Source organism: Vibrio nitrifigilis, from assembly GCF_015686695.1.
Taxonomy (GTDB): Bacteria; Pseudomonadota; Gammaproteobacteria; order Enterobacterales; family Vibrionaceae; genus Vibrio; species Vibrio nitrifigilis.
In genome coordinates this window covers 1672471-1730141 of record NZ_JADPMR010000004.1, presented here as the reverse complement: position 1 = coordinate 1730141, position 57671 = coordinate 1672471, and the positions used below count along the sequence as shown (strand labels likewise).

49 protein-coding genes, 1 tRNA gene and 2 pseudogenes (2 of these 52 only partly in view) are annotated in these 57671 nt (G+C 41.9%); 19 read left to right on the top strand and 33 right to left on the bottom strand.

Going from position 1 to position 57671, the window contains the following annotated elements:
- The 8 genes from I1A42_RS23980 to I1A42_RS23945 all read right to left on the bottom strand — a co-directional run.
- On the bottom strand, positions 1-464 hold the 5' end (the start) of the coding sequence (locus I1A42_RS23980) for a phosphotransferase (RefSeq protein WP_196125489.1). 619 nt of this gene lie to the left of the window's left edge; only the first 464 of its 1083 coding nucleotides appear in the window; it begins with the start codon at positions 462-464; its stop codon lies off the left edge, out of view.
- A gap of 62 nt (positions 465-526) precedes the next feature.
- The gene (locus tag I1A42_RS23975; RefSeq protein ID WP_196125487.1) at positions 527-1954 is read right to left on the bottom strand and encodes an amidase; all 1428 of its coding nucleotides are present in this window, start codon (positions 1952-1954) and stop codon (positions 527-529) included.
- Between the two features lie 52 nt (positions 1955-2006).
- On the bottom strand, positions 2007-3674 hold the full coding sequence (locus I1A42_RS23970) for an ABC transporter ATP-binding protein (RefSeq protein WP_196125485.1): 1668 nt from the start codon (positions 3672-3674) through the stop codon (positions 2007-2009).
- 11 nt (positions 3675-3685) lie between these two features.
- Positions 3686-4525 carry an ABC transporter permease gene (locus tag I1A42_RS23965; protein ID WP_196125483.1) on the bottom strand — a complete coding sequence of 280 codons (840 nt, stop codon included), beginning with the start codon at positions 4523-4525 and terminating at the stop codon, positions 3686-3688.
- Between the two features lies 1 nt (position 4526).
- Positions 4527-5495, bottom strand: coding sequence for an ABC transporter permease (locus I1A42_RS23960; RefSeq protein ID WP_161158455.1), 969 nt, complete (start codon positions 5493-5495; stop codon positions 4527-4529).
- Positions 5496-5564: 69 nt separating this feature from the next.
- Positions 5565-7247, bottom strand: coding sequence for an ABC transporter substrate-binding protein (locus tag I1A42_RS23955; RefSeq protein WP_230389749.1), 1683 nt, complete (start codon positions 7245-7247; stop codon positions 5565-5567).
- 389 nt (positions 7248-7636) lie between these two features.
- Entirely contained in the window at positions 7637-8383 is a 747-nt protein-coding gene (locus tag I1A42_RS23950; RefSeq protein WP_329604862.1) for a GntR family transcriptional regulator, read from the bottom strand.
- Positions 8384-8856: 473 nt separating this feature from the next.
- On the bottom strand, positions 8857-10197 hold the full coding sequence (locus I1A42_RS23945) for an aminotransferase-like domain-containing protein (RefSeq protein WP_196125481.1): 1341 nt from the start codon (positions 10195-10197) through the stop codon (positions 8857-8859).
- Positions 10198-10432: 235 nt separating this feature from the next.
- Here I1A42_RS23945 and I1A42_RS23940 point away from each other — a divergent pair.
- Positions 10433-11295, top strand: a pseudogene (locus tag I1A42_RS23940) (NAD(P)-dependent oxidoreductase).
- 66 nt (positions 11296-11361) lie between these two features.
- On the opposite strand, the gene I1A42_RS23935 reads toward I1A42_RS23940, so the two are convergent.
- From I1A42_RS23935 to I1A42_RS23910, 6 genes are all read right to left on the bottom strand, one after another.
- Positions 11362-12762 carry a M24 family metallopeptidase gene (locus I1A42_RS23935; protein WP_230389745.1) on the bottom strand — a complete coding sequence of 467 codons (1401 nt, stop codon included), beginning with the start codon at positions 12760-12762 and terminating at the stop codon, positions 11362-11364.
- Between the two features lie 40 nt (positions 12763-12802).
- Positions 12803-14248: a M81 family metallopeptidase gene (locus tag I1A42_RS23930; RefSeq protein WP_196125478.1), complete on the bottom strand. Its 1446-nt coding sequence runs from the start codon at positions 14246-14248 to the stop codon at positions 12803-12805.
- 25 nt (positions 14249-14273) lie between these two features.
- The gene (locus I1A42_RS23925) at positions 14274-15674 is read right to left on the bottom strand and encodes a PTS transporter subunit EIIC (protein WP_196125476.1); all 1401 of its coding nucleotides are present in this window, start codon (positions 15672-15674) and stop codon (positions 14274-14276) included.
- Positions 15675-16388: 714 nt separating this feature from the next.
- Positions 16389-17084 (bottom strand): PEP-CTERM sorting domain-containing protein, encoded by a 696-nt coding sequence (locus I1A42_RS23920; RefSeq protein WP_161158585.1) that lies wholly within the window; start codon positions 17082-17084, stop codon positions 16389-16391.
- 698 nt (positions 17085-17782) lie between these two features.
- Positions 17783-17858: transfer RNA gene (locus I1A42_RS23915), tRNA-Lys, on the bottom strand.
- A 235-nt stretch (positions 17859-18093) separates the two neighbouring features.
- Positions 18094-19011: a LysR family transcriptional regulator gene (locus I1A42_RS23910; RefSeq protein WP_161158584.1), complete on the bottom strand. Its 918-nt coding sequence runs from the start codon at positions 19009-19011 to the stop codon at positions 18094-18096.
- A gap of 138 nt (positions 19012-19149) precedes the next feature.
- Between I1A42_RS23910 and I1A42_RS23905 the strand changes: the two genes are divergently transcribed.
- Complete coding sequence (locus tag I1A42_RS23905; protein ID WP_196125474.1) at positions 19150-19779, top strand: NADPH-dependent F420 reductase; 630 nt, start codon at positions 19150-19152, stop codon at positions 19777-19779.
- Positions 19780-19852: 73 nt separating this feature from the next.
- Here I1A42_RS23905 and I1A42_RS23900 read toward each other — a convergent pair whose 3' ends face one another.
- The 5 genes and pseudogenes from I1A42_RS23900 to I1A42_RS23885 all read right to left on the bottom strand — a co-directional run bounded on the left by I1A42_RS23900 (position 19853) and on the right by I1A42_RS23885 (position 23792).
- Positions 19853-20722: an urea carboxylase-associated family protein gene (locus I1A42_RS23900; protein WP_196125472.1), complete on the bottom strand. Its 870-nt coding sequence runs from the start codon at positions 20720-20722 to the stop codon at positions 19853-19855.
- Positions 20719-21399, bottom strand: coding sequence for a GntR family transcriptional regulator (locus tag I1A42_RS23895; protein WP_202436571.1), 681 nt, complete (start codon positions 21397-21399; stop codon positions 20719-20721). The genes I1A42_RS23900 and I1A42_RS23895 overlap by 4 nt, the downstream gene beginning before the upstream one ends.
- Positions 21374-22159, bottom strand: a complete 786-nt coding sequence (locus tag I1A42_RS24920) for an amino acid ABC transporter ATP-binding protein (RefSeq protein WP_408063548.1) — start codon at positions 22157-22159, stop codon at positions 21374-21376. The genes I1A42_RS23895 and I1A42_RS24920 overlap by 26 nt, the downstream gene beginning before the upstream one ends.
- Positions 22160-22285: 126 nt before the next feature.
- Positions 22286-22927, bottom strand: a pseudogene (locus I1A42_RS24915) (amino acid ABC transporter permease); the annotation flags it as partial.
- 52 nt (positions 22928-22979) lie between these two features.
- Complete coding sequence (locus I1A42_RS23885) at positions 22980-23792, bottom strand: ABC transporter substrate-binding protein (RefSeq protein WP_196125468.1); 813 nt, start codon at positions 23790-23792, stop codon at positions 22980-22982.
- A gap of 342 nt (positions 23793-24134) precedes the next feature.
- Here I1A42_RS23885 and I1A42_RS23880 point away from each other — a divergent pair, with 342 nt between their 5' ends.
- Together I1A42_RS23880 and I1A42_RS23875 are read left to right on the top strand one after the other, a co-directional pair.
- Positions 24135-25202, top strand: coding sequence for an aldo/keto reductase (locus tag I1A42_RS23880; protein WP_161158572.1), 1068 nt, complete (start codon positions 24135-24137; stop codon positions 25200-25202).
- Positions 25203-25392: 190 nt separating this feature from the next.
- Positions 25393-25872 carry a YbaK/EbsC family protein gene (locus I1A42_RS23875; RefSeq protein WP_161158573.1) on the top strand — a complete coding sequence of 160 codons (480 nt, stop codon included), beginning with the start codon at positions 25393-25395 and terminating at the stop codon, positions 25870-25872.
- Positions 25873-26015: 143 nt separating this feature from the next.
- On the opposite strand, the gene I1A42_RS23870 is transcribed toward I1A42_RS23875, so the two are convergent.
- Positions 26016-27152, bottom strand: coding sequence for a 5-methyltetrahydropteroyltriglutamate--homocysteine S-methyltransferase (locus I1A42_RS23870; protein WP_161158574.1), 1137 nt, complete (start codon positions 27150-27152; stop codon positions 26016-26018).
- Positions 27153-27353: 201 nt separating this feature from the next.
- The gene (locus tag I1A42_RS23865) at positions 27354-28289 is read right to left on the bottom strand and encodes a LysR family transcriptional regulator (RefSeq protein WP_196125466.1); all 936 of its coding nucleotides are present in this window, start codon (positions 28287-28289) and stop codon (positions 27354-27356) included.
- A 98-nt stretch (positions 28290-28387) separates the two neighbouring features.
- Between I1A42_RS23865 and I1A42_RS23860 the strand changes: the two genes are divergently transcribed.
- Together I1A42_RS23860 and I1A42_RS23855 are read left to right on the top strand one after the other, a co-directional pair.
- Complete coding sequence (locus I1A42_RS23860) at positions 28388-28822, top strand: DMT family transporter (protein ID WP_196125464.1); 435 nt, start codon at positions 28388-28390, stop codon at positions 28820-28822.
- A gap of 5 nt (positions 28823-28827) precedes the next feature.
- Positions 28828-29274 (top strand): DMT family transporter, encoded by a 447-nt coding sequence (locus I1A42_RS23855; protein WP_161158577.1) that lies wholly within the window; start codon positions 28828-28830, stop codon positions 29272-29274.
- Between the two features lie 160 nt (positions 29275-29434).
- On the opposite strand, the gene I1A42_RS23850 is transcribed toward I1A42_RS23855, so the two are convergent.
- On the bottom strand, positions 29435-29758 hold the full coding sequence (locus I1A42_RS23850) for a DUF1820 family protein (RefSeq protein WP_161158578.1): 324 nt from the start codon (positions 29756-29758) through the stop codon (positions 29435-29437).
- 226 nt (positions 29759-29984) lie between these two features.
- Here I1A42_RS23850 and I1A42_RS23845 point away from each other — a divergent pair, with 226 nt between their 5' ends.
- Positions 29985-30788, top strand: a complete 804-nt coding sequence (locus I1A42_RS23845; protein ID WP_161158579.1) for a MetQ/NlpA family ABC transporter substrate-binding protein — start codon at positions 29985-29987, stop codon at positions 30786-30788.
- Positions 30789-31968: 1180 nt separating this feature from the next.
- Here I1A42_RS23845 and I1A42_RS23840 read toward each other — a convergent pair.
- From I1A42_RS23840 to I1A42_RS23825, 4 genes are all read right to left on the bottom strand, one after another.
- Positions 31969-32625, bottom strand: a complete 657-nt coding sequence (locus I1A42_RS23840) for a gamma-glutamylcyclotransferase (protein WP_161157913.1) — start codon at positions 32623-32625, stop codon at positions 31969-31971.
- Between the two features lie 306 nt (positions 32626-32931).
- On the bottom strand, positions 32932-35235 hold the full coding sequence (locus I1A42_RS23835) for an alpha/beta hydrolase domain-containing protein (RefSeq protein ID WP_196125462.1): 2304 nt from the start codon (positions 35233-35235) through the stop codon (positions 32932-32934).
- Between the two features lie 344 nt (positions 35236-35579).
- Positions 35580-35795: a DUF3820 family protein gene (locus I1A42_RS23830; RefSeq protein WP_161157915.1), complete on the bottom strand. Its 216-nt coding sequence runs from the start codon at positions 35793-35795 to the stop codon at positions 35580-35582.
- A 59-nt stretch (positions 35796-35854) separates the two neighbouring features.
- Entirely contained in the window at positions 35855-36934 is a 1080-nt protein-coding gene (locus tag I1A42_RS23825; RefSeq protein ID WP_196125460.1) for a threonine aldolase family protein, read from the bottom strand.
- A gap of 298 nt (positions 36935-37232) precedes the next feature.
- Between I1A42_RS23825 and I1A42_RS23820 the strand changes: the two genes are divergently transcribed.
- Together I1A42_RS23820 and I1A42_RS23815 are read left to right on the top strand one after the other, a co-directional pair.
- Entirely contained in the window at positions 37233-38555 is a 1323-nt protein-coding gene (locus I1A42_RS23820; protein ID WP_196125458.1) for an MATE family efflux transporter, read from the top strand.
- A 189-nt stretch (positions 38556-38744) separates the two neighbouring features.
- Positions 38745-39218, top strand: coding sequence for a heme-degrading domain-containing protein (locus I1A42_RS23815; protein WP_196125456.1), 474 nt, complete (start codon positions 38745-38747; stop codon positions 39216-39218).
- A gap of 67 nt (positions 39219-39285) precedes the next feature.
- Here I1A42_RS23815 and aroG read toward each other — a convergent pair whose 3' ends face one another.
- Positions 39286-40338 (bottom strand): 3-deoxy-7-phosphoheptulonate synthase AroG, encoded by a 1053-nt coding sequence (gene aroG / locus I1A42_RS23810; RefSeq protein WP_196125454.1) that lies wholly within the window; start codon positions 40336-40338, stop codon positions 39286-39288.
- Positions 40339-40908: 570 nt separating this feature from the next.
- Between aroG and I1A42_RS23805 the strand changes: the two genes are divergently transcribed.
- The 3 genes from I1A42_RS23805 (at position 40909) to I1A42_RS23795 (ending at position 43719) form a co-directional block, all read left to right on the top strand.
- Positions 40909-42615, top strand: a complete 1707-nt coding sequence (locus I1A42_RS23805; protein WP_196125452.1) for a phospho-sugar mutase — start codon at positions 40909-40911, stop codon at positions 42613-42615.
- 67 nt (positions 42616-42682) lie between these two features.
- The gene (locus I1A42_RS23800) at positions 42683-43405 is read left to right on the top strand and encodes an AzlC family ABC transporter permease (RefSeq protein ID WP_196125450.1); all 723 of its coding nucleotides are present in this window, start codon (positions 42683-42685) and stop codon (positions 43403-43405) included.
- Positions 43402-43719, top strand: coding sequence for an AzlD domain-containing protein (locus tag I1A42_RS23795; RefSeq protein WP_196125448.1), 318 nt, complete (start codon positions 43402-43404; stop codon positions 43717-43719). The genes I1A42_RS23800 and I1A42_RS23795 overlap by 4 nt, the downstream gene beginning before the upstream one ends.
- 210 nt (positions 43720-43929) lie before the next feature.
- Here the strand turns inward: I1A42_RS23795 and I1A42_RS23790 are convergent, their stop codons facing one another.
- Both I1A42_RS23790 and I1A42_RS23785 read right to left on the bottom strand, forming a co-directional pair.
- Positions 43930-44544, bottom strand: a complete 615-nt coding sequence (locus I1A42_RS23790) for a fumarylacetoacetate hydrolase family protein (RefSeq protein WP_161157921.1) — start codon at positions 44542-44544, stop codon at positions 43930-43932.
- A 172-nt stretch (positions 44545-44716) separates the two neighbouring features.
- Entirely contained in the window at positions 44717-45190 is a 474-nt protein-coding gene (locus I1A42_RS23785) for a MarR family winged helix-turn-helix transcriptional regulator (RefSeq protein WP_196125446.1), read from the bottom strand.
- Positions 45191-45301: 111 nt separating this feature from the next.
- Between I1A42_RS23785 and I1A42_RS23780 the strand changes: the two genes are divergently transcribed.
- The 3 genes from I1A42_RS23780 (at position 45302) to I1A42_RS23770 (ending at position 48296) form a co-directional block, all read left to right on the top strand.
- Positions 45302-45727, top strand: a complete 426-nt coding sequence (locus tag I1A42_RS23780; RefSeq protein ID WP_196125444.1) for an organic hydroperoxide resistance protein — start codon at positions 45302-45304, stop codon at positions 45725-45727.
- 173 nt (positions 45728-45900) lie between these two features.
- Positions 45901-46893, top strand: a complete 993-nt coding sequence (locus tag I1A42_RS23775; RefSeq protein ID WP_196125442.1) for a porin — start codon at positions 45901-45903, stop codon at positions 46891-46893.
- 506 nt (positions 46894-47399) lie between these two features.
- A complete protein-coding gene (locus I1A42_RS23770; protein ID WP_196125440.1) occupies positions 47400-48296 on the top strand; it encodes a DMT family transporter in 897 nt (298 codons plus the stop codon).
- A 79-nt stretch (positions 48297-48375) separates the two neighbouring features.
- Here the strand turns inward: I1A42_RS23770 and I1A42_RS23765 are convergent, their stop codons facing one another.
- Positions 48376-48726 carry a hypothetical protein gene (locus I1A42_RS23765; RefSeq protein WP_196125439.1) on the bottom strand — a complete coding sequence of 117 codons (351 nt, stop codon included), beginning with the start codon at positions 48724-48726 and terminating at the stop codon, positions 48376-48378.
- A gap of 69 nt (positions 48727-48795) precedes the next feature.
- Complete coding sequence (locus I1A42_RS23760) at positions 48796-50004, bottom strand: multidrug effflux MFS transporter (RefSeq protein WP_196125437.1); 1209 nt, start codon at positions 50002-50004, stop codon at positions 48796-48798.
- Between the two features lie 240 nt (positions 50005-50244).
- Here I1A42_RS23760 and I1A42_RS23755 point away from each other — a divergent pair, with 240 nt between their 5' ends.
- On the top strand, positions 50245-51123 hold the full coding sequence (locus tag I1A42_RS23755) for a LysR family transcriptional regulator (RefSeq protein WP_161157928.1): 879 nt from the start codon (positions 50245-50247) through the stop codon (positions 51121-51123).
- Between the two features lie 240 nt (positions 51124-51363).
- Positions 51364-53196 carry a putative bifunctional diguanylate cyclase/phosphodiesterase gene (locus tag I1A42_RS23750; RefSeq protein WP_230389743.1) on the top strand — a complete coding sequence of 611 codons (1833 nt, stop codon included), beginning with the start codon at positions 51364-51366 and terminating at the stop codon, positions 53194-53196.
- A 61-nt stretch (positions 53197-53257) separates the two neighbouring features.
- Here the strand turns inward: I1A42_RS23750 and I1A42_RS23745 are convergent, their stop codons facing one another.
- Both I1A42_RS23745 and I1A42_RS23740 read right to left on the bottom strand, forming a co-directional pair.
- Positions 53258-54571, bottom strand: a complete 1314-nt coding sequence (locus tag I1A42_RS23745; protein ID WP_161157929.1) for a peptidoglycan DD-metalloendopeptidase family protein — start codon at positions 54569-54571, stop codon at positions 53258-53260.
- A 223-nt stretch (positions 54572-54794) separates the two neighbouring features.
- Complete coding sequence (locus I1A42_RS23740; RefSeq protein WP_161157930.1) at positions 54795-55094, bottom strand: isoamylase early set domain-containing protein; 300 nt, start codon at positions 55092-55094, stop codon at positions 54795-54797.
- A 323-nt stretch (positions 55095-55417) separates the two neighbouring features.
- Between I1A42_RS23740 and I1A42_RS23735 the strand changes: the two genes are divergently transcribed.
- The gene (locus I1A42_RS23735; RefSeq protein WP_196125435.1) at positions 55418-57073 is read left to right on the top strand and encodes a SulP family inorganic anion transporter; all 1656 of its coding nucleotides are present in this window, start codon (positions 55418-55420) and stop codon (positions 57071-57073) included.
- Between the two features lie 437 nt (positions 57074-57510).
- Positions 57511-57671 carry the 5' end (the start) of a YjiH family protein gene (locus I1A42_RS23730; RefSeq protein WP_196125433.1) on the top strand. The gene runs 1219 nt beyond the window's last position, so the window shows 161 of its 1380 coding nt (coding positions 1-161); its start codon is at positions 57511-57513; its stop codon lies off the right edge, out of view.

Sequence of the window (57671 nt, the reverse complement as noted above, 5' to 3'; positions counted from 1 at the left end):
TGCAGGCGAGCGAGTATGCGCCCGACATTTTTTCGCTGTTCCGAACTACGGTTAAATTGTGTCTGGGCCTTTCCAGGAACAAAGGTTACTAGCCTCACACCACGCTCTGTTCCAGTATTATCATTCACTCGGCAATCGAGTTCACCATCGCACGTCTTAACAATGCGTTGCAAAGGAATACCTGAATCATATTGCTCGACTTGCAAAAGTGCTTTGCTATGCAGTTGGGTGACTTCCCTCACTTCTCCGGAGTTAAGAATCTTAAGCAAATATTCCGTCCCATCAGTGAGGGTCAATTGGTAATTAGAGTCCTTTTCACCCCACAACCACTTTACCTTTCCCTGTAAACCATAATGCTCTAATGCAATCGCTTGAGCTTCTGCGGGTTGAATAATCACCGCCTTTGTTTTTAACTCGGCACCAAAATCTGCAATGTCGATTGGGCGAGTATCAGATTTGGTCATGATGACTCTTCCTCTAATTGGATATTTTCCCTTCTGACAACAACTCAGAAGGGAAACGGTTATCACGCTAGTCTTGGCGATTTAGGCAAGGGTTCTGGATACTGATTTTGATAAGCAGCGGCTAGGCGCAATACAATGTCATCACGATAACTCGGCCCCACAAACTGTAAACCAATCGGTAAACCTTTATTATCAAACCCACATGGAATAGAAATCGCGGGTTGTTCTGTCATATTGAATGGATAAGTAAAGGGAGACCAATCAGACCAATCTTTACCTTCCACTCCCCCAGGAAAATCCACGCCGGCCTCTAAAGCAGTTAATGGCATTGTCGGCAACATTAAGGCGTCATAGTGTTCATGAAAACGTGCCATGGTGACTTTTAAATCCGCTCTCACTTGTTCAGCGTCGATGTATTCTCCAGCAGAAATGGACCGTCCTTTTTCACAGATACGTAATAGACCAGGATCCATTAATTTCAGTTGATCCGCCGTTGGACCAGCTAAGTCGACCGTTCTCGCTTCAGCCGCATACCACAGTGTCAGTAACGCATCTTGAGGATTAGCAAAACCGGGATCGATCTCTTCAACTATGGCGCCCAGATCTTCCATTCGTTTTGCTGCTTTATCTATTGCAGAGGCAATTTGTGGATCGACTTTGGCATAACCAAGTGTACGACTATAACCAATTTTCATACCGCGAATAGAGCGATGTTCAAGCGTCGCTTTCCAATCAGGTACATGATCGGGGCAGTATCCATAACGAGATGAAACGGCTGGACCTGTCGTAGCATTCATAAATAGCGCCGCATCTTCAACAGTACGAGTCAGTGGCCCTCTATGAGCCAATTCGAATAACGGTGTGGGCGTATCGAAAGGAATCCATCCATAAGTGGGTTTGATACCCACAACACCACAAAATGAGGCAGGAATACGAATAGAGCCAGCGCCATCAGACCCTTCATGGAGCACACCCATATTCAGCGCTGCTGCTACCGCCGCACCGCCTGATGAGCCACCAGAAGCATGACCAGTGTGCCATGGATTGAGTGTGTTACCTGTAAATGGCCCATGAGTGACCCCTTTCCAAGCAAACTCTGGCGCAGTCGTGGTGCCCAAGATGGTCAATCCCGCAGCACGTAATCTATCCATAATGAGAAATTCTTGCGTAGCGGGCTCTTTTTGTCCCAATACCGACCCACGTCGTATCGGTAACCCTTTGACGGGGGTCATCTCTTTGACTGTAGTCGGAACACCATCAATCGGGCTCATTGGCGTCCCATTTAACCAACGTTTTTCCGATTCTTTCGCCTCTTTCAAGGCAGTTTCTACCGCCAAGTGGGCAAAAGCATTGACCAGAGGATTAAAACGATCGATACGTGCAAAAGCCTCTTTGGCCGCTTCAACAGGAGAAACCTGTTTTGACTGATATAAAACAGAGAGTTCTGCTGCAGTCATCTCACCTAACTCTGTTTTCTGAGAAGTTTCCATTAAAAATCCTTTGTTAATGTTGTTATTTACAGGAAAAAGCCAGCAATGCGGTTTAGCTGGACATTCTCATCTCCTTGAGACGTCCAGGAATGGCCTCAATCAAACCTTTTGTGTAAACATTTTTGGGAGCATCGAATATTTCGGCTCCAGTCCCAATCTCCACAACTTGGCCTTTCTTCATCACCATAACGCGATCGCATATCTGTGCAGCGACACGTAAATCGTGGGTAATAAAAATCAAAGAGAGATTGAGCTCTTTTTTGAGCTTGGCGAGTAACTCTAAGACCTGAGCCTGAATAGACACGTCTAAAGCTGATACGGCTTCATCGGCCACAATGATATCGGGTTCGAGTGCCAATGCCCGAGCAATGCCAATTCGCTGTCTTTGACCGCCGGAAAATTCATGTGGGAAGCGGTCTAACGCTTTAGGATCGAGCCCAACTAAATCCATCAATTCTGCGGCCTTAGCGAGCGCATTCGATTCACTTTCCCCATACGCTATCGGCCCATCTGCAATAATTCGTCCTACTTTGGCACGCGGGTTAAGTGAGGCAAACGGGTCTTGGAAAATCATTTGTAGATTGCGACGCGAAAGACGTAAACCCTCACCTTTTAAACTCGCCATGTCAGTATCACCCAATAGCACCCTGCCTTGATCCGGATCTTGAAGGCGCACGAGGCATCGTCCAACGGATGACTTACCCGATCCACTTTCTCCGACAATACCCAGCGTTTCTCCTTTCCCTAATGAGAAACTGACGTTTTGTACTGCATGGACAGGCTGTTGTTTAGAGAAAAAACCACCACTACGACGATAAGTTTTACTCAGGTTTTCAACCTTAAGAATGGTTTCTCGCTGAGGAAGATCCGTGTGTCCGCTACGTAACTTAGGAATCGCCGCAATTAATTTTTGGGTATATTCATGTTTTGGTGAGTACAGCACTTCTTCTGCAGTGCCTTTTTCTACAATACGTCCTAATTGCATCACCGCCACATCATCGGCAATTTCAGCGACCACTCCAAAATCATGGGTAATGAACATCACTGCCATATTGCGTTCAATTTGCAACCGACTAATCAGCTTTAAAATCTGCTTTTGGGTTGTAACATCAAGAGCCGTGGTCGGTTCATCCGCAATCAATACTTGAGGCTCAAGGGCTAACGCCATTGCGATCACCACTCTTTGACGTTGCCCACCCGATAATTGAAATGGGAAAGATTCAGCAATTCGCGGGGGCTCAGGTAAACCGACCTCAGTCAAGAGTTGTAGTGCTCGCTCCTTACGCTCTTTGGGCGTCAATAATCCATGAGCAGCGAACACCTCTTCAATTTGCTTAGATATTTTCATCAAGGGATTTAAAGCGGACATCGGTTCTTGGAAAATCATCGCTACTCGACGACCACGAATATCATAAAAATCTTCTGTTGGAAGGTTGAGCAGGTTGGTTCCTTCCAGCATAATTCGGCCCTCTGCAATTCTCACCGCATCCGGTAAAAGCCCCATCAATGCATTGGCAGACATTGATTTGCCAGAACCCGATTCACCGACCACACACAGCATTTTCCCTGCATATAAATTGAGATTAACGCGCTCGACAGCAAATGGACGATCGGCACCATCTGGCAATGCTATTGAAAGTTTCGAGATTTCCACAACTGGAACCGCGGTTTGTGGTGCGTGGCTTTCTTGATTGGTAGGCAACTTATATAGTTCACTCATAACGATTCTCCTTACTTGCCACTTCGTGCAACACGAGGGTTTAATGCATCATTAAGCCCTTCACCAATGAGATTGAGAGCAAGTACAGTCAACATAATGGCGATACCAGGAAAAACGGTAATCCACCATGCTTGACGAATCGCAGTTCGCCCCGCGCCTATGATGTATCCCCAAGACATCACATCTGGAGCACCAAGGCCTAAGAACGACAATGAGCTTTCAATCAAGATAGAAGAAGCCACCATCATTGAAGCCAAAACGATGATCGGAGAAAGCGTATTCGGTAAGATTTGACGCCAAATAATCGTGCCATGCTTTTGACCAGAAAGAACCGCGGCCTCAACAAACTCACGGGAACGATAAGCCATCACTTCGCCCCGTAATAATCGCGCCACAGGAGGCCATGAGACGATGCCAATCGAGATCACAATCGAGTAGATAGATGGTTCAAAAATCGCGACTAAAACAATCGCCAAAGCAAAACTTGGAACCGATTGAAACAGTTCGGTAAAGCGCATTAATACGTCATCTACCCAACCACCAAAATAACCCGCTATTGCGCCAAGAGGAATGCCTATCACTAAAGAGACCACGGTAGATATCAACCCTACCAACAATGAAATACCGGCTCCATGAGCCAATCCTGAGGCAATATCACGCCCCATCGTGTCGGTGCCTAATAGAAAGTGAGACATGGTGAATGGAGGTAAAAATGGCCTCTGAACCATTCCCCATGGCGACTTCGGATAAAGTAGCGGCGCAGTGAGCGACAACAGCACGACAGCGAAAATTATGAGTAGCCCGATTAACGCAGGGCGATTTTGTGAAAAGCGCTTCCAGAAATCAGCCATGTTATGCCTCCTTGATGCGTGGGTCGACCAAACGATAGAGAATGTCGGTAATGAGGTTGAAGAACAGCACCATGGCTGCAGACACCATGAAGACACCTAGTAGCAAGTTGTAGTCTCGCTGTGACAAGGCATCAAACATCAAACGCCCAATTCCCGGCCACGCAAATACGGTTTCAATCAACACAGCACCACTCACCAGTTGCCCTGCTTGTAATCCAGCTAAGGTAACTACAGGGAGTAAAGCATTACGTAATACATGTCGGCGCTGAATCACCGCAGGTCTTAACCCTTTGGCTTTGGCAGTTTTCACAAAATCCAACTGATTGACTTCCAGCATCGATGCTCGCGTCATTCGCACATATACCGCCATAAAAAATAAGCCTAACGTCATGGCGGGGAGCACTAAGTGGCGCAATATATCCAGCGCACGCTCAAAGCCGGCATAGCCTGCACCAACGGTTTCATAGCCAAACCCTGGCAACCAATTAAAATGTACCGAAAACATTAGTACGCCCATTAACGCGAGCCAAAACAACGGGGTCGCATAAAAAATCAGAGCCACAAAAGAGATAATGGTATCGGTTATTTTGCCCTGTTTAGCCGACGCAATTGCTCCGCCTAGTACGCCTAACCCCAACGAAATCACAAAGGCAGCAACAGACAACAACAGTGTGGCAGGTAAGCGGTCGCCAATTAATTGAATAACAGGTAAAGATTGACGGTATGAAAAGCCCAGATCTAAATGAGCGATAGACGAGATATAAAGCCACAACTGCATGTATAGTGGTTGATCCAAACCAAATCGCTCTTGAAGTTGTTGTAGAAAAATAGGGTCTGTATCACCTGCTTCGCCTGCCATGACTGAGGCAGGATCACCAGGGGCTAAATGAATCAACAGAAAGTTAAGTACGGCAATGCAAAACAGGATAATCACTGCTCTTAACAGTCGCCCTAATATAAAGCGTGTCATGAACGTCTCCATCGATGTTTTTAATCAGAGAGAAAAGGCGAGGGTTTACCCCCCTCGCGCAAGGTGAAATCACTTTTTGATCCAAGTGTCACGTAATGAGCTAGATAACCCATTCGCAGTGGTGATTAAATTTTGGTATTTGCAGTTGTAGATCGTTGGGAAGCTCAGATCGAGTAACCAAGCGACCGGAACATCTTGCTGCAACTTAGCTTGAATGGTGTCGTAAATCTTCTGCCGCTCTGAAGCAGGGAAAGCCACTGATGCCTGATCGAATAATTTATCCATTTTCGGATTGTTATACCCTTCTACATTCGTCCACGGTGAACCTTTCGGAATTTGTGTAGAGCGATAGTTACGTTCTACACCAATCGCTGGATCGCCATTTTGATACATGTAGGTAAAGGCAATATCGTAATCTCGGTTAGAGGTCCGTTGGTTCCATCCAGCAACATCGGTAGCCTCGATAGAGACGGGAATGCCCACTTCTTCAAGATTCTGTTTGACCGCTTCTGCCCAGCGCTGCCACGTTTCACCATATGGAAGTGGTAATAAACGAAGTGGTTTTTTACCTTTATAACCAATCTCTTTCAGCAACGCTTTTGCCTTCGCAGGATCATAATCGTATTCAGGTTTTTGCTCACTGTAGAAAGGTAACCGTTGTGAGAATGGACCTGTCGCAATTTTTGCATACCCATTCCAAAGCACATCACGCGCAAACTGACGATTCAGCGCATACATAATTGCCTTGCGGAATTTTGGATTATTCATCGGCGCTTCGGCATTGTTTAACCACAACCAAGAGAGCGGTGAATTATATTCCCACCCTTTTTCCGTTAAACAGCTATTGGGTAATTTAGACAAGCGATCAATATCAAAATTCTCAACCGTTCCGCCTGGAAGTACATTCAAAACACCATTTTCATACGCAACAGATCGTGATGCAGAATCAGGAATAACGTGATAAATCACCTGATCCAGATAAGGTTTACCCGGTAAGTAATAATCTTTGTTTTTTACCAGCTTGATGTAATTACCATGCTTCCACTCAGCAAATTTAAACGGCCCAGTACCTATCGGTGTTTTATTATGTGGGTTGGTATAATAATCTGTTCCAGCATATAGATGCTTTGGAATAATTGGCATTTTGGCAAAACTGAATGTACGAATAAATGCTTCAAATGGCGCCTTTAACTTAAATACCACCGTGTATTTATCTGGAGCAGTGACCGATTTTACATGCTTCATAATAAGACGCTGTGAAGGAAGCGTTTTTAACAATAGATCCTTAACACTGAATAGCACATCATCGGACGTCATAGGAACGCCATCATGGAACTTAACGTTCTCATGGAGATGGAAAGTATAAGTTAATCCATCCGGTGATATTTCCCAGGATTTCGCCAGTGAAGGTTGAGGATGCAATTTATCATCGTATCGCAATAAACCTTCATAAATATTTCCTGCAACCAACTGTGCTGAGGCATTGCTGATCACCCCTAACATTAACGCCGGCGGCTCTGGGTTCACGGTTAGATCGATTTTGCCTCCTTCCGTCGGCGCTGCCTGTACAGAATTCACTGCCCAAACTGACAGTAATATCGCTGCGATCGTTGAGCGCCAAGGTTTTTGTCGCGTATTTTTCTTGGCGAGTGCCACTGTCTTAGAAACAACAGAACGTTTTGGTGGGCATGATTTAATTGTATCTTCCATGCGAGGTTTTAGAGCGGTTCTCAGAGAAAAGAACTTAGTCATACAACACATCCTTGTGATTGTTATTTAACCGATATATTGATATATACCATGTAAAACAAAGATTACAAGACCCGACTAAGTAATGATGCGTTGATTTCTTTTTAAGCAGAAAAGAGCATGTTCTGGTTAAAAAGGAATCAGTGGCGGTATCTGTGGGTGATATTTGATAACACAAGAAGAAAATGATGGTTTTAAACCAACAATACAGATAGAACGCTAATTTTCCTTCGCGTTAGAAAATAGTGCAAAATATTAAATTCAGCATAAAAAACTGGAACGAGTATAGATGTTGTGAACGAAGAGACAGGGAAAAATATTACCGAGGTAGATAATGTATTGAGCTTAATAATTTTCTTATTAATCTCAATACATCAATAAAAAGGTTAATGTTAAGAATAAGGCGTGCGTAGTGCACTGAGAATATCCATATCCTCCTCTTGAATAATAATATTGGGGTTTTCTTCCATCACAAGAGAAAGCATACGAGCAATATCATCTAAATGGCTGCGCATCAATTGGCAAGACAGCTCTTCATCATGATTGCGAATTGCATTATATATTGCCTGATGTTCATCCACCATCGCATCAAAGTAACCAGACTGAGGAAAGGCCCGATATCGCACACGATCAAGTTGACCTATTGAGTTATGAATCGTGCGCCAAACATTAGGGAATCCAGCCACTTTACAGATTAATTGGTGAAAAGAATTGTCGATAGAAAATGCTTCGTCGTAATCCTGTCGCTTTGCTGCATCAGATTGAAGATACATAATCAAATCAAATTCTTTTTCAAATTCAGCAAGATAAGTTCGAGCAGCTAAGCGTGCCATGCGCAATTCAAGGCTAGATCTCACAATTTGCCCTTCGATGACACTGCGCACCGAAATCTTACTAACAAAAGTTCCCTCACCAGGAATCACATTCACTAAACCTTCTTGAGATAAGCGCAGAACCGCTTCTCTCACAGGGGTTCTTGATATGTTGTATTGTGCACAAATTTCTTTCTCGCTTAGCGTCTTCCCTGGCTCAAGAGACATGGTGATAATAGCTTTACGAATTGCGTTATAAGCGAATACTGCCTTGGGTTGATTGTTGCTAGACTCTTGTGAGTCAGACCATTTTTTATACGAATTCACCCGTTATGTTCTCCTTAACCTGAAGGCTTACAACCAGTTTGAACAATCTATGAAGAAAGCTCATTAGACATAAATAAAAATAATAAAAAAAGGATTAATATAACAGAATGCAACACTGATCTTGGTTGATTATTCTATCGAAATACTTTTAGTTTATTATTTAGAGACAGTTAAAACATATATAATAAGTAACAGTTCCGTTGTTTTTCATCATTGTTTTAACTCAATACACTGTAAGACAGTAATCTGAAAAAGATCAAAAGAAAATATTTAAAGTTTATTTTAATCAATATGATATACGATTTTCAACGTAGAATGACTCTGTCTTAAAATCATTGCCTTACCTAAGAGAAAAACAATTCTCGCTAAAACAGCATCTTGAGATTACTTGGGTATATTCGATTAACCAGCTCGGTAATCACTAATATTAAACGTTGTGATTATGTCTCACCGAGCCAGTTATCTGAATAACACTAAAACGGAAATACCGTCGTCATCGGTTGTGCTAACAGGTCTGCGAGAATCACTAGCGCTTGGCGTAGCCCTTCATCGGTTGCCACCGACATGAGCGAAAGTCGTATATGGTGGTTGGTTGAATTGGGAGCATTAAAGTACCCTCCACTACTCACAAGGACACCACGATTTTTGGCCTCTATGACAAAACGCTCTTGATTCCAATGCTCTGGCAGAGGTAACCAAATATGGAATCCATCATGACTGGTGTGCGCTTGAGGTAATAACTCACGGGCAATCGTTTGACGCTGAGAGGCTATCTCACGTTGTTGCTCCGCCAAACTAAATGCCTCACCCGATTCGATCATCACAGTCGCAGCGGCATAGTTGATTGGCGCAGATAACCATATATTGGTACGAATGTAGGCTTCAATATGAGCAATTTGGCTCTCGGGGATTTTAATAAATCCACAACGTAATGCAGGGCTAATCGCTTTCGATAAACTCGTAATATGAAAGCCACGCTCCGGTACAAAATTGGTGATAGCACTGATAGGCTCTTGATGCAAAAAGCCATAAATATCATCTTCTAACAACCATACTTGGTGCTTAGCAATGATATTGGCAATCTGTTTACGTCTCTCAAGCGGCATGGTTACACCAGTGGGATTTTGATGTGACGGCACAATCACCACCAGCTTAGGTTGATGCTGCTCAATCACCTGAGTCAACCCTTGCACAGTGACTCCTTGATCGTCCATCGGAATTCCGACAACTTGACGCTCAGCCAGTCCGGCAATCGCCATGATTCCTGGATACGTCATGGTTTCTACTGCTATCGTATCGCCGGGTTTCGTTAAGGCATTAATCAACAAAGATAAGCCATGCTGCGCGCCATCCACAAGCAACGTATTGTGTGGCTGCCCACCTTCTAAACCGTAATGTTTAGCCCACTTAACACCTGTGGCTCGGTGTTTTTCGTGACCAGAATGTTCGGTATAACCAATCATATCTAGCGGTAAAGAGCGAGTAGCCACTTGGAAAGCTTGGCTGATTGCATTGAGGTTGTAATGTAAACAGGGCTGCAAAATGGACAGGTTATAATCTTTTCCCTCATCCGTTGGGTGAATCACATCACTCAACGAATTGGACGCACACACAAACGTACCACGCCCCACATGAGAATACACCCGCCCATTGTCGGTAAGGAGTTGATAAGCCTTCGACACAGTGACTGGAGTCGTCTCTAGCTCATCCGCTAACTGGCGATGAGTCGGCAATTTACTTTCTGCTGGATACTCTCCAGCATCCATTCTTTGCTCAATAATACGGGCAATTTGTCTGTATTTGGCTTCACTCACCGCTATCACTCCAGCATGCTTATCTGTTATCAACATAAGCTAGTTTATGATCAAAACCAAAAAATTGAAATAATCAAATTTTAATCATTGACATATATCAATAATTGTTATTATTGTAATAGCACGCTCACTAAGAGATGATTGGATATTAAGACGCTATATTTGTCCAAAACATCAACAACTCTCAATATTGACATAGTTTAATTAGGTCAATCTGACAAAAAGGAATATGCACATGACTATTAACAACGTTGCGTTTATCGGCCTTGGAGTAATGGGTTACCCAATGGCAGGACACCTAGCCAAAGCCGGTTTTAGCACCCAAGTCTATAACCGCACCACCAGTAAAGGTGAACAGTGGGCCCAAGAGTTCTCTGGTTCATACCATACAACACCATATTCAGCCACCAAAGGGGCTCAAGTGGTTGCGATGTGTGTGGGTAACGATAATGATGTGCGCAGCGTTGTTTACGGTGATGATGGCGTGTTGGCTGCAATGGAAGCAGGCTCGACCTTGATTGATCACACCACTACTTCGGCAGAACTAGCAGAAGAGCTTGCCAAGAAAAAGGGGTGAAATTTATCGATGCGCCAGTATCCGGTGGACAAGCTGGCGCTGAAAACGGCGTTTTAACCGTCATGTGTGGCGCAGAACCCAGTGTGTTTGAAGCAGCATTACCAGTGATGAAAAGCTACGCTAAGCAAGTCACTTTGATTGGTAAAAATGGTCAGGGCCAGCGTTGTAAAATGGTAAACCAAATCTGTATTGCTGGGATCCTACAAGGGCTTAGTGAGGCGTTAATGGTTGCGCAAGAAGCCGATCTCGATATTGGTCTCGTTGTCGATACACTCAAACTCGGCGCTGCAGGTTCATGGCAAATGGAAAATCGCGCCGTCACGATGGCACAAGATAAGTTTGACTTTGGTTTTGCTATTGATTGGATGCGCAAAGACTTAGGTATCTGCCTTGATGAAGCCAAACGCAACGGCCTATCACTGCCTATGACCGAAGAAGTCGATCAACGCTATGCAAAACTGCAAGAAAAAGGCTTGGGCCGTATGGACACCTCTGTACTGATCAAATCTTACGAAGAATAACCTGTTAAATGGCCGGCTATGACTAATAGCCGGCCATTAGTCGATGAAGTCATCACGCACTGTCGTTTAACATTTAACGAACGCTTTCTCTTTCGCGAGTAAAAACGGGTTGTAGTAAGCGACGGAATCATTCATCAACAGCACGTCATCACTAAGCTGGATATTCAATTGCTCCAACATATATTGCCGACGTACCGCAAACACCTCATGAAGTTCTGGGTAGTCTGCTTTGATCTGTGCTTTTAACATCTCATCTGCGAGCACGACTCCACTTTCACAACTCGTTCCTGCATAGCCACTGCGCCCCGGAATAATATCGATTTGCAGCATCATGCCACTTTTGAGTGTCTCTTTAGAGTCAGGATAAATCGGCGACGACATCCACTCCTCATCGGCCACCAAGTGTCCCGGATTGAGACTCCAGTTATATTCCGCTTTAGGTAGCACCTCTTCCACAATATTGTAGAGCTCACTCCCAGCCATACCTATTCGAATATTCTCAAGCCAAGTGACCACAGCGGCAAAGTAAGGCTTTGCCAAAACGTCTAAGTAATCGCTATGCTCAGGTGGTAATTCATCACAACCACTCACTGCATAACCCGCTCGTGAGGATAATCCCCCCTTATAACCAACCGTTAATGACATTGGATCGCCCAAAGACACGGTTTTCTGGGTTGGATAAAGATTAGCTTTTTCGAATCGAGCTCCCGTAGCGGCAATGCTCACCACACTATGTGGCTGACCATACAAGCTTAATTCATTACCTATGCTCATCTCAGAGGTGCCAATAGCCACCTTATCAATAGCGCTCATAATGGCCTGATTGGCTAATTGAGCGCCAAATTCATAATGGGCAATTTCATTGGCATTTGTCGTGGTCCTTGCGCCTTGGTCAGCACCAATCAACAAATCCGTGCGGTTAGAAAGATAAGACGCTCCCACGACATTTCTTAAGGCATCAACTAAAAAATACGGTGAATCAAATAGCTGCTGATTATCCGCAACACTGCTGGTGAACATTTTCCATCCCACCAGCGCCGTGTTCATTTCTGGCGTTAATCCCGCGGCTTTAAAGTACTCTTCAATCGGCGCGTCATTTTGCATGGGTTGATTAGGTAAAGAAAGGAACGGTACATGAATCGCTTCTGCGGCCAATCTCGCTTTACTGGCTTTATTAAGATTTTCATTGCCTAACAGTAGGAATGCGCGGCCATCTTGATGTAATACCAATAGGCCTTCTTCAAAGCGAGTTAAGAAACCGGTCAAATATTCAAAATTTGCCCCGTGTTCTAAATCACCATAAATCACCATGCACTCAATACCTTCACTTTTCATTAAGGTCAACACTTTCTCTTTGCGTGCTTGCATGGTCTCATCGGTTAGCATGACAGGCTCTAATGAACGAGCCTGTTGCAACGGCTTGAGCTCTTTCAGAGCGATATTTTCTTTGGAGGTTAGAATCATCATATCCTCATGATTTAAATGCCCATTCCATGGGCACTACGGCTTAAAATTGGTCAATCGGGAACATTGGGCGATCAATCAGTCTAAATGGCAATTTTTCTGCGACTTGGTACGTCGTTCCATTGGTTAAACTCATGATGCTCATATCCGCAATTGCATTGATTTCTGGGAAAATATAACCCTGTTTTACGATCACAATATCATATTGATAAGGGTCGACCTGCGCCGCTTCATATTGGTGAAGCTCGGCAAAACTGATACCCACATTAGCGACCATGACATCAATCGGAGCACCATCGATAGCAACCGTCACAACATCACCAAATTTGCGTTTTACACCCAAAATATTATGCACAATACCCATTCGTTTTATTGTGCCAGACAACTCAACGGGTTGACTTAACTCATCAATATTTTGCCCAACGGTAAACGTCACTTTGTCACCTTCAGACTGTTTTAGCAATTCTCGGGTTGCATTAGGATCATTGATGGTGGCAAAGAGAATCTTTTTATCTTGGTAATCACTTGCTGCAAGAAACTGGCGCAAAATGTAGGTATTGGCTCCTGTTGCTCCCGATGTGGTGTTGTCCCCCGAATCGGTGATAAACACACGCCCTTGAGCAAAATCTAGTGCAGTGGTGAGCGCCTCTTCAGGCTCTAAAGCATTACCGTGAAAATGGAACTCATGACGCTTATCCATTACGTAATTGGCCAACATGTCCGCCACTTCATTGGCGTATTCACTGTATTCTTTCGAACTTGGTACGACCACAATCGAACAACCAATATTTTGCGAATCGTGGCGAATATAGCCCACATGCCAAGAAGCAGACATAATGCGTTCATCTTGCTCTACTTTGTCTAACAGTTGGTTAATTGAACGCACAGGCTCATCAGTACTCACTGAACGCTCACCACCTAAAATTAATGGCAGCTTGCGATACACGGCATTGGTTTTGCGATTATCCTTAATTAAATCGATCAGTAATTGAGCCACGTATTGGTGAGTTGGGTACATATCTGTATGGGGAGATTCACGGTAGCTACGCAAAATCGTAGCGCTTTCACAGTAGTCTTGATTGAGGTTACCATGTGGATCGACCACGATAGCGACAGGGAAATACGGCCCCATGATGTCACGAATTTTACTCAAGATAAGTGGTTCACCACTGCTACCCGGTAAATCTTGGATTTTGCTCGCACCATGCAGCAACAGCAAAATACCATCAATATCATTACGGTATTTGTTCACGTCAGTAATGAGGCGATTCAATATGTACTCAAACGCATGCTTTTCTACAGGGCCAGATGTGTGTCCATTCGCGTAGATTGAGCCAATCGCCTCCACATCATTTTCTTTAAACACATCACGTAAATGCATCAAATCTTGTACTTCATCGCCATAACCCAAAATGAAGTTTTTTAGTTCACCCAAGTATGGGACGTGTTCATTCGATTCGCTGGTGAAATGGCCAATAAGAATTTTCATAACATTTCCTTGTAGATCAATTCGATTAGTCGATGGTGAGCTGAGTTTTCATCAGCACTAACTTGGTTGCGATAAACGCAGAAATAATGGTGACAATGGCTACGATGAAAGAGACCACCAAGTTATACATAGAACCATCAGGGTTTAAGAAAAATAGGAATGTGAGTAGTCCAGGACAACCACCTTGCACATAGTTCACCATGCCAAGAATGCCTGCAGTTAAACCACCACATACAGCACCAATCGCAGTACCCACTAAAACGATTGGACGAGAAATTAATGCACCGTAGAAGGCGGGCTCAGTCACGCCACATAGCGCAGTGAAACCAAAGGAAGTGATCATCCCTTTCTTCTCTTTATTTTTGCGCACAGACAGAGCAATAGCGACCGCAGTAGCCCCGATACTTAAGTTAGATACAAATCCAGCAGTTAATGTTAGAGGATCATAACCAAGCGTCGCGATCAAGTTGATCCCAACTGGCGCTAAGGCTTTATCGAGCCCCAGCATCACCATGTAGGGGTAAATGACGGATAGCACTACCATTGCTACGGCTCCGGCAGAATGCATCAACCATAACAGGCCATTGGAGAACCCGTGACTGAGTTCCGTTCCAATCGGGCCAAGGATAATCAGTGTGACAGGAACAGTAATGGAAATCGTCAGCAATGGTTTTAAGAAATAGGTCACCGCTTCTGGAATAATTTTGCTTAGTACACGATCAACACCGAACATAAACAAACAGCCAAAAATCACGGGCATCACGCTACTAGCATAATTCACCTTTGGAATATCAAAGCCAAACATTGATAATCCATCAACATTTGAAATCGCGGGGCTGACCAATAAACACCCTAACAGTGCGCCTAATACGGGTTGTAGCTTTAATGTTTTCGCTGCATTAAATCCAATGTAGATAGGTAAAAAAGCAAAAGCGGCTTGGAAAATGGCCAACATAATATGAGCGGTACCACCTTCGACGGAGATACCAAAGTAGTTGATCATTAAATTTCGGAAAGAAAGGATTAAACCACCAATAATAAGAGCAGGAATCATTGGCATAAATACAGAGGCACAAAAGTTACCAAATGCATTCACATAATATAGGGTATCTTTATTTAATTCATCACTTGTATCAATATTACTGTTATTATCACTTTCAATATTATGAGTTGGAGATGCTTTTTTAATAACTTCCATTAAGTCGTTATAAGCTTCGCCCACTTTAGGGCCAATAATAACTTGAATACCACCTTGTTTACTGACAAAACCGACAACGCTGTCTGCATTTTTTATCTTATCTTCGTTAACTAGATTCTTGTTTTTATAGCTGATTCTTAACCTTGTTGCACAGTGGGTTATATTATTAATATTATCAGCACCACCAAGATTTTCTAGTATGGTTTCAGACATATTGATAAAGTTCATAGATCACGATTCCTTATGATTCTTAGCTGAAGCAACTCCTTGTCGCTTACAATGCTGTACACAAACTTTTTAACTTCAAATAGATAAATACATAAAACTAATGAATTAAATTCTTATTTAACCAATCCATTATTAATGGATAAACCCACTCCCTTTCATCATGTGAAATATTCTATTCCTTTATTGTTATCACTATATTTTTTCATCTTCAACATGAATTTTGTTATTGAACAATAATATTTAAAAACAGGGACAGCAATATAAAACACTGTTATAAACAAAAGACTAAAAACAAATAAAAAACCTACGATTTAGTTTCATAAACTAAATTATTAGAATATAAATATATAGATAACTAGATTAAATTTAAATATCAGAACATTACACTTTAGATATGTGTCGATTTTATATATTTATTAAATATAAAATCGACAGTAGAAATCAGAAGTTATCATTATTAAATAAATAGTATGACAAATCATCACAACGTTATGATGATTTATGTAGCATTAAATAATCTCACCGCGATTAAATACTCCGAACAAAATACTTCATCTATTTCCATTAGTTTTATTTATGCACAAACTTGGTTGGTTAATTTGCACTTATTAAGTTCTCGATAAATATGACTCTGTAGCACCTTGTACAATGCCTTGATAGCAAAAGGCCGTGGCTGAATACTCAACCACGGCTCGTCATCCATTCCACCATTGTTTAAGCGGTGACGTATTTTCTTTTAGCAGAGCACACAACACGTATTGCCAGTAAACCTAATCCCAAGATGAGAATTGATGAAGGTTCTGGCACCTGACTCACGCTTGTTGAGGTTAACGAACTCACACTTAACGTGGTCACCGATGAACTCAATGTCGCATCAGTACTAACATTCAACACGTAGGACTTGTCATTTAATCCATACGGAATGCTGGTAGCAGGAACACTACGAAAGTAAGAGTTCATGACCAAAATATAGTCACCCGCATCTAAAGTGACGCCAATCTCTTCAAGAAAGAAGCTATCATCATCAGCCCAAAGAGAATCACAACCAACTGAAGAAGCATCTAGGTCAGTACATCCCGTACCGATATTAGTCCAAATTTCAACACCAGAAGTGCTGTATAGCGTTAGCATGGACCCAAATGCATTATCAATATCAAACCACCAGTTACTCCCTGATTCAGGGTTAGTAAAACTATAAAAATCGACAAAGTTATCGAGATCACCACTGATAGACACCCAAGACCAACCACTATCGGAGCCTATTACCCCTTCTTGAACACCAGTAGAGAATGAGCTATCCAGATTCAAAGCCTTTTTCTCGATGTTGTTATAGTGAACATCAGAGATAAATGACGCGTGAGTCAATGGCGCAACAACAGTTAACAACAATAATACAACTAACTTTACCATTAATAATTTCCTGCCATTAAGTGCGGACAGTGCTGTAATGCTAAATACATGCCATGTTTTAATCCTTTGTTTTTAATTGAAATTATCCAGATAAACACCTCTATCATTCAAGTGTGTAAAATTCTCTGACAATCTATCGTTTTAATCGTATGTCTGTATCCAACAAACCCTGTCTTTTTATGCCATAGGTTTAGTATAAAATCTGAGTGACTTCACGTATAAATCTCGGTATTTACACTTCAAAGATCCAAAATATCGCAATGCATCCCGATGCTATTCAAATAGTTAGCCACAATCGCTAGATACTTTTACCGCTCACCGTTTCAATAAAGCAGATCATACATAACCATCGGATTTAATTATTAATAAACTTTTTATGGAAACAAAACACGTAACTTCCTAGAACAGCGCTTAATGTTCTAACAACCTAGGTACCTGTAAGCTACAGTGTAAAAAAGTCAGACAATGGCGATGAGACACGAGTCAAAAAATCTAACACTTTAAATCAACGACGGATGAATCAATAAGAAAGACCAAGGTTACAGGTCTATCAATATCAATAAGATACGATCTAATAAGCCAATAATGATCGAGCAAATATGGGAGTATACGGATGTAAAAAATACTGACAGCTGAAAGTCGAACACCTAGTGAAATCAATTTCGGCAGAGAATAAGAAACATGACTTAGAGGGAAAATGGTAGGCCGTGCGGGGTTCGAACCCGCGACCGATTGATTAAGAGTCAACTACTCTACCAACTGAGTTAACGGCCTAGTATGGAATAGATAACTATTTATCAAATTATCTATTTAAAACAAGCAGGTAGAACTCGACTATGCGGCGCCACTCAGCTCATGACGAAAGAAAATAGACCTCTCGAAAGCCGCTGTCAAGCATCTAAGTAAAAAAGATAAGTATTTGTTGTATCAAGAGAAATTAACTATTGGTTATTAAAAAGCCATAGGTAAAAGCTTGCATAAAGTTTGGCATTAATACGTTTACTCATATTTAATTCATCTGACATGCCGATAAGTTGCTGTTTTCAAAATCTTGCACTGCAAAATCAATCAAAGTTCTTACCTTTTTCGGGACCACTTTCCCATTCAGATATGCAGCACAAAGAGGGAGAGTTTTCATTGAGTAATCAGAAAGTAATCGTACTAGGTTACCATTTTCTTCATCACGATATTTCTGTAACACAAAACTGGGACATAACGCGATACCTAAACCGTTCTGTGCCCAATCTTTTGCGATACGAGCATTGTTAACCGTAAAGTTGCGCGCTGGATGAAATACAGACTCTTGACCATCTTTGCAAAACACCCATCGGTTAGCCTCGCGCATATTGGTATCTAGAATACAGGTGTGATGGACAAGATCGTCGGGAGAACGAGGTTCTCCATGTTGTTCCAGATAGCTTTGCCCAGCAATCAGCACACTAGTAATCGTGCCCAACTTACGCACTTTTAGTGTGTTTAGATCCGGCTTCCCAATGCGAAAAGCAATATCAAAACCCTCAGCCGCTAAGTCCACATGTGAATCACTTAACCTTAAATCGATAGAAAGATTAGGGTGCTGAACCGCAAAACGGCTCAACATCTCATTGATATACATTTCGCCAAAAGTCACTGGAGCTGAAATTCTTAATAATCCTGTTAAACCTTTTGCATCTTCCGACACACTGCCAATCAAGTCATCAAGTTCAGCAAGTAATGCGGGTGCTCGTGCTAATAATTCCTCACCTTGTGGTGTTAAACCCACTTGGCGAGTGGTGCGCTGTAATAATCTTGCACCGATCTTGTCTTCCAGTTGAGCGACATATTTTGAAGTTAAGCGATTAGATATTCCCAACCGATTCGCAGCATCGGTAAATGAGCCTGTTTGCGCCGTAATAACAAACGCTTTTAAACCATCGACTAAATCCATCGCTTACCTCATTAGGAACAAAATGTAGAAAGTTATTCTATATATTCTCCATTGTGTTGAAAAGGCCCGAGAGCAATACTGACATCACAGCGAAACAACATCGCAACTTAATAACTAACAACGAATTGGAGAAATATTATGAACATTGCCATCATCGGTTCAGGTAACATCGGCTCAGGTCTAGCTTTCACTTTTGGTCAAACTGCGTACAGCGTATCTTTGGCTTCACACCATGAAGAATCTGCTCGTCAAGTGGCTAATAAATTAGCTAAAGACAATATCAGTGCTGTCAGCATTGCTGATGCGGTAAAAGGGGCTGATGTCGTTATACTCGCAACACCATATGAAGCAATTAGCAACCTAGCAAGCAGTATTGATTTTTCAGGTAAAGTCGTCGTTGATGTGACTAACCCTGTGAAAGCCGATTTCTCAGGCTTAAGCATTGGTTTTGATACCTCCGCTGCTGAAGAAATCCAAACATTATTGCCAAAAGCAAAAGTAGTAAAAGCATTCAATACCGTCTTCGTACAAGTTTATGAACAAGGTTTAGAATTTGCAGGAAACAAAGCGCAAACATTTGTTGCCGCTGATGACGATGCGGCTAAACAAACCGTACTAACATTGGCTAATGAAGCAGGATTTGATGCAGTGGATGCAGGAGCACTAAGTAATGCGCGTTACCTAGAACCATTGGCTTATATGAATATTCACTTTGGTTACATGCTTGGAAAAGGTACTCAAATCATTCCAGCATGGCTATCTCGCTAATAGCGCTATGATGAAGTAACAAAATAAACAAAGGGCCGAATGGCCCTTTGTTTGAATTCACACTTTGCACTATTCACTCGGTTTTTTGTGCATCTGGCTGATCTTCCCATTTAGGAAACGGTAAACCATGATTACCTTTATAATCAGGTGAGCGTGGCTGCTCCCAACCTTCAAGTAATTCAGAATCGAGAGAGTAAATTTCAATACCTAAGGGGCGGCAAACTTTTAAAGGGTCTTCAGCTTCAGGCCCCCATAAGTGGACCGAAAGATCACCACCAGGGCATGTGGAAATCGCACACAAAAGATCAATCTCAGCAAAGAATTCTAGGTAATCGCCTTTCTTCGCTGGGCTGGCTTTCATGAAATACTGATCGTCACTATTTAGACCGGTACATTGGAATATATTAAGCACGTCATGAACGTCAAATTCAGTTAAACCATAAGGCATAATGGCTCTCGTCAAATTTGAATGGCAATGAAAATCAAAGTCTTCACCTGTCAGCATTTTATTCACGTACGGGTCGCAGCGTGTTCCCAATAAATCATGAATACGCCCACCGTGTTCATCCACACCGTAATCAGCCAAACTATCAGATGTAATGGTTGCCATGGGACGCAAGAATGGAAGATTGGACCACAAGCGATCATAAGTCGACACATGAGCCCCTTGTAACTGGCGGGTTCTTGATGCCCACATTCTTTCTCTCGGATTATGTGCATTCCACATATTGAAATCCCCCACCTGAGCACCTTCCTTGGCTACTACCCGAAAGACGTGTCCTGCTGGTACTTTCCATGCCTGCCCTGTACGAATAGGAACATGTACAGACTTCACTAATGTTCTTTTGCCAGTCTCTGCAGCAATACGCTGATAAAATTCTTTATCGATATTTAGAGCAGACCCTTCTGAAGCCTGATAGGCAGCAGGATAATATTTAGTCATCGTAACTCCTTGTGTGAAAATACACTTAACAACATTTGCTCCGATTGATCTAAGTACTGATTAAGATGTTCGGCAGCTAACTCTCTTTGATTTGAAATAAGGAAATTGAGTAAAGATTGATCTTTCTCTACCCAAGGTTTTTGGAAAAACTCTTCGTCTGGAGCATTGGCAAAAAGCAATCTAAGCTGAGCGATAATCGTTGAGAAAAATAGATCAAATCTCGGACTCCCTATCGCGTTAACAATTGATTGATGAAAGCGTAAGCTGTAAGTGGCAACTTGATTCCAATTATTGTTTTCTGCTGCGCTTTGCATCATTTCTAAGGAATCTTGCATAGAATGAATAATCTCTCGCTTTATGTGTCTCCCACTGTTTATCGCTTGTAATTCCAGAGTTCGACGCACTCGATAGATGTCCTTGACATCAGCTCTCGTCATACGTCTTACCGTGACCCCTTTATTTCGTTGGTAATCGACTAATCCTTCACATAAAAGCTGTCTTAAGGCTTCACGTACAGTATTGCGTGATGCACCCAACGTTTCCGCAAGCTCAATTTCCCCTAACGTTTGTCCACCAGTAATTTCCCCAGAAATCATCATATTACGTAATGTATTTGCAATTCGTTCGAAGGCAGGAAGATCCGTTTGGGGACTAGGCATAACGATTTGTTGCATCATTTAACTCCAGGTTATTCGGGATAATTTCTTGGTTTGATAGAAACTTAGATAGTCGCGGGTGTGCTTCGCCAAGCAATTGCTCAGGAGCTCCCGATAGTTGGATTGCACCTTGTTCCATAAATACAACTCGATCTGATACTTTAAAGGCAAACGACATTTCATGAGTGACTATTACCATAGTCATTCCTTCTCGAGCTAATTGCTCAATTACTTTAAGCACCTCTCCAACTAATTCAGGATCAAGCGCCGATGTAGGCTCATCGAATAACATAATATCGGGTTTCATTGCTAATGCCCTCGCAATTGCTACCCTTTGCTGTTGTCCACCTGAAAGCTGATGCGGATACTTATGAGCATGTTCAATTAGCCCCACCTTATCGAGCAAACTAAAGCTGATTTGTTTGATTTCATCTGATGAACCTAATTTGTGATAAAGCGGAGCTAACATGATATTTTCGAGAACTGTTTTATGAGGAAATAAATTAAATCCTTGAAAAACCATACCAATCTTCTGAATATGCTGATAATAATTTTTTCCTATGCGACCATTAGGCGTAGGTTCAAGAAAAGGATTTCCCTCAATCATAATAGCGCCATCATCCAACATTTCTAATCCATTAATAGTTCGAATTAAGGTTGTTTTCCCTGAACCTGAAGGCCCAATAATAGAAATAACTTCTCCATTTTTAACTGCGAGATCAACGCCTTCTAACACTCTTTTTTCACCGTAATATTTATGAACTCCTGTAAGATTCACGATAGGGTATGAGGTAGGATTTATTGTCTGAATAGAAGGAACTTCACTTGTCATTTTAACCAAAGAGCGCTCTTCATCTGTAACCTGCTTAGCCGATTTATTCGTCACATCAAAATAACGTTCTAACCAATGAATAACTCTGTCAAATACAGTAACAATAAGAACATAATAAAAAGCAACAGCACACAGAGTTTCTATTACTTTAAAGTTCTGTGTATAAAGCCTCTGCCCAACCATCAATATTTCGGATAAAGAAATCACTGAAACTAAAGAAGTCAGTTTTACAATAGTGACAAATTCGTTAGATAGTGCTGGCAATGCAATTTTAATCGCTTGGGGAATAACAATAATTCTTTGAATTCCTGAATATTTAATTCCTAATGCTTTACCCGCTTCACGCTGACCTTTGCTTACAGATAACAACCCTCCACGGTGGATTTCTGCAATATAGGCTGTTTCACTTACGATCAAAGCAATTAATCCTGCAACGAAAGGGGAAGAAAGCCATTGAGCGCTCCCCGGTAGTAATAAAGGAGCGTTGTAAATAAAGATAAGTAACACCAAGAGAGGTAAGCTTCTAAATAACCAAATATAAGTACTAGCAAAAAACTGTAATAACTTAAAATGAGATTGCTTACTTAACGCCAACAAAAGCCCAAAGATATTCCCTCCCACCCAAGTGATAATACTCAATTTGACCACCAACACCGATGCTTGCCAAAAATCGACGTTGTGTAGCAACCCGACAAAATAATTCCAGTCAAAGTTCATCACATAGCTCCTTTATACTTCCTGAACTTATTGATTAATTAGTAGGTAATAACTACAGTGTTCCTTTTAATGCAGAATCAATTTCCTGAGCATCCGGTACAGATACGCTATATTGTTTAAGCAATGCCTTGAATTTGTCGGTTTTCTCTACAGCTGCTACTGCATCTTTTAATTTGGTTTCCAATTTACTATTGCCTTTTTTAAGGCCTAATCCCACAACGACCGGATAAACAATTGGACTAGTAATGTGAAGTTTGCCAGATTTATCCGCAGCTTCTTTCGCAACAGCAGCATCCTCTATTTGTGCATCAACCATTCCCGCGATTACTGCTTGGCTGGCTTCTGGTGATGTCGGGAATTCTCGTACATCAATTTTCTCTAACCCCTGCTTAACACATTGATTGGCAGAAACCTGATTTAATTTCTGAATCCAAGCCGCACCTTGAATAGAACTGACTCGTTTTCCGCATAAATCGGTCACATCTTTTGGTTCATAAGTAGATGACAACGGAGCAAGTATCACGCCTCCTGTTTTCATATAAGGGATATAACTAATTTGTTTTGCCCTAGCTGGGGTGACGTATAACGTGGACGCAATGACATCAAATTTATTGAGGTTAATTCCCATAATAAGATTGGCAAAGCGAGTATCCATAAACTTTGGCTCTTCGTTTAACTGCTCAGCTACCATCCTCATGAATTCAGCATCAAACCCAGACGCTTTATGTTTAACCAAATAGTTATATGGTGGGTAGGTTAAGTCAGTACCTATTCGTAAGGTATCAGCAGCATGGGCTGTTATTGCAATCCCCGAGACAGTAAGTACCGACGCTATAGTTATCGTTATCCTTTTTATTCCTTTCATTTTTGGATCCTTCCAAGATTGTTCAACAATAATTGTTCAACAATCACCAAACAAATATCATGCCAATAAATTAAATATTGAAATATCATATTTTTAAATAAATTATATTGATAATTGTATTTTTTATTTGTAGTGACGCACTCTTTCTAACAACTCAATGCACAAATATGATTCAAAAAATGCATTAAATAAGTATTAAAACCACTAAGTCATATAATGAATTAATAAAAAGAATGAATATTTCGTTTTCCCTCCCTATCTCACAACATCACCAGAAGTGGTTTTGTTAAGGTTTGAGTTTTAGCTCATAACTCAATCAATTCAGTGACAAGGAGTTTATCAATGGAATATCGTCAGCTTGGTCATTCTGGCCTGCGAGTATCATCGCTCACATTAGGAACGATGACATTTGGCGGGCAAGGCAAATTTGCTTTAGTGGGTAACACCGAACTTGATGCAGCGAAAGCACAAATTGATTTATGCATGGAAGCGGGCGTTAATTTTTACGATACAGCAGATGTGTACTCTGAGGGGCTTTCTGAGAAAATTTTGGGGCAAGCGTTAAAGCCTTATCGTGACCAAGCACTCATCGCAACAAAAGCGCGATTTCCGATGGGAAAAGAGCCTAACCAAGCAGGCGCGTCTCGATATCATTTAATTAATGCTTGTGAAGCATCGCTCAAACGTTTGGATACCGATCATATCGATTTATATCAAATCCATGAGTGGGATGGTGTTACACCGCTAGAAGAAACCCTTGAAGCAATGGATAGCCTGGTTCGTAGTGGCAAAATTCGTTACTACGGCGTATCGAACTATACTGGCTGGCAGTTGATGAAAACGCTGGGTAGTGCAGCGCAAAATCACTATTTACGCCCTATTACGCAACAGATTCACTACACACTTCAAGCACGAGAAGCGGAATATGAATTGTTACCTATTGCCCAAGACCAAGATGTCGGTGTGTTGGTCTGGAGCCCATTGGCAGGAGGACTGCTATCGGGAAAATACCGCCGTGATCACCAATCACCAGAAGGCTCTCGTCACCTACAAGGCTGGACCGAACCACCAGTATATGACGTTGATAAACTTTACGATATTGTCGACGTTCTCGTTGATATAGCAAAGCAAAAAGAAGTCTCCGCCGCACAAGTTTCTCTCGCTTGGTTACTCAGTAAGCCGAAAGTGAGTTCCGTTATTATAGGGGCTCGAACAGATAAACAATTGCAAGATAACTTACAGGCAGCCAATTTAGTCCTAACTCAAGAAGACATTGAAAAACTAGATAAAGTCAGTCGGCCTCCGCTACTTTATCCCTATTGGCATCAAGCAACCACAGCATCTGAACGCTTATCTTCCATAGATCAACATCTACTACAACCCTATATCGATGAGATGGAAAATCAATAAATTGAATCAGTCATCGAAGCAACTGATAAAAACAGATTGCTTCGGTTGACTATTTTACAAAAGAGCATGACATCTCTAATCACGAATTGTTATTCTGGCTGTTGCAGGGATTGGATTCCCATAACAACTAAAAATTGTATTTGCCGTTCAATGCACAATGCAGCTACCGACTAGATTCAAAGGAGACATCATGAGTGTCGATCGCGTTAAAGAGTTTCTCGCACAGCACGCTAAAGACCTAGAAGTGACCGAATTAAAAGAAAGCACCGCCACCGTGGTTGAAGCCGCGCAAGCCTTTGGTGTTGAGCCCGGCCAAATTGCTAAAACCTTGTCGTTACGTCTTGAAGAAGGCGTAGCTCTTATCGTTATGGCGGGTGATGCTAAGATTCAAAATGGAAAATTCAAACGCCTGTTTGGTATTAAACCTCGAATGCTTAAGGGTGAAGAAGTGGAACCCTTAACCGGTTTTCGCCCAGGCGGCGTGTGCCCATTCACCACTCGTGAAGGGGTAAAAATCTTTTGTGACGAAAGCTTAAAAGCGCACGATTACGTTCTGCCTGCAGGCGGTAATGCGAACTCTGGTGTACGTGTTACGCCGGCTCGTCTTGCTGAAGTATGCCAAGCAGATTGGGTAGATGTGGCGAAAGAGATGGAAACAGAAAGCGCTTAATTCCCCCACTCACTTAATTCTTGTCAAAAGGTAGCCTAGCTTGCTGCCTTTTTTATTTCTCGTTTTCACCACAATAAAAAACGGCTAAACCAAGTATGGTTTAGCCGTGGGAAAAATTTGGAATAAATTAGGAATCTAGCGGTTTACGCTTGTGTCCAAACGTCGGCAACGATGTCGTTGATCAAACGGATTTTCGCCCATTGGTCTTCAACGGTAAGTTTGTTGCCTTCTTCAGTTGAAGCAAAACCACATTGTGGGCTCAAGCATAGGTTTTCTAGTGGTACATACTCTTGAGCTTCTTTGATACGCGCTTTGATCACTTCTTTATCTTCTAATTCAGGGAATTTTGAAGTCACAAGACCAAGCACGATCTGGCTGCCGTTGTTTTGCCAATGACTAAGCGGTTCGAAATCTCCCGCACGATCATTATCATACTCTAGGAAGTAACCGTCGTAGTTAGTGTCAAACAGCTCTTTTGCAATTGGGCCATAACCGCCAGAGAACAACCAAGATGAGGCGTGGTTACCACGACAGATATGAGTAGTGATCACCATATCATCTGGTTTACCTTCCAAGGCACCATTAATGATATCGGTACATGCCTGCGCAATCGCTTGAACGTCGATGCCTTTTTCAGCAAGCTCTTCGCGTTTCGTTGCATCGGCCATAAATGCCCAGTTGGTGTCATCAAACTGTAGATAACGACAACCCGCAGCGTAATAAGCTTTTACAGCATCACGATAGGTTTGTGCTAGATCTTGGTAGAAATCATCACGATTTGGGTAGATTTCATCAATTTTAGACGAACCGTCGTTCGCCAGAATTTCTTGGCGCAGAATCATTGTGGGCGCAGGGATGGTTGCTTTTGCGCTGAATGTTTCGTCTGTTTCTGCCACTTTTTTTAGAAAATCAAAGTGACCCAAGAATGGGTGATCTGCATTGAAAGAAACACGGTCAATCACACGAATATTGTAAGAAGGCGCTGCTTTACCATGGAATTTTTGGTTGTAACCTTGGTTTGGTACAAAGCCTTCTACACCATTTAGGTTTTCTAGGAAATCAATATGCCAGAAGCCGCGACGGAATTCACCATCGGTAATCACTTTCAGACCCGCTGCTTTTTGCTGCTCAACAAGTTCGGTAATCGCACGGTTTTCAACCTCAGTCAGATCGCCTTGAGAAATCTTACCCGCTTTAAAATCAGCACGAGCTTGATGTAAATAATCGGGACGTAGGTAACTACCTACAACATCTGAACGGAATGGAGGACGAATTGCCATTGTGATTACCTCTGTATTACTATTATCGTATGATTATGAGCCCATACTAATGGATGGCTAGATGGCTGTTAATGTTATTTTATTCATATTGAACATGAAAAATATTCAAATTCATCATTAATATTGGTCATATTCTTATAATCGAAATAAGTAATGTATCAAATACTCTTCGGCTCCTGTGCTGCGTATCACTCTCCCTTACTATTTTACTAACCAATATAAAGGCTCACCATACACCTCGACAAAGTAGTCGATCACTGCTCGTACATTTAAAGATGGATGACGAGCATAAGGATAGATAGCCGCAATATGCTGAGGCTCGGTATGAACCGCAGTATGGTAATCGGATAACAAGCGCACTAATTGACCTGTTTGCAGATACTCACTGATTAACCAATCAGGGAACAGCACGACGCCCATCCCTTGCAGTGCGCAGCTGACCAACGTTTCCGCGTTGTTCGAAGCAAGTAATGGGGTGACCTCGTACTGCTGCCACTCTTGCCCATGTTGACGAAATAGCCAACGATTCTGACCAGACGAACCTTTATAAACAAGGCTCTTATGCTTGTTTAATTCTTTAGGGTCGGTAGGAATACCATGCTTTTCAATGTAGCTTGGTGCAGCCGCCAGATAGTAATGCTGAGTGCCAAACACTCGCGCATGAAATGATGAATCACTGAGTGTCCCAATCCGAAAAAGCACATCCGCGGCATCTTTATGTGGATCAATAAAATCATCCGTTTGAATCAATTCAATCGTCAGTTGTGGATAACGATCTGCCAATCCCGATAACCACGGCGCAATGTGTTTTTGTCCAAAGTAAACAGGGGCATTAATACGGACTAACCCTGTTGGCTCCTCTTGGCGTTCGAGCAGTTCTTTTTGCGCTTCTCCGAGTTGCTCAAGGACATTGCGCGCATAATTAACAAATAAGCGCCCTGCTTCCGTAGGCATAACCGCACGCGTATTGCGATAGAAGAGCTGTTGGCCTAATGAATCTTCGAGTTGTTTGATGATCCTCGACACCATAGAGGCAGAAACCCCTTCACGCCTCGCTACGATAGAGAAGCTCTGAGAATCAAACACCCCAATAAAAAACTGTAAGGAGCGGACATTAACCGCACTGATATTCTGCATTTATGCAATTCCTGCAAAAGTGATTACCGAATTATAACGTTTTTTAACATTATTCCCTAATGTACTCTCCACCCCTGCAATTTTGGAGCGAACAAACCATGCAATTATTATTGATTTTACTCGTAGTGCTTGGGGGAATGAGTTTGTCAGTCGAAGCTGGCTTACTTGGACCACTGGGTGCGGAAGTGGGTGGCTTATGGGCCACATTAAGTATTTTTGGTGTCGGTGCCGCACTGACGTTTCTTTTGATGTTATTTTTCAGCCCACGCAACAGCCCCTCTTTTTTTGAACAACCAGGCTGGACACTCATTGGTGGCGTTCTCGGTCCTATATACGTGGTTATTTTGACCTTTGCGACCCCAAGTATTGGTATCGCGCTGACTATGGTCGGTATTTTAGCAGGACAAATATTTAAGAGCCTTATCATCGACCATTATGGTTGGTTTGGTGTACCGCATCGTGAAGTGGATAAAAAACGTATTATCGCGCTGCTCTTTATTATCGCTGCACTGATTTTAATGGCTGAGGGGTAATCATCATGACCATTCTTATGATTTTATTAGCCGTTATTGGCGGCGCCGTGCTAAGTATTCAAGCTGCGTGTAATGGGCAATTAGGTAGCAAGGTTGGGGTATTTCGTAGTGCCTTTTTAACCTTTTCAGTTGGCGCAATTGTTACCGCTTTGCTCATTTTCTTTTTTGAACCTAAGCAAGCACTCACTCTATTTGATGTGCCGAAATGGCAATTACTTGGTGCGTTATGTGGCGTGCCGTACATCTTAATCATGGTGTTCGCGGTGCAACGTATCGGAACCGCTGTAGCGACTGTGGCTGTTATTTTTGGTCAGCTTGCAATGAGCATGCTCATTGATAACTTTGGTTGGCTGGGCAACGATACTATTCCATTCTCTACAACTCGTTTAGCCGCTGTTGCCTGTTTGGGCATCGCCCTCTTCTTTATTCATTCAAGCAATAAAAAAGAGTAATAGCACTTCATAAACACCAGTCTTTTCTATTGCTCCCCCGATACCGTTAGGTATCGGGGGAGCACAATTATTGACTAGCATATATAATCAAAAAACCAAGAAATTATCTATTGATACGATACATCATATAGAGATGAGCAACCGATTAACTATTCACTTATTACCGTGATGGCGTATAAATGGGGCTGGGGAATTGTGCGACCTTATCCCCCAAGTCGACAATTTTCGCAGAACCTTGCTCCGCTACTTGGTCAATACGTAAAATGCTGTGCAATGGAACATAGGTTCTTTCAACACCAGCAAACTCGGCTTTTAATCGTTCATGACTGGGGTCAACCACAATAGAGGAATGGTTGTCCCACACAAAATCTGCCAATTCAACAAACCCAAATAGATTACTCGTCACAACTTCACGAACATACACTTCGTAACGCTGACCCGCTTGAATGAAAGACACTTTATATAACTGATTTTTTTGACTCATAGTACACTCTCTTACCTGTACCTAATACATCTCACCATTACATTTCAAAGAGTTATATATCTAAACTCCCTTTTTCTCTATCTACTGATGATATTGGGGTGAACGGTGAAAATTCAAGCAGATCCATACTATAACCAAACGGAATACCGAATCTTGTTGCAACAGACCCATTTATCATTATGATGGGCGTTTAGATGGCTATACGTCTTATTTTGGGGAGAACATCATGAAAGGATTTAAAACTGTTGGGCACATCTGCTTAACACTCATCTTAACCGCTGGACTGAGCGCCTGTGGCGATAAAGAGAGCAAAGAAATCAAAGTGGGAGCGACCGTGGGTCCTCACGCTCAAGTGGTTGAAGCCGTCGCTAAAGAAGCGGCAAAACAAGGCTTAAAAGTCACTGTGGTTAAATTTAACGATTATGTGACGCCAGATGCCGCACTGGCTGATGGCAGTATTGATTTAAACAGCTATCAACACTTGCCATTCTTACAAAACTACAATGCAAACCACGACTCTAACTTAGTGTCTATCGGTCAATCTATTTTAATGCGTATGGGCATCTACTCACGTAAGGTGTCATCACTCAGTGAACTGCCAGACAATGCTCGTATCGCGATCCCTAACGATCCAACCAACGAAGGTCGCGGCTTATTGCTTTTACAAAGTGCAAAACTGATTCGTTTAAAAACAGGTGTGGGCTACAACGCAACCATCAACGATGTTATTGATAATCCAAAACATATTGAATTTATTGAAATTGATGCAGCCCAGTTGCCGCGCACTCTTGATGATGTTGATGCTGCTGCTATCACTATGAATTACGTGATGTCTTCCGGTTTAGACCCAAAGAAAGTAGGCATCTATCTAGAACCTAAAGATGCACCACTGGCTGTTATGGTTGTCGCTGCTCGCGCTAAAGACAAAGATAATGCAGACTACAAAAAGTTCATGAAGATTTTTCAATCTGAAGAAACCAAAGCCTTCTTAGACAAAACCTTTAAAGGCACGATTGAGCCAGCTTTCTAGATACTACAGTTAATTGCTCAAAACTTTTTTACGCTCTTCACCTGAAGGGCGTTTTTTTTACAATGCCGATGAAGCTAAATACTCTATTAATGGGACAAATTTAAAGAAGACAACGTCAGTTGGCATATTCTACTCGAATGAAAAATATGCGGATTTATACCTATCGCGTTGAAAGAGAATGCCATTCCTTCCGTAACAGAGCTTGACCTCGACTCGTTGATGACGCTTTGAGTCCTACATCTTGAGGGAATTTGGATATATTTGCATTACTGAATACACAACTTAGACGTGCTGTTTCTTTAAATAAAGAGAAATAGCACGATATTATTCTGTATTTATATGTTTTGTACTAGTACAGGGCATCAATAATAGCTGAGAATGAGTTCCCCGTTAGAATTTATTTTATCATTCACCGTGTGCATTATAACGCTCACATGGTCATATTATTTACCCTACTTAAAACAAAAACTTATTAATCGATTAAAAACAAGATGACAAATATATAGATAGTTCTATGTTGATAAACAACATTTCTATTTAAATCAGTGAAATTTGGTAGATTACCTATTAGAAAATATCGATATTTTATGATTAATTCCCTTTAACATCGTGATATCTATACTTATAGCCTATTGTCTTTACTACTTTTTTTAACACGAAAAATAAAATCACACGGATACCATCAGGTGAAAGATAACTAAGGATTCATCACTGTTTAAATGAGGAAAAAGGGAAATGTTATAAAAAATATTACTAAGAAATGATTTAGTAATAATGGGAAGAATATTAAGACAAAAAAAAGCTCGATAAATAGGCTACCGAGCTGTGTATAAATTTCGTTTCACAATATACGCATTCATATTCTTATTAATTTCTTGGTTAGTCAATTAATTTAATATCAAAAAACTGTCTTAATATTGAGAACAACGTCATTAGTTCTCAATTTCAATAATAAACCATCTTGACAAGTATATAATAAATAATAATTGCATATCATTCTCACACGAACTATATCGGTGTTGATATAAATAATAACTATAAAATTAAAGAGTATTCTTAATCTGGAAATATTGCACTAGGGATTATGTAACGGCACAAATAAATGCATCCTCATAGTAGATGAGAATAATTTTTATTTAACGGTATTACCATATCATTAACACATTAAAGCGCTTTAGCTTTACGAATGATTTAAACACTGCACCACATCTTGAATATAGGGGTCTTCTATGCACCATGATTGCAACGTACTATAAAGCTGCATCACATAATCAGTGTTAGTACCGATTGATCCCTCCGCTAATGCAATAACGCTAGATGCAGACTCAGGGCTTTCGTCTGGGACATGGTCGGGATGAGCGACATTACTAACAAACACAATAGCCTGAATGGTCTCTCCAGATGTCAACTTAACACTCTCCCAACGGGGCAAGTATAAACCGGTGATCATTTCTCGCGTCCAAATCACTTTAAGCTCATCAACTAATTGATCATCATCTGCTAGTCGAAAAGCCATGCCTTGTGTTTCACCACCATGATCCAAAGATAACATTCGTCCGGGGTGTTGTTGACTTGCTCGACCTGAGATCAATTTCAGATTAAATCGACGCTGCCACCCTTTTAAGGTGCCCTTGCGCATTTCTTCAATGGTAATTAATGGATTCCACATCAAGGAACCATAAGCAAACACCCAAACAGGTTGATTGGATTCACGTTGGGCTAATGTGTCAACCAGTGACTGGTAAATACTATTTTTATCCCAAACCATCCCTGCTGGTAGCGTGTTGGCATGTTCTTCATAAAAATGACCACTAACCATATCCTTTCTTGACAGCACTGTTATTCCCTCCGTTCAAACGTGATTGCTCGTATTTTTCGCGTGATTCTTCTTTACATACCTTCGCTAAATAACCACTCCTTCCGTTACTGAGCTTGACCTATGTTGGTTGATAACGCCCTAAGTTCCACATTTTGAGGTCATTAGAGTATATGTATTCAATTGTATACTTAAATAGTTTTAACATACTGATTGTTTGGTAGGAATAAAAAAACAGCGACATCACGTCGCTGTTTGATTCATGGTGTTCAATCACATCACTTATGGCCCGTTAACGGCATAGTGAGATGTTAACCGCCGAACTCTCTATGGATTGGGAATAAGCAGCTTTGACACTTGCATCGCATTATGTAGATAGAAATCAGAGGCATCTTTTGGCAACAAATAGCCTTGCTGCACAAGCTGGTTTGCACTTTTGGCGACTTGGTGCTGGTAATCTCTTCTGCCTTCATACAACGTTGCCAAAGAAGCGCGGCTATCGTGCGGATTTTTAATGTTGTCGTTCGCAGCTAAAGGAACACTAGAACCGAACCAATCACAAGCCTCACCTAAAGCATGTCCAGCTTTACGATAATTCCACCCCATATATGTTGCTAAAGGAACAGCAACTTCCGGTGTTAAAATACCACTGGTTTCGTTACCATTTTTATCAACGGCGGGAACACGAAGTTGGTATGCTTTATCTGTATGAATATGAGGAATTGCACCTTCATAATCTGTTAGATACACCCGGTTCAGCTCTCCAGAGTATGGCACTTTCAACGATACCGTCTTTTTACTATCTGGCTGGTACACTGTTAACTGGCTTAAATCAGGCATCGCTAATTGGCTAGGTAACACTGCTGTACCTTTATCGATTCGAGGATAAGAGGATGGCGGAGGAGAGATACCTTTTGCTACCCAAGCAATCATTGAGTGCATCAGCGCTCGATCAACCGTATTTTGATCGATACTACTGTCGGGCAAGGCACAGGTTTTATTCCAAGATGAAAATGGCGGGAATCCTGTCGTTACCCCAACGCTCCCTGTATGCTGAGCACCTGCAACCATGTAGTAACGTACATTCTCAGGTAACACTAAGTCTTTCCCGTCACCATCAGTTGTGACTAAAGAAGCCCCTGCTCCCCACCATTCAAACGAACCATCTAACTGAATCACTTTAGGGCAAGTGTGGGTAGCTTGACACTGTTTTAATATGCCGTCGGTTTTGCCACTTACAGGATCTGTAAATACGTTATATGCAAATGGGAAATCAAACCCACGCATAAAGTGATCTTCATGAGCACGAGACCAACGTCCAGGTTGAGAAAATGCATAATTTAACCAAATACGGCGGCCCCCAGGGACAATCGGCATTAACCCCTCAAAAACCTTTTTACCATCCAAACTGCGGTTAAATCCCTGATACAAGAAACCACGCAAGTAACGTCCTGACTGGGAAATCCCCTCACCAATCGCTATATCAAAGTTCTGGCTTTTATCACAATGGTCACTGACACACTGTGCTTGTTTTAGCTCGTTAAGAGGGTTGGCATTTCCCTTCGCATCAGACTTTTGCTCGCGAAGGAAAGTAATCAAATCACGTACGGCTGCAAACCCAACCCCATTAACCTGCGGATCTTTCGCTCGATATTCAAAACTGTATATCGTGCCTTGATCAGGAGAGACTTTCTTACCATTTGGTCCAGGCACAGTTTCTGGCCGTTTAAAATCAACTGAGTAGCTCCCATCTTGGTTAGTAACGTAATGCCATTGGGAAACTTCCACAGAGGGAGCTTGATAACTTTGCGCACTATGATTATTGCGGCCATATTCTGTTTGCCAAGACTGGCGAGCCGTCAATTTTGCGCGCTCAGTATCTTTTGGATTCGCAGGAGGATAAGACAATTTAATCGTCTTTTTCCCAACCATATCTGGGATGTACTCCTCGCGACTCATTCCCGTAATTGCACTCCCATCTGAATGACGTGCAATTGGGAAATCGGTACCTAGTGGTGCACTAGGGTCAAGACTGCTGTGTCCATTGAGCGGTAAATCTCCCTGCCAACCACTCCAAACGATGGTATACCCTTGCTCTAACCATGATGGAAATGTCCCATTAGGTGCTTCACCTTTACCCAATTCCCCCCCACCGATAAAGGTATATTTACCAAGCTTTCCGCCGCGATTAGCCACTTCATAGATTAATGCACGTTTCGCATGCTGCATATTTTGCGGAACAAGCAGAACCACATCAGTTTTATATTCGACATAGCCCTCTTTATTCACCGGAGCATTCTTGAGGTAAACAATATTGCTATTTTCCGCAGCATTTGGGTCGAGTTCACCATGAACAATACCTTTAACGACTCGATAAGCTGTTTTACCACCTTGTGGAACATTCCCGTTAAATGCTGGGGAATCGGAGACAATTTCGAAATTTTGAATGAGTCCAGCAGGGTGAGGAGCACCATTACCTGCCAAAGCAGGCGCAGAGCATATTGCAGAGCCAAAGGCCAATGAATTCAATACCGTTGATTTAGAAAATAGTGCTTGAAGATGATGAAGAGAATATAGCGTTCGGTCGGAAAGACTATTCGACATAGATATCGAATACGTTGAGAATCCCATCTCGTATACTCCTTATATTTAGATGTTCGTCAAAAGACATGTTTATGCTGAATAACACTGACTAGCGAGTATTGTTATTCAAAACATAGCTGTGTGATTTTGAACAAATCAGACTAACAGAATTTCACCATGAATTGATATAAATATTTATAAGTCATTGAAGGAGAATAGCATTACTTGCATTATTCGACCTGGTCTCGATTCGTTGATGAATATGCAAAGGCCAACTTTCTATTAATACCAATCAGCCATACACATACTCGGGGGTGAGCAAAATGAGAGAGGGGTTGATAATGAGATGAGAAGCTAATAGAACCCTAACTGATGAGTTCTACTAGCATTAATTACATCCTTTTTAATGGCTTGACCACGCTATCAAGGCCTTCAATTTTTAGCGCCAAGCACAATTTAAGTAATTCACCCAACTCTCCTTCAGGGAAGCCTTTTTTGTCAAACCATAACAAATAAGCCTCGGGTAAATCGATCAAACAACGCCCGGCATATTTACCGAAAGGCATTTTCATTCTCGCCAATTTAAGGATGTTTTCTTTTTCTAACATGTGTTACCTAGTGAATTTGAGCAGTTAACCGAGCTAATATCCTCGGTCAAACATTCGGATTACGCATGCACGTAATCATTCACCCACTCCAAAATATCAATCAAATCATGATCCGGCATATCTAACAGCCGATCACCGACGTACCATTCAATAAAGCATTGATCTGGCTGTGGTGCATTTTGTGGGTGCCCTAACCAGATACCTTTCGTTTGCGCTAATTTATCCCGCAAAACGTTAGCTTTTTCAACCGATACAGCTAAATACCAATGGAACATATTGCTCTGAGGAACAGCAGGATTCAACGTAAAATCAGGGTAATCATGAAAAATTTGATATACATGTTCGGTTCGCTCAAAGAGCTCTTCGATTCTCGCGATACGCTCATCAAACTGCATTGCAGCCGCTACAACATAAGGCGTACGATGATAAACATTACCACCTTGTCTGCGCATCCACATACGAGCTTTTTCTATCAAAGCACTATCGCCTAATAGTACCGAACCACCTAAGCCATTGACGCCTTTATATAAAGATACATAAACGGAATCAAAACCCTGTGTGATTTCTGAATAAGCTTTATTGTAATAAGGCCCAGCCTCCCACAAACGAGCACCATCCATATGTAGATGAATACCATGCTGATGGCAATAACGTTTCACTTGCTCTAGCTCTTGCCATGATGGTAACTGGCCACCCAATTCACGCATTGGTAATTCATAAACAGCAGCGGCAATGTTGTCAGGCCACTGCTTTAAATCTTCGACATTCCATGGGCGATAACGATCGCCTACAGGCAACACATTAAAGCGGTTCTGCAGTTGAAAACCTTGCCCTTCGTGTCGAGTAATATGCGAGGTATCGTGTAAAGCCACGTTGTGGCAATGCTTCTCTTGACACGCCATCTCTAGGACTGTCGCTTGAGTCATGGTGCCTGTAATCACAAACAACGCAGATTCAAAACCCAGCAACGTCGCTAGCTTCTGCTCAAACTGCTGTATGGTTTTTCCCTCTCCATAGCTGTCGTGATCGGCGCTATTGTTCGAACACCATTCTGCCATCTGCGCAAAAAGTTCCGCAGGGCTTAATTCGTGGTTTCCAGAAAGAAAAGTGTGGCAGTTTTTGCGTAAATCTGTCGCCATCTTCAATATCCAATGTAGTAGTGTGTTCTCCATTATTGCCGTACCAAACGGCAATAATGCTGGTAAAATTATCCGTCTCAGGATAGATATTCATTTAATCATTGCGGTTTTTTAGCCCATTTACTACTAACAAACCTGCAAACTTAGTCTGGTCAATTTTCTGTTAACCATAGCTCATTGGCGTATAGGTTGTTACTATACGCGCGCTTATACTTGACTTAATTAATAAGATATTGGTTTTAACCTCAATAAATCAAGTAAAAATCAATCACTTCTAATATTGAAACAAAAGACGTACATGAAAAAATCCCTTATTTCACCGCTGGCGAAACAACTTTTTACCATGACTTGGCCGATGCTTTTCGGCGTTCTCTCGTTGATGAGTTTTCAACTTGTAGATAGTGCATTTATCGGCCAACTCGGTGTATTACCTTTGGCGGTACAAGGATTTACGATGCCAATGCAAATGGTCATTATCGGCCTTCAAGTCGGGCTAGGCATCGCAACCACAGCCGTTATAGCCAAAGCCATAGGTGCAGGAAAAGAAGATTATGCAAAACGCCTTGGTGGATTAGTTATCGTCATGGGCGGTGGAGGTGTCGCTCTTTTTGGTGTTCTTATCTATGCACTTCGCCATGTGATTCTCGCTTTACTTGGCGCGCCTGACACGGTAATTCCAATCATCGATAGCTATTGGATTTGGTGGTTGTGTAGTGCATGGATTGGAGCGATGCTGTATTTTTTATACAGCCTATGCCGCGCCCATGGCAATACGATGCTACCGGGCTCTATGATGATGGTCACGAGCCTATTAAATATGGTCTTAGATCCTCTGTTCATTTTTACTTTTGACCTTGGAATCAATGGCGCAGCCATCGCAACGAGTATCGCCTTTGCTATTGGCATTTTGGTTGTCGCTCCACGAGTGGCTAAACGTCATTGGATGCGCTTCGATTGGCATGATCTCGATATAAAGAAGAGCGTACTCAATATTGCCCATATCATGGGACCAGCAATGCTTAGTCAATTATTGCCTCCACTCTCTTCGATGTTAGCGACCAAGTTACTTGCGACCTATGGCACAGCAGCAGTTGCAGCATGGGCACTAGGTTCTCGCTTCGAATTCTTTTCGATTGTTGCTGTTCTAGCACTTACGATGTCACTGCCACCGATGGTTGGCCGCATGTTAGGAGCAAACAATCTCTCTCAAATACGTTCGCTTGTGAATATAGCGATCAAGTTTATTTTTATTTCACAACTGGTTATTGCTGCATTGGCTTACCTACTTGCCACACCATTAACTCAGTTAATGACTTCTGAACCAGAGGTGCGCCACATCTTGTACTGCCACCTTACCGTTGTGCCTTTTAGTCTAGGATTATTAGGCATTTGCATGTTAATGGTCTCGGTGTCGAATGCGTTAGGAAAATCGTATGTTGCTCTGACCATTTCAGCACTGCGATTGTTCGCTTTTTTCTTACCCTGTTTATGGCTAGGAGCCCAATGGGGTGGTTTACCCGGCTTATTCATGGGAGCCTTGTGTGGCAATATTCTAGCGGGTATCACCGCTTATTTTCTGTATAAAAAAGCACTGGGCAAAGTGGAAATGCAATTAGCTTAGTCATCAGCTCCTCAAACGCTCGCCTAGGCGAGCGTTTCTGTTTTATACCTTTCCCAAAAATTAAAAAGCTAATCGTGCACGTCTTCAAGAAATATAAATTCCACACTTTAAAATATGAAATTTATATTCCAATCACAAATCTAGCAGCGTATTGTTGTCTCACAAGGCTTTTACTTTTGAGAGGAAGATATGAATTCAATACCAATTCCAGATATGGATACGCTCGTAAAACAAGAACAAGAAGCACGCTTTTCCAGTTTTTCTTTTGCCGATGCTTGGTCTTTAGGCAACATCTTGTATCAAAAAGCGCTAGAAAGAAAAGCACCTGTTGCTCTTGAAATCTATGCATTTAACCAAGTTCTTTTTCAAGTATCTCTACCGGAATCCGCTCCCGATAATCTAGAGTGGATGCGTCGTAAACGTAATACCGTTCTGCGTATGACACATTCCTCATTATTAGTTGGTCAGAGTAATGACAAAATGGGCGCTCGAATGGAACAACAAAACTTCATTAATCAAGCGGAATACTGCGATCATGGCGGGAGCTTTCCACTGCGTCTTACCTCAGGAGCAGTGATTGGTGCAGTGAGTGCAAGTGGATTACCATCACATGAAGATCATGCGTTGGTGTTTGACTCTATCAACACATTTTTGCATCAATAAAACGAAAAAAGGTTTAACCCTCGGGCTAAACCTTTTGTTATTTATTCAAAGCAACACTGTCTAACAATTAACGGTTACGACGAGCTTCAACAGCATTTGCTAACTGACGAAGCATTTTCTCGGTATCACCCCAACCAATACATGCATCAGTAATAGATTGACCGTAAGTCAACTCTGCGCCTGCTTCAAGATCCTGACGACCTTCCACAAGGTGAGATTCTACCATTACACCGAAGATAGCATTTTCACCCGCTTCGATTTGATCACACACATCTTGAGCAACAACCATTTGGCGTTGGTACTGTTTAGAACTGTTAGCATGACTGAAATCGATCATTACTTTTTGTGGCATACCGATTTCTTCAAGTTTTTGTTTCACTTGAGCGACATGTTCAGCACTGTAGTTTGGCTCTTTACCACCACGTAAGATGATGTGGCAGTATGGGTTACCGTTTGTTTGTACAATCGCTGAATGACCGTACTTAGTCACAGATAAGAAGTGGTGTGAAGATTCTGCAGAGCGAATCGCGTCCGCTGCAATCTTGATGTTACCGTCAGTACCGTTTTTAAAACCAACAGGACAAGATAGGCCAGATGCTAGCTCACGGTGAACTTGTGATTCAGTTGTGCGCGCACCAATTGCCCCCCAACTAATTAAGTCAGCCAAGTATTGAGGCGTGATCATATCGAGGAATTCACTCGCGGTTGGAATTCCCATATCAGTAAGATCAAGCAACAGTTTGCGGCCAATACGAACACCATCATTAATTTCGTAAGTGTCATTGAGGTATGGGTCGTTAATTAAACCTTTCCAACCTACAGTCGTACGTGGTTTTTCAAAGTAAACACGCATCACGATTTCAAGACGATCACCTAACTCATCACGCAGCGATTTAAGACGTTTACCGTACTCTAGAGCGGCTTCAGTGTCATGAATTGAACATGGACCGATGATCACAACTAAGCGGTCATCTTTTCCTTCCAAGATATTGTGGATTGCTTCTCTAGCATTAAAAGTGGTTGAAGCAGCAATATCAGTTGCTGGGAATTTTTCCAGCACCGCAATTGGCGGTAATAATTCTTTAATTTGTTTAATTTTCACATCATCGTTCTGATACATTGCTTACTTCGTCCTGTTGTGCGCTACGAATTATCGTTCGTTAGGTATTAATCTCTTTTTGCAGTTGTGCTGCAGTCCCTGTAAGTTATCGGGTCTTTCAATCTAGCGCAAGCACTTTTTAAAATAAAAGGCAACATTTAGCCTTTCTTTACAAATAATCCAATGTGTAAAATAATATATACACACTAAAAAATAGAATACCAAAGAAAAAGTAAGCCAAATAAATATTTGATTAATATAAAATAAATTCCAATAACATTACTAAAATCAAGTTTATACACCCCCCCTAAATTCCATGTTCGTCGTGGTCAGGTAAACAGCCTAAGACACCTGATAAAGAAAAAATTAATTGCATAGCATCACAAAAAATTATGTTTCAACAAGGAATTGATACGTTAATTTGAGTAATAACACACATTTTGTTCAGCATAAATAGGAATCTTTGCATAACGTTTATCGATTGCGTGCGCATTATCTTAATGAAAGATCACATACAATTTACTTGATATCTACCCAAGTAACTTATAAATACTTAGGTATACAACCCATTAACAGAGCAAGGTGACACCTATGATGCGCTATGTCACTCAGTGGTTAGATAAAGACCCTGATCCAAAAACTCGTGAAGAGCTGCAGTTTCTTATCGACGAACAGATGACTGCAGAATTGGAAGACCGTTTTCAAACTCGTCTTCAATTTGGTACCGCTGGTTTGCGCGGTAAAGTGGGCTGTGGTCCAAACAGAATGAATCGCTTAGTCATTCAAGAGACATCGGCGGGCTTAGCGAATTATTTGATTCAGCAAATCGCTGATGCAAAACAGCGCGGAGTGGTCATCGGTTATGATGGCCGACCAGATTCTCAACAGTTTGCTTATGATGCAGCCCAAGTGCTAACCGCTCACGGTATAAAAGTCTATTTAACCTATAAAGTAGCACCAACGCCTGTTGTTGCATTTGGTGTTAAGCATTTTCATTCAGCAGCAGCCATTGTTGTTACTGCAAGTCACAATCCTCCTGAATATAATGGCTTTAAAGTTTATTGGGAAAATGGCGCGCAGATTATTGCACCTCATGATACTGGCATTGCGGTCAGTATCGATGAAGCAGCAAAACACGATGTGACGATGCTGTCATTAGAAACAGCTGAACAACAAGGCTTACTTGTTTGGTTGAAAGAAGACTATTACCAAACTTATCGTGCTGCTATTAATAGCCAGCCCATCTTGCAGCAATCTAATGAACCTGAACAGCTTTCACTGGCTTATACTGCTATGCACGGCGTAGGTGCAGAGATGGCGGAAGCACTCTTGAAAGATGCGGGATTCACCAAGGTTTATAGTGTTCCAGAACAACGCGAACCCGATGGTACTTTTCCAACCGTTAACTTCCCTAATCCAGAAGAAGCGGGCGCAATGGATAAAGTGATGGCATTAGCATCTAAACACAATGCTGATTTGGCCTGCGCCAATGATCCAGATGCGGACCGATTTGCCGCTGCTGCTCGTAAATCGGATGGCAGTTATCAAATGCTGACTGGTGACCAAGTAGGAACATTATTAGGTAACTACCTATTAAAACAAGCGAGCCCAACACAACCTTTAGTCGGAAATACCATTGTATCTTCGAGTTTACTGAGCAAAATTGCCGAGCATTATAGTGCGCAATATTACCAAACCCTAACCGGATTCAAATGGCTCACTAATGTCGCAATGCAGACCGAAACAGAGCAACATCCATTCATGTTTGCCTATGAAGAAGCGTTGGGTTACACCATTGGTAATACGGTATGGGATAAAGACGGTTTATCGACTCTGGTCGCTTTCGCACAACTGGCTTCACAACTCAAGCAACAAGGTAAAAGTGTTTGGGATGAACTGGCTGATATCTATCACCAACATGGTTTATATGTCACGGCTCAGCGCAGTATTGCTTTAGATCCATCCGCCCCACCAGTCGGTGATGAATTACGCCAAACTCCTCCAATGGAGATTGCGGGTCGCAAAGTATTAATAACCGAAGATTACAAACTGTGTGAGCGGCAATTTGCCAATGGCGACAAAGAATTAATCGCTCTGCCGGCAAGTGATGTGTTGGTTTACCATTTAGAGGGAGGTGCACGTGTGATTGTTCGCCCTTCCGGCACCGAACCTAAACTCAAGTGTTACTACGAGGTTGTCGGTGAATTCAGCGCTGACGCTGATTTTGCAACAGCACAACAACACGCCGATGAACAGATGGCGATGCTAATTACCGAACACCAACATAGTTTGGTATAGTTTTCTCCCTTAAACTAACGCCTCCGTTATGGGGGCGTTTTTATTTCCATCGATGCCAAGGACGACAATGACATCAGAACATAATCTTGCTGCGCACAATCCATCAAAAGCCCAGCTTTTTTGGCAAGGCGCATTAGCCATTCTTCCTTTAAGTATCGCCGTTGTTCCTTGGGGGCTACTAGCAGGATCTTATGCAATGGATTCTGGGCTCTCTCCTTTTCAAAGCCAAACGCTTTCTGCCGTACTTTATGCTGGAGCCGCTCAACTCGTTGCAACCGGTATGCTCAAAAGTGGGGTGGGCATTATTACGATGCTTTTAACCACCTTTTTTATCACTTCTCGCCACTTACTTTACAGCGTATCGATGCGCGATAAAATTAGCCCTTTACCAACTCGGTGGCGTTTACTGCTCGGTTTTTTGCTAACCGATGAGCTATTTGCTATCTGTGGCCAACAAAGCACGCGACAATTTAACCGTTGGTATGCTTTAGGCGCAGGTTTGAGCTTCTATTTAGTCTGGAATATTGCTTCTTTAGTTGGGATTATTGCTGGCCAATATATCCCTAATTTAAATTCGTTAGGACTCGACTTTGCAGTCGCAGCCACTTTCATTGCGATTGTCGTACCCAACACAAAAAGCCTCCCTATTTTTGTGTCCGTTTTAGTGGCTTTAGTGCTATCGGTACTGCTTACTGCCTATCAAGTCCCAGGCAGCCTAATGATTGCCAGTTTATTCGCCATGATCGCAGGATATTACTGTGAAAACCTCGTGGGAGGTAAATCATTATGAACACGGTATATATTCTACTGATGGCGGCATTAGTATTCGCAAGCCGGTACCTATTTTTAGAGCCCAAGCTACCAATCAAACTCGGCACTAAATTACAACGACTGCTCTCCTACTCTAGCCCCGCTGTGCTCACCGCAATTTGGGCACCTATTGTTTTTACCCACAAAAATCAATTGTGGTTAAGCCCCACGAACCCTTACCTATGGGCAGCGATTCTAGCCGCGCTCATTGCATGGAAAACCAAGAATATTTTGCTAACAACCATCGTTAGTATGGCGGTTTTTTTGCTATTGAACTTGTGGGTTTTGGCATAACCAAAAAATAAGGCAGGACGTTAATTACTGTTCATTGCGAAACATAAATAACTTACGGATACAGCGCCTTATCCGTAAGTTATCATCTTGTCATAGACACATCATGAAAAGGAATGACTATTCATTCCGTTATTAACCTTAACCTGTACTCGTTGATGAAGCGCTTCATCACGCATCTTTAGGTCATTTGGGCATATTAGAGCGGGGGCGTTACTCTGCCACCCATTCGATCTCGAATAAGGTCTTATCGCCCGCTTTAAGGCGTCCTAGGAAGATATCTCCTGGCTGAACTTCACCAACACCTTTCGGTGTTCCTGTCATGACGATATCACCGTCTTCTAAGGTTGTGTATGATTTGATTTCATCGAGAATAGCGGCGGGTTTATACATCATTTGTTCGACGCCACCACTTTGCATTCGTACACAATTAATCAATAGTTCTAAATTTAGCGTACTGATATCAATACCTTGCAATGGCACAAACTTACTTAAAACCGCTGATCCAGTAAACGCTTTTGCTCGTTCCCAAGGAAGTCCTTTCTCTTTGAGTTTCGATTGTAGTTTTCGCTTGGTTAGATCTAACCCAAGACCGACAGCATGAAACTGCCCACCTTTAGTCATAAAGCAAATTTCTGTCTCGTAGTGCAGCGTTTCTTCATGTGTAGCATGCAAAGTTCGACTGATAGCACTGTTGGGTTTGTGAAACACCACCATTTGGTCAGGCACAGCGTTATTAAGTTCTTGGATATGTTCGACGTAGTTACGGCCTACACAGACAATTTTGGAAGGTTCGATCGATTGATCATTTAATTTAACGGCATTCATAGCTCTTCCCTGAACAACATTTGAATGCCAAGTGTAACTTATTGCTATAAATCAACAAGTCAAACTGGTCACGATCTACACAAGCAATACCTGATTTTCAACGTAGCATGCCTATACTTTCAAATCAGTGCCTTGCCTAAGAGCAAAACCATTCTCGGTAAATCAGTGTGTTTTATTCAATTTTATGAATGACTTTTTCACATAACTTTTTCAGCAATACCATTTCTTCAACGTCGAGGTGAAACTTGCACATCATCTCCTGGGGTACTTCTAATGCTTGACCACGTAACGCGATCCCTGCATCTGTCAGATAAAGTTCTCGAACCCGTTCATCAATCTGGCTACGGCGTCGCTCCACTAATTCTTTTTTCTCCAGGCGCTTAAGGAGAGGCGTAAGCGTTCCAGAGTCCAAATGTAATTTCTCGCCTAATGTTTTTACGCTGATGCCATTTGATTGCCATAAAACCATCATGACTAAATATTGCGCGTAGGTCAGATCTAGCTTATCTAATAGTGGACGATAAGAACGGACTACGGCATTCGCAGCACTGTACAAAGGGAAGCAAAGTTGGTTTTCCAACAATAACAATTCGTCAGTACTCATCTCTGATGGCGATGACGTTTCGGGGTTATGGCAATGACTCATTTTCACTCACTCACAATTATATTGCGCACAATATACTTGCATTCTAGATAAAGATCGATATATAGTTGTTCGAAATTAGATTGCACACAACTTAAATTTTGGAGAAAAATCATGGCAAACCTATATACAACTAAAGCAACTGCTCTTGCTGGACGTAACGGTCAAGTCGCAACGGATGACGGCCTACTCTCTGTAAGCCTTGCATATCCAAAAGAAATGGGCGGCAACGGCAATGCGACTAACCCTGAACAACTATTTGCAGCAGGATACTCTGCATGTTTTTCAAACGCTATTTTGCACGTCGCTCGCGAAGCCAAAATTGCGTTGAAATCAGCTCCAGTTACAGCAGAAGTTGGAATTGGGGCAAATGCACAAGGCGGATTTGAATTAACCGTAAGCCTTGCAGCGCAGTTAGACTTACCCGATGAACAAGCTATCGAACTTGTAAAAACGGCTCATCAAGTTTGCCCATATTCAAACGCAACACGTGGCAATATTGATGTAAAAGTATCGGCAAATGGTAAATCACTTGCATAATCAATCACCAAGTGGATGAAAGCTCGCCTCGGCGAGCTTTTTTTATACACCCTCAACAAAAACAACATCTAAACGTCAAGAACAAGTAATTAAACCGTCATTTGTTACCTCTAATTTTGAGCTTACCAAACGTTAGGGCATTGAAGCTCATCTACTCTTAATAAGGTAATAAAATGAAAAAAGCAGTTCTCGCCAGCGCCGTATTCGCAGCACTCGTTTCTGGTTCAACTCTGGCAGCAACAGTCTATAAAGCAGATGGTACTGAATTAAAAATTGGCGGTCGCGTTGAGTTCCGTGGTGACTTCAATGCAACCGACAAAGGTGTAGAAATTGACGGCACAATGAAAGATAAAACCCGTGCTCGTTTAAATATCCAAGGTAAAACAGAAATTTCTGAAGGCCTTACAGGCTTTGCTCGCTACGAAGATGAACAAGCTGCCGGTGATTCCGAATTGACTCAACGCTATATGTTTGCTGGCCTTGACTTTGACGGACAAGCCATCTCTTTCGGTGCGCAAGACATGGCAGCAGTTCAGGTATCTAGCTTCACTGATATTGGTCAGTTCACTGGATTACAAAAGTACTTAGATGCGTCGGCTGACCATACAACCGGAGTGGTTGCATACCGTGGTAACTTCAATGACGCGTTGAACTTACAAGCGACTTATAAAGCCAATTCTGAAGATGATGCAGACTCATATGGCCTTTCTGCCGTTTATAAACTCCCTATGGGAATAAAACTAGGTGCTGCATACTCTGCTGATGACAAACAAGTGTCCTCATCATCAAATGATGACGCCTACCAAGCTCTGTTTGGTTTAGGCTACTCAATGGATGCTCTATACTTGGGCGCAACCTATTCGTTCGGTGATACCGGTGAAGCTGATAACGAAGAATTCGACGTTATCGAGATTGCGGCACAATATAAATTGACAGACGAAGCGAAAATTCAAGCTATCTATGGCAAAACCACCAACAAACCCGATGGTTCTGCAGACGTAGATTACGATAATTTTGTTGAATTAGGCGGTTACTACAGCTTTAACGCTAATTTAACTTCCTATGTCGCTTACAAAATTAACTCTGGCGACAAAGTAACATCAGGAACCGAAACAACTCGTGATGACGAAGATACTATCCGCCTAGGTTTAAAATACGCGTTTTAAGTAACCTCTTCACTAAATTCTAATTACTGTCCTTATCAGGGCCTGATTATGTCAGGCCTTTTTTATCGTTTGACTCATCACTCTGAGATTACTTTTCTGCACCAATTTAAAACAAACCCTCACCATAAGTAAGCATATCCATTCAATTCAAAATCCACACAAAATACTTAACCAATTGAAAAATATGATTTTATTTTTTGGCACACTTAGTGCATTAATCTAATTACAAATGCAGGCAGCGTTTGTGCTTCTTTTCAGTGATATGGCAGAAATCACTGGTCACTTCATGTTCTTGACCTCCCTTTCGGGAGGTTTTTTTTTATCTATAAAATGAAGACTCCACTAACCAATACCTAGGGGTTATCACCTCAAATTATTCGAACATGTTCGTTTACCCAAAATATTGGTTCTCTCTAAAAACAAGAGTAATATTTAACCAGTTTTATATGTATACCCAAGTGACCTTAGAGGGCAACTAGGTTTGATTTTTATGACTGGAAATAGCAATGGATAACTCAACACGACCGATACATGGAGCTGCTTGGATGCTAACGGCTGGTTTAGCATTTGCAGTAGTAAATAGCGTGACACAAATCGCCAGTATTCGCTTTGGCCTTCCTTCCACTACCGTTGGACTCATTCAATATGGTATCGCGATAATCGTGATGATTCCTTACCTAAAATCACTCGGATTTCGTTCTTCGCTGCGCACATCTCATTTTGGTTTACACGTTTTCCGTGTGCTGCTAGCAGTAGTAGGTATCCAATTGTGGCTTTGGGCTCTCGCTTACCCCGTACCGATTTGGCAAGGAATTGCATTGTTAATGACCTCACCACTGTTTGCTACGGTTGGATCTGGCCTTATATTAAAAGAGAACGTCAGCTTAGCTCGTTGGGGAGCGACCATCACAGGCTTCATTGGGGCGATGATCATCTTAGAGCCTTGGTCAGATCACTTTAGTTGGGCGTCTTTATTACCCGTGGGGGCGGCATTTTTTTGGGCTTGCTATTCATTGATGGTGAAAAAGCTTTCACATGACGATTCCCCTTCCACTATGGTGATTTACCTATTGGTATTAATGACACCATTTAACCTAATTCTAGCGATTCCTGAGTGGCATTTACCAACGGGAGGAACCATCTGGCTATTATTAATTGCAGCAGGGATATTAACAGCGATAGCACAATGGGCCATTGTAAAGGCTTACTCTGTCGCCGACGCCTCTTTCGTACAACCCTTCGACCATGCCAAATTGCCGATGAATGTGATCGCTGGCTGGGTCGTTTTTGGTTGGGTACCACCCGGTCGACTTTGGCTTGGAGCACTGATTATTATCATGTCAGTCGCATTTATTACCCAATGGGAAAATCGCCAAACGCATGTACACCCCAAAGCCGCTTGATGCTCACTAGATAAATAAAAACCTTGCTTAAAAAGCAAGGTTTTTATACCGAAACGACAGGGCAATTCTCGGTAAAAAATTAACGACGTTTGGGCTGATGGTAAGTTTTACCTGCCATTTGATACACGTCTTTTTGCTTCAAACTGAAGAACAAATCAAAGAACCAAGCAACAAATAGGATGACATCATCCCCTTCATTCATAATGTATTCTACGAACTCTTGTTCTACACCTTCATCATTTGTTTCGATCGTTTGGTGATAGATACGCTGCTCACCATCGACTTCCGCTAAGATGAATTGTCCAGATAGAGATTCTGCGGCTTCTGCAATTTCTGCATCATCGCTTTGCTTAAGTAATGAAAGTGCATTTGGCAGGTTACCCTGCTCGCATAAGCTTTGAATCAAAGCTTCCAGTTCTTTTTGTTGCATGGAAAATCCTCTATTAAATCGCGCTGATTATAGCCTGAATACACCGTGAACATATAGGTTGATTTTAGGTTAAGAGGCTTTTGCTGGCACAACGACAGACTGGTGAGTGGATTGATAAAATAGAATACTGCTCATCAATACACCAACGGCTAAATAAAAATACCCTAATGCGATTTGCTGATGAATCCAGTACTCGACTAAATAACCACCTAATAATGCCGCGCATCCCATCTGGATTGACCCAGACAATGCAGCAACCGCACCAGCCTGCTTTTTATGAGGAGAGAGCAGTAGCGTCGTTGCTAAAGGAAAGGACATGCCTTGAGCAACTGATAAAATTGTAAATGAACAGACCAATTGAAATACAGAGAAATGGCCAGCAATCAACGTAATACCCGCTAAAAAAATCATCGCAATCGAAATACGTAAAATACTAAATATTGGATAAAAACGGGTCAGTATGTTGACGGTTAAACTTCCCGCTAACAATCCCATAGAAGGAATAAACATCAAAGAACCATAGTCTGCAGCGGTCATACCTAATTGAACTTGCATCAGAAACGGCAATACAGAAAGTGTCACCATCGCCGAGGTATAACTGATCCAGTTATAACTGGCACTACTGATGACCTGTTTATTGCGCACTAAAGACCAATACCCCTGAACCACGGTTTTAGGTCGAAAGCGTTGCTTAGTATAAGGCAATGTTTCCGGTAGAATAAAAAACCCTAGGGTACCAATGAAACCGACGTACAAGAGTACAAAAATAAAGACCGAGTGCCATGTCAGTTGATACGCCAACCAACCACCAAGCACTGGCGCAATAATTGGGGTTATCGATGCCGTAATCGACATATAAGAAAGTGCTTTGGTTAAATGCGCTCCATCGTAACTATCACGCAGCACACTACGACCTAAAACAGAAGCACTCCCAGCACCTAAACCTTGCAACAATCGCCCTAGTTCTAGAGAACTTAACTGATCGGCAAAAAATACGCACATCAAAGTCCCTACGAGATACACGCCTTGACCAAGTAGAAAAACGGGACGACGCCCAATCGAATCAGATAATGGTCCGTAAAACAGCTGTGACCCACCAAAACCGAGTAAAAAGAGTGTCACTACCATCTGCACTTGAGCTTGGCTTACTGATAAATCAGCACTAATTAGAGGAAGAGAAGGTAGATAGATACTTACACCCACTTGCCCTGTCGCAATGATCATCATGGCCAATAACAAGGGGGTTTTTCTAAAACGTTCAAAGTTTTCGCGTGTCATGCAGAATGAAATACTCTTTTGTATTCACCACAGATATCATTCCTAACTCTATAACAAACAACGTATATGAAGGATGGCGGGTGGCAAGTTAGTCAAACAACGAACCTCCCCATTTTACGCAGGTTAATGGCCAAACAGGGTAGGTCTTTCAGGCTGGCTATAGTATATTGACGCCTTGAATTTGATAATCTCCGTTTTAGGAAATTGATTAGTTCCTTTAAGGAATAACTGGGAGTTGCCATGGACTGGTTACAAAGTGCAAGTACTTACATTCGAGTAGTGGAAGAAGGCAGCTTCAACGGAGCAGCACGTAAACTAGACACAACCAGTTCAGCGGTTAGTAAACGAATCCATTGGCTTGAAGACCGAATCGGAGTGCAACTGCTAAAGCGAACAACACGGTCAGTGACTCAAACAGAGGCGGGAGTCCTTTTTTACGAGCGCGCGAAGGCCCAGTTAGAAAGTTGGCAATCAGTAGTGGATGAAACTCGTTCCGTTAACTTAAATCCTGCTGGCTTACTTAAAATAGGCGCAACACTAGCGGTTGGATCTAAGTTTTTAATGCAATACCTCGACGGCTTTTTAAAGCGCTATCCAGATATTCGAATTCAACTGATCACGACAACACCAGGCCAGTTACCTGAGCTACACCTTGATCTATTTATCAGCCGTGAAATTGAACAACTCAATTCGTTAAGTTTTAAAGCTTCGCCACTCTTCATTCACAGTGCTGGGTTTTATGCTTCCCCTCTCTATTTAGCTGAACATGGCACGCCAACCACACTGCAAGAATTAACCAAACATAATGTGCTCTGCTGGGGAGAACAACCTCACCGAGAAGTAAAAGATATGCATGGGAAACGGGTCACTTTATCAGGCAACTTTGCCACGACCAACCCAGAAGCGCTATATCATGCAGGGAAAAGTGGCTTAGGGATTATCGTAACGAATGACGTGATGCTCAAGGAGGAAATATTCAAGGGTAATCTCGTTCGAATCTTGCCTGATGTGGTGCTCGATCAAGCCACAGTATTTGCCTATTATCCTAAGCTTGATTACCAGCACACCCGCACACAGCTGTTCTTAGATTATCTACGTGAACAATTGGCTCGCCGCTAACGTTAAATCTACGCCCAAACAAAGTGTGACGCAAATCACACTTAGCTCAATTGTGAACATTTGCCGACCTCTTATATCCTCCTGAAAACTTTTTGTTTTACACCATTACATCTCTTACTGAGACGGTCATCTACTGGCAATAAAACAATATATTAACCATAGTTAATACATCATATATGCATAGTGCGGCGATGTTTTGTGAAACATGCTGTTATAGAGATAAATATTGATAATAAGGTTATGACAGAAGCCCAAATAACACCTTCGACAATGGATTTGTCGACAATAAGCTTTTTAACACGCTTTCGTGGTCATGCTTTGATTGAACACGCAACTCAAGTCGTCCATCAAGCAAGTCACTCCGCATTTACAGAGTTGCTAGAGTTAGACAGCACCACTACCATTGCACATACGTTATTTCGAGCTCAATCGAAAGGTTCTGATACACGTCAACATCGTGAACACACTTATTCTATCAGTTCAGAATGGCGTTCAGCACTCGTCAATAGCCCAAGAACCCCATATCATATTTTAGAGCATTCCGATCCGCACCTAGATGAAGACCATTCTGTCGACTTTCTACTTGTGGTACCCATTGCAACACATGCTGATGATATCCTAGGTTTTTTAGTTTCGGGATTCCAAACGAAAGAGGCTATCTCCGAACAAGTGTGCCACTTTCATTCCATCGTCACATCGTTAATTAATGGAACTTTGTGCTATCAAATTCTCAGCGAACGTTCAGAATCTTTAGTCAATCGATTGAGCTACGAAGTGTCACATGACCACTTAACCGGATTAATGAATCGTAACTACCTGACCGATATGTTAGAACGCATGATCGAAGGGTATCGCGAACCTTTTACATTAATCGTGATCGATATTGACCATTTCCAAGAAATAAACGACGTATACGGAAGCTACGTGGGTGATAACGTATTAAAACACATTGCCCAAATCATCCAACAATATGTTCCGGATGAACACTATCGCTTCAGGCTCGCATCAGATGAATTCGCTATTATCACCGAATCGACTGAACCTATGATCATCTGTGATGAAATCCTTAACGAGATTGAAGTGGGCTATACAGTGGCGCCCCACTCTATTACTCTCAATGCCAAAGTTGGCTTTACGACCTTCAATAAAGATATTTTCTCAGCAGAACAATTGATCGCCAATGCGAGTATTGCACTCAATGATTGTAAGCTAAGTCGCAACGAAAAAATCAGATGCTTTGATACACAACTGAGTCAAGCTTATATGAGAAGAGCTCGTATCACTGACTTACTGAGAATTGAGCTCAACAAACCACAGAACGTCAAACAAGAACTCTCCGTGTACATGCAACCTATTGTTAAAAAAGGTCAGTTGGAGTGGAATTATTTTGAAGTTCTAGCCCGTTGGAATAGCCATGAAATGGGACATGTAAGCCCGGTTGAGTTCATTGCAGCAGCGGAAAATTCAGGACTTATGGTCCTGTTGGGTAAACGTATCATAGAGCTTGCTTGCAAAGCGAAACAAGAACTCGAACGTAGCTTGGGTTATAACGTAAAACTGGGTATTAACTGCTCACCAGAACAATTGGACGACCCGCAAGAATACATTCAATTTTTAACAGAAACATTGGCCAAATATCATTACTACCCTGATGAGTTCACCATTGAGTTAACTGAATCGGTATTACTATCGCCAAATACCGATATTGTTTCCCTGCTCGATAAGTTACGCCGTCTTGGTTTTCGAATTGCTTTAGACGATTTTGGCACTGGCTATTCAAGTTTAAATTACATCCATAGCTACCCTATTGATTGCATTAAAATCGATGCCACATTTGTACGTAACTTACTCACCAATCAAACATCTGAAAAAGTGGTGTCACTTATCATTCACTTAGCAAAACTACTCAATGTTGATTTAGTTGCCGAAGGTGTTGAAACAATTCATGAATTGGAAAAATTGTATTCTATGGGATGCGAGAATATTCAAGGGTACTACTTTTCTAAACCTCTACCACCGAGCCAGCTTCTATCAGTGAATAAAATGGCAAATGATAATATCACGTTAAACTAACCTCGAAAGTAAAGGTTCACACCATAAAAAAACCCACCAATGCTTGGTGGGTTTTGTTTGCTTAACTACTGCTATGTTTTGCTTCGGTCGTCGAAGCTAACTCATTTTCTTTATTTTTTAACAGTGTATCTAACTCATCTCGACGCTTAATAAACTGTGGCATATCACGTTTAGGTACCGAATGGGCCATTGGAATTTTCGCCGTCATGGCATTCACAGGGCGACCTTTTATGCGTAATTCGTAATGTAAATGCGGCCCGGTTACACGACCTGTCGAACCTGATAATGCAATTACCTGCCCGCGTTTAACATGTTCACCACGATGAACTAAGAACTTACTCAAGTGCAGATAACGGGTCAGATAGGTACTATCATGACGGATAGAAATATAGTAACCAGCGTAAGGGTGTTTACGAATCATGGTAACAACACCATCTCCAGTCGCGAGCACTGGTGTACCAACTGGACAAGCGAAGTCAGTACCAAAGTGTGGCATGATCTTCCCTGTTACAGGATGCACACGGTGTAAATTAAAAGGTGATGAAATACGGTAACGCTTTTTAGTTGGGTAACGTAAAAAGGCTTTCTGTAAACTTTCCCCGTGACGATCATAAAATTGACCGTCTTTATTCAAATACGCAGCAATCACATTATGGCGGTTAAATATCTTAATCGCTTCGATTTCTCGGTTACCTGAAAGTTCACCATTAACATATTGGCGAGATTGAACAATCTCAAACTTATCACCTGCTCGTAAATCACGGCCAAAATGAATCTTATCTTTTAACAAAGTAACGATTTGATCAATTTCAGTGCTGTTCAATCCAAGTGAATAAGCAGATTGGGAGAAGCTGCCGTTAATCTCTCCAATTAAAGGACGATTTTTCCATACCCCAGGAATCGTGGTTTCTTTATAAGCATAAGAACCATCATCTTGCAGAGAATATTCAACTTTATGTGCAATGTTGAAGACTAACTCCATCTTTTTCACAGCATGATTTTGGTCTGTCGTCCAGAACTGAAGTGTATTACCAGGTTGAAGCGTATCAAGAGCAAGCGCATCTTGATCGGCTTCCATAATTTTTAGCAACTCTTGATAAGTAAAACCGAGATGCGTAAAGATAGAACTCAACGTATCACCAGATTTTATCTGGTATTCATAATCAGGAATATTATGTTGTTTATCTTGTTGTTCGGTTAAAATCGTTTCAACAACTTGGCTCTCAGGAAGGGTAATTTGAACCGTTTGTTCTCTTCCATTTCCATGCAGGGCGGAGGAAAGAATGGCGAGTCCTAATACAGGAAACCCGATGACTGATGCTTTTTGTCGCTTCGACAATTCAGAAAATTTTAGTCGCAGGTTACTTAAATCCACAATCCAACCCGTGTTCACAAATAAAAACTCGCACAAGATTACGGGTTTCTGAGAAAAATGTCACCTAGATGCCGTCAAAGAATGTTCAAAAAAGTCACAACATAGGCTCATTTGTACATATGGCATACAATGAAAGCGCCCACTTACATCACGCAAACAAATAACCCCTACTTAACTTATAGAAAAGTCTAATAGCGGTTATTTTATATCCGCCCAACTAAAGCTATTCATAAGTGGAAACTAAACAGTTTTCCTCACCGTAGCCATTTGGAATATATTGATCAGCTTTCGGATCATTTACCCATTCATGTTCATCAAGTAGATACCGAAATTGGAATTCAGAATCTTTAGGTAATCGAGTCTTAAATTTAAATGTATGTGAACGTGTATTTTTCTTCATGGGCTCTGGATGCCAATCAAGAAAATCAGCCACAATAGCGGCATGAGATGACGATTCTGGTGCTTCAATTTCGAAGGTAACTTCTACTTCATCTTTAGTTTTAAAATAACGCTTGTTAATCATAGCAAACTCCATTTATGTATAGAAAACATCCTACAGGACAAATTTTAAGCAATTTAATTTATATGAACAATATTGTATTTCACATATACCAATATAGATCAGAAATGCACACCTATCCCATTTAAGCGCTCTCGCTCCAAAAGAGCGGATTTCCTCTCATTCATCCACGAATAATATGATGTTCTGCATTGGGTTATTTATACTCAAGTAACAACTTTTGATTAATATCAACTGATCCTAATTATCCTTATTCCGCCTATTTACACGCCTAAGCATAAGCGTAGAATCGCCGCCCTCTCTGTTTATGAATAAGGTAACAAACCATGCTTGCCGTTTATGAATCATACCGAGCTGGGCTCTTAAAAAGAACAAATTGGTTAGCCAACTTAAGTTCCGGTGTCATCGTCGGTGTTGTGGCCCTTCCTTTAGCAATGGCATTTGCAATTGCCTCCGGGGTAAAACCTGAACAAGGCATTTATACGTCTATCTTTGCGGGGATTATTGTATCGCTGATTGGTGGTTCTCGCATACAGATTGCAGGACCGACAGGCGCTTTCATCGTGATTCTCGCGGGCATCGTCAACCAATACGGCATAACAGGCTTACAAATTGCGACTATGATGGCTGGTGCAATATTACTCGTACTTGGCTTCACCAAATTAGGCGGCATTATTCGTTTTATTCCAACCCCTGTCATCATAGGTTTTACCAGTGGTATTGGTGTCATTATTTGGGTGGGTCAATGGCGTGATTTCTTCGGTCTTCCCGCCGTTGAAGGCGAACATTTTCATCAAAAGTTGCTCTTTCTCGTACAGCATTTTTCCAACCTCAATATGGCTACCACCGCACTCGCTTGCTTATGTTTGGTCTTGGTGATTGTCGGCCCTAAAATACCTGGGCTTAAAAAAGTACCGGGGCCACTACTGGCGTTGGTCGTCGCCACGTTCATTCAATATGTCGTCGCCTCACCTGACATTCGCACCATAGGAACGGCATTTGGTGGCATTCCTCAAGGTCTACCGGAGTTTGACGTCCCTAACATATCCCTACCTGAACTCGTGCCACTGATTGGCCCTGCGTTTGCGATTGCCATGCTTGGCGCTATCGAATCATTATTATCTGCGGTAGTAGCAGATGGAATGGCAGGCACAAAACACGATTCAAACCAAGAGCTGATTGGTCAGGGCATTGCCAATATGATCTCGCCTCTATTCGGTGGTATTGCAGCCACCGGAGCGATTGCTCGCACAGCGACTAATATTCGTAATGGTGGTAACAGCCCTATTTCTGGCGTTGTTCACGCCATCACCTTAATTGTGATTTTATTGGTTCTCGCGCCTCTTGCCGTGAACATTCCTTTAGCCGCTTTGAGCGCGATTTTATTTGTTGTGGCTTGGAACATGAGCGAAGCACGCCACTTCTATAAGTTGGTTCGCACAGCGCCCATAGCAGATGTGGTCATTCTCATCACCACATTCTTACTGACTGTGTTTTCAGATTTGGTCGTCGCTGTAAACATTGGCGTTATTATCGCCATTTTGCACTTTGTGCGCCGTATGGCCACCAGCGTCGAAATGAAACAAGATCAATCTAGTGAGTTGGCCAGTGAGTTACAGAAATACGGTCTGACTTTCATGCCAAAAGAGCTGTTTGTATTTGCCGTAGATGGTCCTTTCTTCTTTGGTACTTCAGATCTATTAGAACGCAGTATTACTGAATTGCAATCAGCCCCCCAAACCATTTTAATTCGTTTGAAATGGGTACCATTTATGGATATCACAGGCCTACAGGCACTAGAAAAAATGATTCTAACAATGCATCAACAAGGCATCTCTATATGTATTTCTGGTGCCAACGAAAGAGTGAACCACAAACTGCATCGCGCTGGCATCATACACCTGATTGGTGAACACCATTATTTTCAAGATGTATCTCAGGCGTTTTCTCAACTGTTATACCCAAATGACCTCAAGATGTAGGGGTCAGAGCTTGATCAACGAGCCTAGGTCAAGCTCAATCACGGCAGGAATGGTCATTCCTTTTCTGCGTGATTGAGCTCAGAAATAGGTTTGTTGATGAACTCCCAGAGGGCGATTCACTGTATCAATAACGCTACTTACGGATTAAGTAGCGTTATTTACACCACATAAAAAACCGCCACTTCAGGCACCCTTCCCCCGTCACAACTAGAAGTAATCGATTGCATAAATACGCCAATCTATTTCAGTATGAAATAACGCTAGGCTCTATGAATAAAGTTTAACTCAGAGTATTAGTTTGAATAGTTAAAGTTGAATGGTGAATAGTATTGCATCATAAAACAAAGTTGGATATCCTTGCCGCCCGATTAAATACGGACATTAAGTGAATGAATATTCCAGGGAGGAAATAAAACAATAGTCACATGAGATAAACGATGCAGAACAACGCCCAAGCTTTAGATACCCCAGAGACTAAACATAGTCCTGCTACCATTTGGCGCTTTTTGATCCCCTCTATTATTGGGATCTTGCTATTTATGGCTCCTATCCAAGACCAAGGCTCTTACACCATTCCGGTCGCAATGTTAGCCCAATC

What these genes read in the sequence shown, in the direction of transcription:
- I1A42_RS23765 (WP_196125439.1), bottom strand. Translation starts at nt 48,726, where the DNA reads ATGCAACAAAAAGAACTGGAAGCTTTGATTCAAAGCTTATGCGAGCAG.
- I1A42_RS23935 (WP_230389745.1), bottom strand. Translation starts at nt 12,762, where the DNA reads ATGATGATTCTAACCTCCAAAGAAAATATCGCTCTGAAAGAGCTCAAG.
- I1A42_RS23865 (WP_196125466.1), bottom strand. Translation starts at nt 28,289, where the DNA reads ATGCAGAATATCAGTGCGGTTAATGTCCGCTCCTTACAGTTTTTTATT.
- I1A42_RS23920 (WP_161158585.1), bottom strand. Translation starts at nt 17,084, where the DNA reads ATGGTAAAGTTAGTTGTATTATTGTTGTTAACTGTTGTTGCGCCATTG.
- I1A42_RS23880 (WP_161158572.1), top strand. Translation starts at nt 24,135, where the DNA reads ATGGAATATCGTCAGCTTGGTCATTCTGGCCTGCGAGTATCATCGCTC.
- I1A42_RS23845 (WP_161158579.1), top strand. Translation starts at nt 29,985, where the DNA reads ATGAAAGGATTTAAAACTGTTGGGCACATCTGCTTAACACTCATCTTA.
- I1A42_RS23800 (WP_196125450.1), top strand. Translation starts at nt 42,683, where the DNA reads ATGACATCAGAACATAATCTTGCTGCGCACAATCCATCAAAAGCCCAG.
- I1A42_RS23755 (WP_161157928.1), top strand. Translation starts at nt 50,245, where the DNA reads ATGGACTGGTTACAAAGTGCAAGTACTTACATTCGAGTAGTGGAAGAA.
- I1A42_RS23875 (WP_161158573.1), top strand. Translation starts at nt 25,393, where the DNA reads ATGAGTGTCGATCGCGTTAAAGAGTTTCTCGCACAGCACGCTAAAGAC.
- I1A42_RS23835 (WP_196125462.1), bottom strand. Translation starts at nt 35,235, where the DNA reads ATGGGATTCTCAACGTATTCGATATCTATGTCGAATAGTCTTTCCGAC.
- I1A42_RS23860 (WP_196125464.1), top strand. Translation starts at nt 28,388, where the DNA reads ATGCAATTATTATTGATTTTACTCGTAGTGCTTGGGGGAATGAGTTTG.
- I1A42_RS23895 (WP_202436571.1), bottom strand. Translation starts at nt 21,399, where the DNA reads ATGATGCAACAAATCGTTATGCCTAGTCCCCAAACGGATCTTCCTGCC.
- I1A42_RS23930 (WP_196125478.1), bottom strand. Translation starts at nt 14,248, where the DNA reads ATGAAAATTCTTATTGGCCATTTCACCAGCGAATCGAATGAACACGTC.
- I1A42_RS23735 (WP_196125435.1), top strand. Translation starts at nt 55,418, where the DNA reads ATGCTTGCCGTTTATGAATCATACCGAGCTGGGCTCTTAAAAAGAACA.
- I1A42_RS23970 (WP_196125485.1), bottom strand. Translation starts at nt 3,674, where the DNA reads ATGAGTGAACTATATAAGTTGCCTACCAATCAAGAAAGCCACGCACCA.
- I1A42_RS23905 (WP_196125474.1), top strand. Translation starts at nt 19,150, where the DNA reads ATGAACATTGCCATCATCGGTTCAGGTAACATCGGCTCAGGTCTAGCT.
- I1A42_RS23900 (WP_196125472.1), bottom strand. Translation starts at nt 20,722, where the DNA reads ATGACTAAATATTATCCTGCTGCCTATCAGGCTTCAGAAGGGTCTGCT.
- I1A42_RS23975 (WP_196125487.1), bottom strand. Translation starts at nt 1,954, where the DNA reads ATGGAAACTTCTCAGAAAACAGAGTTAGGTGAGATGACTGCAGCAGAA.
- I1A42_RS23805 (WP_196125452.1), top strand. Translation starts at nt 40,909, where the DNA reads ATGATGCGCTATGTCACTCAGTGGTTAGATAAAGACCCTGATCCAAAA.
- I1A42_RS23780 (WP_196125444.1), top strand. Translation starts at nt 45,302, where the DNA reads ATGGCAAACCTATATACAACTAAAGCAACTGCTCTTGCTGGACGTAAC.
- I1A42_RS23815 (WP_196125456.1), top strand. Translation starts at nt 38,745, where the DNA reads ATGAATTCAATACCAATTCCAGATATGGATACGCTCGTAAAACAAGAA.
- aroG (WP_196125454.1), bottom strand. Translation starts at nt 40,338, where the DNA reads ATGTATCAGAACGATGATGTGAAAATTAAACAAATTAAAGAATTATTA.
- I1A42_RS23855 (WP_161158577.1), top strand. Translation starts at nt 28,828, where the DNA reads ATGACCATTCTTATGATTTTATTAGCCGTTATTGGCGGCGCCGTGCTA.
- I1A42_RS23770 (WP_196125440.1), top strand. Translation starts at nt 47,400, where the DNA reads ATGGATAACTCAACACGACCGATACATGGAGCTGCTTGGATGCTAACG.
- I1A42_RS23850 (WP_161158578.1), bottom strand. Translation starts at nt 29,758, where the DNA reads ATGAGTCAAAAAAATCAGTTATATAAAGTGTCTTTCATTCAAGCGGGT.
- I1A42_RS23790 (WP_161157921.1), bottom strand. Translation starts at nt 44,544, where the DNA reads ATGAATGCCGTTAAATTAAATGATCAATCGATCGAACCTTCCAAAATT.
- I1A42_RS23960 (WP_161158455.1), bottom strand. Translation starts at nt 5,495, where the DNA reads ATGACACGCTTTATATTAGGGCGACTGTTAAGAGCAGTGATTATCCTG.
- I1A42_RS23750 (WP_230389743.1), top strand. Translation starts at nt 51,364, where the DNA reads ATGACAGAAGCCCAAATAACACCTTCGACAATGGATTTGTCGACAATA.
- I1A42_RS23830 (WP_161157915.1), bottom strand. Translation starts at nt 35,795, where the DNA reads ATGTTAGAAAAAGAAAACATCCTTAAATTGGCGAGAATGAAAATGCCT.
- I1A42_RS23885 (WP_196125468.1), bottom strand. Translation starts at nt 23,792, where the DNA reads ATGAAAGGAATAAAAAGGATAACGATAACTATAGCGTCGGTACTTACT.
- I1A42_RS23910 (WP_161158584.1), bottom strand. Translation starts at nt 19,011, where the DNA reads ATGGATTTAGTCGATGGTTTAAAAGCGTTTGTTATTACGGCGCAAACA.
- I1A42_RS23795 (WP_196125448.1), top strand. Translation starts at nt 43,402, where the DNA reads ATGAACACGGTATATATTCTACTGATGGCGGCATTAGTATTCGCAAGC.
- I1A42_RS23955 (WP_230389749.1), bottom strand. Translation starts at nt 7,247, where the DNA reads ATGACTAAGTTCTTTTCTCTGAGAACCGCTCTAAAACCTCGCATGGAA.
- I1A42_RS23870 (WP_161158574.1), bottom strand. Translation starts at nt 27,152, where the DNA reads ATGGCAATTCGTCCTCCATTCCGTTCAGATGTTGTAGGTAGTTACCTA.
- I1A42_RS23965 (WP_196125483.1), bottom strand. Translation starts at nt 4,525, where the DNA reads ATGGCTGATTTCTGGAAGCGCTTTTCACAAAATCGCCCTGCGTTAATC.
- I1A42_RS23820 (WP_196125458.1), top strand. Translation starts at nt 37,233, where the DNA reads ATGAAAAAATCCCTTATTTCACCGCTGGCGAAACAACTTTTTACCATG.
- I1A42_RS23825 (WP_196125460.1), bottom strand. Translation starts at nt 36,934, where the DNA reads ATGGCGACAGATTTACGCAAAAACTGCCACACTTTTCTTTCTGGAAAC.
- I1A42_RS23775 (WP_196125442.1), top strand. Translation starts at nt 45,901, where the DNA reads ATGAAAAAAGCAGTTCTCGCCAGCGCCGTATTCGCAGCACTCGTTTCT.
- I1A42_RS23740 (WP_161157930.1), bottom strand. Translation starts at nt 55,094, where the DNA reads ATGATTAACAAGCGTTATTTTAAAACTAAAGATGAAGTAGAAGTTACC.
- I1A42_RS23760 (WP_196125437.1), bottom strand. Translation starts at nt 50,004, where the DNA reads ATGACACGCGAAAACTTTGAACGTTTTAGAAAAACCCCCTTGTTATTG.
- I1A42_RS23925 (WP_196125476.1), bottom strand. Translation starts at nt 15,674, where the DNA reads ATGAACTTTATCAATATGTCTGAAACCATACTAGAAAATCTTGGTGGT.
- I1A42_RS23785 (WP_196125446.1), bottom strand. Translation starts at nt 45,190, where the DNA reads ATGAGTCATTGCCATAACCCCGAAACGTCATCGCCATCAGAGATGAGT.